Origin of the sequence: Brevibacillus fulvus, assembly GCF_016908525.1 — a bacterium.
Classification (GTDB): Bacteria; Bacillota; Bacilli; order Brevibacillales; family Brevibacillaceae; genus Brevibacillus_G; species Brevibacillus_G fulvus.
The window spans coordinates 230,176-287,846 of record NZ_JAFBEB010000004.1 but is presented as its reverse complement, the minus strand read 5'-3'; the positions used below and the strand labels follow the sequence as shown (position 1 = coordinate 287,846).

Genomic DNA, 57,671 nt, shown 5'->3' with positions numbered 1-57,671 from the left:
GAGGTCAAGTTTCCGGAGACCCGCTTGGAGGAAAACGGTTCGGACAATCCGGTATCGGTTACAATCGCGGCTGAAGATCACTGCTATCGTTATGCCGGCCGTCATTTGACCGATGTGCAAATCGCCAGCTCTCCGCAGTGGTTGAAAAACCGCCTGATGGCAGCGGGAATCCGGCCGATTAATAATGTGGTCGATGTCACCAACTATGTCATGTTGGAATACGGCCAGCCATTGCACGCTTTTGACGCCGCTCAAGTAACGGACAAAGCGATTATCGTGCGTTTGGCTGCCGAAAACGAGTCAATCGTAACGCTCGACGATCAGGAACGTCAATTGGACGGGCAGACCCTGCTGATTGCCGATCGCGAGAAAGGGTTGGCGATCGCCGGGATTATGGGCGGGGCCAATTCAGAAATTACAGAGGGTACACAAGAAATCATTTTGGAATCAGCTTACTTTACACCGCAATCCATTCGCCGTTCCGCCCGGATGCTCGGGATGAGAACGGAAGGCGCGAATCGTTGGGAAAAAGGTGTAGATCAGGCCAGAGTCGTGCCGGCTGGCGAACGGGCGGCCGGGTTGATTCAGCAGTTGACGGGCGCCCGCGTCTCCAAAGGGATTGCCAATGCTTTTGTCAAACAAGCGGAGCCACTGGATGTCACGATTTCTTTGAGCAAAATCAATAGCCATCTGGGGATGAATCTGACCGTTGCCGAGGTGAGCAAAGTATTTGAACAACTGCAGTTCCCTTACCGCCTCGATGGGGACAAGTGGACGGTTCAAGTACCGACACGGCGCAGCGACATTACCCTTCCGGAAGATCTGATTGAAGAAGTGGCCCGTCTCCATGGGTATGACCGGATTCCCACCAGTTTGCCGAAGAGCGAAACCACGCAAGGCAGATTGACTCCCATGCAGCAGTTTAGACGGACGATTCGCCATCAGTTGATCGGTCTTGGCCTGAATGAAGTGATCTCCTATTCCTTGGTGCACCCTGACCGATTGAATACGACAGCCGGGTTGGCGGAAGAAGACTATCAACCGGTTGCCCTGCTGATGCCGCAAAGTGAGGAACACAGTGTTCTTCGTACAAACTTGCTTCCAAGCTTGCTGGAGACGGTTGCTTATAATAAAAACCGGCAAAATCATGATCTGGCGTTTTTTGAATTGGGCAATGTATTCTTGACCAAGCAGCAGACGCTGACGGAATTGCCGGAAGAACGCATTTTTCTGGCGGGGGCGCTGACCGGGCAATGGATTCCGCAAAACTGGACGGGCGCTAAACAAGCCGTAGACTTTTTCCTGGCCAAAGGAGTCGTCGAGAATTTGTTGACGCGCCTCGGAATCAGCAATGTTTCCTATCAGGCCGCTCAACTGGCCGGTATGCATCCTGGGCGGACAGCAGAAGTGGTTGTCGCCGGCGAGCGATTAGGCTATGTCGGTCAGGTGCATCCGCAAACGGAAAAAGCGTTTGATCTTGCGGAAACGTATGTCTTCCAGTTTGATGTAAGCAAACTGTTTGCCTATGCGACACCGTTTGCGACCTATCAGCAGTTGCCGAAGTTCCCGGCAGTCACCCGCGATCTTGCGCTGGTGGTTAACCGCAATCTGGAAACTGCGGCATTAACGAGCGTGATCAAACAAGCAGCCGGCGAACTGCTCGAGTCCATTACCTTGTTTGATGTGTATACCGGCGAGCGAATTGCCGCTGACAAGAAAAGCGTAGCTTATTCGCTGATTTTGCGTCACCCGGAACGCACGCTGCAGGATGAAGAGATCCAGGAATTGATGAAGCGCGTGATCGAGGCATTGTCGAAGCAAACCGGCGCCGAATTGCGGCTGTAACATTCAGGAACTTCTTGACGAAATCTGTCATTTTCAGTAACCTAAGAAGGATAAGAAAGAACGGAGTCATATGGCAGGACATCCGCGAGAAGGAGGAAGTCTTCGTGCAAGATGATGGAAAGAACCGAATATCAGTAGAAATATACGGACATCAATATCGGCTCAGCGGAAAAGCGAGCGTTACCCATATGAGAATGGTGGCGGGATATGTTGATGATCGGATGAACGAGATTGCCAAGGGAAACCATCGTCTTGATACTGCGAAGATTGCCGTGCTGACCGCTGTGAACATTGCCGATGAATATATCCGACTACAACAGGAATATCAGGAATTGTTAAGGCTGCTGCAGGAAGATGCCGCAGAGGCAAACGAATAATGACAAAATGATGAGGGGCGACAAGCGCTCCTCTTTTTGTGTAAAAACCGGATAAAAAACCCGGATGGCAAGCCGATGGCCAGCCATCCGGGTTCTTGGTCAGCGGCGTTCCGCGTCGCCATTGGTTGTCCCAACTTGCGGACGAATCGGGATAAACAAGTCGACGATCCCGATGACCAAAGAGGCAAGCAGCGCTCCCAAAATGGTCACTCGGAAACCCGCAATGAAAAACTGGGTTACGTAAAGGACAACCGCACTGACGATAAAGCCGACAATCCCCCGGTTGTACGGAGAGATTTTATCGCCGAAAATCGCTTCCACTACCCAGCCAAGCAATGCGATAATGACCGACGCCAACAGTGCGGTCCAAAAACTGTTGATCGAAAAACCGGGCACCAGAAACCCAACGATCATCAAAACAATTGCAGCTACGACAAAACGGATGATATGACGCATGATCGTCATGCTTTTCCCTCCTTTTTACACGATGCCTTTATCATTTTGTCTTTTCCTGGCTGGAACTATGTAATCGATGTTTTGTTAAATTATTCTTCGCCATAGCGTCATGTTATAATGGGGGAATGAAGAGTGAAGGAGGCTCCAAAGTGGAACAAAGGGTTTTAAAAACCTTGGAATTCGACAAAGTAATCCAATTGCTTACGGACAAGGCTTCGTCTGTGCTGGGAAAAGAAAAGGCCAGCGAGCTGGTTCCATTTACAAACATAGATCAAGCCCGTCTCGCCCAGCAAGCTACCACGGAAGGAGCAACCGTGCTTCGTCTGAAAGGCAGCGTTCCTCTGGGCGGAATCCGCGACATCCGTTCCTCTGTCCAACGAGCCAGGCTGGGGGCGATGCTGGCCCCGATGGAACTGCTGGATGTGGCCAGCACGATCTTTGCCGGGCGTCGTTTGAAAAACTTTTTGCTCGATCTGGCCGAAGAGGCAGCGTTGCCGCTCTTGAAGTTTTCGGCGGAGCGGATCGAAGGGCTGCGCGATCTGGAACTCGAGATCAAACGCTGCATTGATGAAAATGGCGAAGTGTTGGACAGCGCCAGCATCGAATTGCGCCAGGTTCGCCAGGAAATGCGCCAGCTGGAAGGACGAATCCGGGAAAAGCTGGAGCAGATGACGCGATCCTCCTCGTACCAGAAAATGCTGATGGAAAATATTGTGACCATTCGGGGCGATCGGTTCGTCATCCCGGTGAAACAGGAGTATCGGCACGTTTTTGGCGGGATTGTCCACGATCAGTCTGCTTCCGGGGCAACTTTGTTCATTGAACCGGAAGTGATCGTTACGATGAACAACAAGCTGCGGGAGTTGCGTCTGCGGGAAGAGCGGGAAGTCGAGCGGATTTTATATCAGTTGACCGAACAAGTGGGGGAAGTCGTAGAGCAGTTGAAGGAAAATGTGGAGGCGCTGGCCGAACTTGACTTTATCTTTGCCAAGGCGCAGTTGGCGTACAGTATGAAAGCGAGCAGTCCGGAGCTGAACGCTCGAGGATACGTGCGGCTGAAACGGGCGCGTCATCCGCTGATTCCGCGAGAAAAGGTAGTGCCGATTGATGTGGAATTGGGCAAAGAGTACCAAGCCATCGTGATCACCGGTCCCAACACCGGCGGGAAAACCGTCTCGATCAAGACGATCGGGCTGTTTGCCTTGATGGCGATGTCCGGTTTGCATCTGCCGGTTGATGACGGCAGCGAGATTGCCGTGTTCTCGTCTGTCTTTGCCGATATCGGGGATGAGCAATCGATTGAACAAAGCCTGTCGACCTTTTCCAGTCACATGACCAACATTATACAAATTCTCCAGGCGATGGATGAGCACAGTCTCGTTTTATTCGATGAGTTGGGGGCGGGGACAGACCCGACGGAAGGGGCTGCCTTGGCGATGGCGATTATCGACCACGTCATCCAGCGCGGCGCTCGGTTGGTCGCGACCACCCATTACAGTGAATTGAAGGCGTATGCGTATGACCGCTCGGAAGTGATCAATGCCAGCGTGGAATTTGATGTGGAGACATTGCGCCCGACGTACCGGCTGCTGATCGGAGTTCCCGGTCGTTCCAACGCGTTTGCCATTGCCAAGCGTCTCGGCCTTTCCGAGCAGATCATTGAACAGGCGAAAGGCTCGATCAGCGAAGAAGAGAATCAAGTGGAGACGATGATCGCTTCGCTCGAACGCAATAAAAAGTCTGCCGAGCAGGAACGGGAAACAGCGGAAGCTTTGCGCAGGGAAGCCGAGGAATTGCGGCGCCAGCTCGAGGAAGAGCGGCAGCGCTTCGCCGAGGAGAAAAACCGGCTGCTGGAAAAAGCGGAAGAGGAAGCGCGTCTTGCGGTGCAATTGGCCAAAGAAGAAGCGGACGAAGTAATTCGCGAGCTGCGGGCCATGATGACAGAAGGCTTGGAAATCAAGGAGCATAAACTGATTGAAGCGAAGAAGCGGCTCGGAAATGCCGTCCTGGAACTCGATAAGGAAAAGGTGAAAAAGCCGGCGAAAGCGGTACGCGCCACGCAAATCAAAGTCGGAGACGAGGTGCTGGTTACCAGCTTTGGACAAAAAGGCAGCGTGCTGGAAAAAATCAGCAATGATGAGTATCTCGTGCAGATCGGCATTATGAAAATGAAAGTGAAACGCGAAGACATGAACGTGCTCAACACCGCGAAAACGCAGCCGAAGGCGGAATTCACCGCTGTTACGCGCAGCCGGCGCGATGTGAAAATGGAGCTGGATTTGCGCGGCTACAACATCGAGGACGGCATTCGCGAAATCGACCAGTATCTGGATGAAGTGCTGCTGGCGGGGTTCCATTCTGTCTCGATTATTCACGGAAACGGCACCGGAGCGTTGCGCAAAGGGGTACATGAATACTTGCGCAACAATCGTCATGTCAAGTCTTTCCGTCTGGGCGGACAAGGGGAAGGCGGCGTCGGGGCAACGATCGTTGAACTGAAGTGAGGCGCGGCTGTTTGGTCATAGAGAGCGAAAAGTCAAGTTTGGGGAGAAAGCGGGTGTGTTCGGATGTCGGTACTGCTTAGCAACGCTTATTTCGCAACCGCAGCTTACTATGCAGTAACCGGTTTGGCGACCATTTTGTTTTTGATTATTTTTGAACTGGTCACCAAGTATCGGGTGTGGCAAGAGTTGAAGAACGGAAACATGGCAGTAGCCATGGCAACGGGCGGGAAGATTTTCGGAATCACCAATATCTTTCGTTTCTCCATCGAGCAACATGACAGTATCGGACAGGCATTGATATGGGGAGCGTACGGCTATCTGCTGTTGTTATTGAGCTATTTTATTTTCGAGTTTTTAACCCCGACGTTTAATATCGACCAGCAAATCGCCAACGACAATCGGGCGATCGGATTTATCGCCATGGTCATTTCGGTCGGATTTTCCTATGTCATCGGTGCCAGCCTGACGTTGTAACAAGCTTGACCGTTGAAGCTTGTCTGGCGGGCGAGTATAATTACTAAAGTGGCTCCCTGCCCAACATTCTCTGGACAAGGGGGAAATACTTTGCAGACATTGTACCGGGTATTGATCGTTCTCTGTTTGCTGTTTTTGGCATCAGGGATTGTGTACATGACGTTTTTTCTGCCGAAAAGCTCCAGTGCCACGGCGGTTCCGCTTCAGGTGCCGGGCAGCCAAGCTCATGCTGGGCTTTGTTAAAAGAGAACGAAAAGAGGAGATAAATGATGACGCAATCCGTTCACGTAGCCGTGATCGGGCTAGGCTTTGTAGGATTACCATTAGCCCTGACCTATGCCATGAAAGGAGCCAAGGTGGTAGGGGTGGACGCCGTGCCGCGCGTTGTGGAAGAGATCAATGCGGGTCAATCCCACCACTTGGAAGCTTACCAAGGAAAAACCCTGCCGGAAATTTTGCGTGAACAAATCGCAGCGGGCCGTTTTCACGCCACGACTTCCTATGAAGAGGCAGCTGCGCAAGTAAATCATTATATCGTCACGGTAGGATTGCCGGTTCACCAGGGCGATCCTGATTTGCGCCCTTTGCAAAGCTGCGCCGAGACATTGGGCCGTGTGCTGAAAAAAGGGGATACGGTGATGATCCGCAGTACCGTTGTTCCGGGCACGACCGAAGAGGTGATTATGCCGATCTTGGAAGAGAACAGCGGCCTGAAGGCGGGCGAAGATTTTTATTTGACATACTGCTCCGAGCGGATCGCTGAAGGCAGAGCGTTTGAGGAGTTCATCCATATGCCGCTCGTGCTCGGGGGGATCAACGAGCAAAGCGCTGCGAAAGGCAAGGAGCTGCTTTCCTTTATCAGCGAGACGGAAATTACGGTATCCAGCATTGCGGTTGTGGAAACGGCGAAAGTGATCGAGAATATCCAACGCGATGTTAATATCGCGATGGTTCAGGAGTTTGCCCGATTTACCGAATCATTCGGAATCGATATATTTGAAGTAATCAAGGTGGCCAATACGCACAAACGCGTGAATTTGCTGACACCTGGTCCGGGCGTCGGCGGATTTTGTCTGCCCAATGCCCTGCACTATCTTCAGCCAAAAGCGAAGGAACTGGGACTCAACCTTCATCTGCTGGAAACGGCCCGCAAGATTAACGATTCCGTTCCCGGCGTGATCATTCAGATGCTGTCCAACGCGCTGGCACAAGCGGGAAAAAGCCTGGCGGGCAGCCGAGTCGCTGTGTTGGGCCTGGCGATGAAAGACTTTTCCAATGATGACCGGGTCAGCCCGGTGCACGATCTGATTGAACAATTAAGCGCAGCGGGTGCAGTGGTCAGCTCGTATGACCCGGCAGTGCCGACTGCTTATCCGCATAAGAAAAATTCGCTGGAGCAAGCGGTACAAGGAGCAGACGCTCTGTTGCTGACAGCGGTGCAAAAAGAGTTTGCCGATTTGGACTGGCTGGCTGTAAGCAAACAAATGGCCGCGCAGCCCGTCTTGTTTGATACGAAAAACCGCATTCCGCGCACCGTCGATGCACAAGTAACAGTGGTTCGCATCTAAACGGTTTTCGCATTCTCCGCAAGACAAGCTGAGCCCCCGTCTGACATTACGTCGGCCGGGGGTTTTGCTTTGTCCTTATACATAAGGCACGGTAGCGGCGAGATTGATCATCGCCCGCATGGTCCGGTACAGTTCGTACTGATCGCGGACCTGACAAGTTGCCCGGGTCGTGCCCGGCTCGTACGTGCTTCCCGGGATGATCGCAGCCATCTCCGCTTCGCCGGTATGGGCAAATTCAATCGTTAACTGCATCGGTGTTTCCGTCCGGAGCGGAGCGCAGGCGCTGAGATTGCGCAGTGCTTCCTTCGTTTTTTGCCGCAATTCGGCGCGGCTGTCCTCCAGCGACAGACAGAGAGCAGCGGTGCGGGAAACGGCTTTTTTCACGATCGCAGTCTGAATTTGGGGAATCAGTTGTTTGGCTTCGGCGGCAATCTGATCGTCGCCAGAGACCATGCAAACCGGTACCCCGCATAAACCGGCGTAGATCGCGTTAAAACCGAATTCGCCAACCAGCTGGCCGTTTATGTACATGTTGCGGATCACGCCGGTCATCGTGTGGCTCAGCACGCCTGGCGCTCCCTGACGGCTGTGATAGCCAATAAACAAGGCGGCATCAAAGTGGCTGTCCAAACCTTGCACCATCGAAAAGTCACGCGGTGTGCCGCAAAGCAGCTGCGCTTTTGGGTGCAATTGCTCCAGGAGAATGTTATTCATCGTATGATGGCTGTCGGAGACGACAATCTCTTCGGCCCCGCATTCCAGTGCCGCTTCAATGACGGCGTTGAGGTCGCCGGTCATCAATTGGCGGCCGCGTTCATAATTTTCCATTCCCGGATTGATGTAAGTCGGATCGACAATGCCGGAAATTCCCTCCATGTCTGCTGAAAGATACAGTTTCATCTCGAACATCCTTTCCGATAGACTCTTGTTTATTTTAACACAATTTGCAACATTCGTTGGATTCGAGGAGGATAATGGTTGCTAACATAAAAAAACGCCTCCGGCAAAGGAAGCGTTATTGTTCGAAACCGATTCAAGAATCAGCCCGTTTGGCAGTGAGCGGTCCATGTTTCAGCAAGCGATCGTACAAGGCTAATGTCTGCCGGGCCATCCCGGTGATCGTGAACGTGGATTCGACCAGCGTCAAGGCTTGTTTTGCGAAAGCGGAGCGCAGCGCGGGATTCTCCGCCAGCCGCTGCATCGCGGCCGCCAATGCGCTGGCGTCTTGCGGCTTGACCAACAGGCCGGTTTGGCCGTCGGCGACGATTTCTTTTACGCCGCCCGCGTTTGTCGCGACGACGGGAACCTCTGAAGCCATCGCTTCAATGATCGTATAGCCCAATCCCTCGTAAATCGACGAATGGACGAAAGTGTCAATGGCGTGCAAACAAGCCGGAATGTCGTGGCGAAATCCGGCGAAATGAACAAGCTGCTCCACACCGAGTTCTTTGACCTTTTGCTCCAGCAACGGCCGTTCCACGCCATCGCCGACCATAACCAAGCGATAGCCACTGTCGGGTTGGCTCTTGACCAGACTGGCAAAAGCTTCAACGAGATACGGGAGGCCTTTGACCGGAACAAAACGGGCGACGGTTCCGAATAAAAACGCGTCTGCCGGGATGTTCCATTCCGCACGCAACTGCTCGCGATCGAGTTGCCGCCGCTCGGTCTGACGCAGTGCGGTAAAATCCATTCCGTTATAGATGACGCTGATTTTTTCCGGCGAAACACCCTCGTTGCGCAGGATGTCGCCAATCGCACCGCTGACGGCAATAAAATGGCGATTCCAGTGGCGGGTGCTGCGTTCCATCAAAGTCACGATCAAATAGGCAAACGGGTTTATATAGTCATAGCGCAAGTTGCTGTGAACGGTGGTCACCAAAGGAGCGGCCAGTCCCCGTCCGGCAATGCGGGCAAAAAAGTTGGCCTTGACTCCGTGTGTATGAATAATATCCGGTTTTACGTTTTGAAACACCTGTCGCAGCGCACGCAGCAGCCTGAGGTCGAAACGTCCATATTGCTCCAAGGTCACTACCTCAATGCCAGCCTTCCGCAATTCCGCGGCAAAGTGGGAGTCATAGAAGCAAACGACCGTCGCTTCCACGGCACCTTGCGGGAAAGCGGTAAGCAAATTGAGGATATGCTGTTCTGCGCCGCCGAATTCTCCGCCGCCGATGACGTGGAGAACATGTAATTTGCTGTTCATTGCATCCACCCGAACCTTTCCAAACAAACCATTTTCACTATAGCAGATGGCCGGTAGATTCGCAATAACGCTAGACTTATGGTATCGTAATCTGTAAGAAACACAGACAAGGATGGAATCACGAATGACAAGAAAGAAGACCGTTTTGCTGATCTGTTACTATTTTCCGCCGATTGGCGGCGGAGGGGTACCGCGTCCGTTAAAAATGGCGAAATATTTGGGTCAATTTGGCTGGAACGTGCATGTATTGACGGTGGCTCCCGCTTACCACGCCACATTGGACCCGTCGCTTTTGGAACAGATCCCTCAAGATGTGCAAATTCATCGGGCCCCGGAATGGAACCTGTTGCCCAAGCGCTCAGCGGGTGGTGGATCGGCCGGCACAACTGTTGCTGCAGCCGCGCCTGGCGTGATGTCGCAGGCAAAGGCAAAGCTCCGGTCGCTGTTGAAAAAAATAAAACCGTACCTGCTGATTCCGGATGATCAGATTCTGTGGTATCCGGCTGCTTTAAAGCTGGGTCGCGAACTGATGAAACAGCAGCAATTTGATATGATCTTTTCCACTTCAGGACCGGTGACCAATCATCTCATCGCCCAGAAACTGTCCGCGGAGTTTGGCTGCCAATGGATTGCCGATTTTCGCGATCCGTGGACGCAGAATATGCATCGTTCCGGCATCGCCTGGCGGGAGAAGCTGGAGGAAAAGATGGAACAACGGGTGATGCGGCAGGCGAATGCGATTACAACGGTGACCGCCAGCTTTGCAAAAAATTTCCGACAAAAGTACGGCGAGTCCATTCAGCGGCTGGAGCTGATTTACAACGGTTTTGATCGGGAAGACTTCGTCGGTTTGATCCCGATGCATGAAGCGCCGCAGAAGTTTCACGCTGTCTATGCCGGAATTTTATATCAAAAGCGAAATCCCCGTTTGCTGCTGCGGGCGATCAAGCAGCTGATCGATGAGCAAAAGGTGGATCGCCGCGACTTGCTGCTCAGCTTTGCCGGCGTTTTTGATTATCCCGGCTATTCGGAGAACAGGGATTGTGTCGAACAGTTAGGTCTGCAGGATATAGTACGGGTCTTGGGCAATTTGCCTCATCGCGAAGCGCTGGGTTTAATGAAAGGGGCAGACGCCCTGCTGTTGATCGGCGATGTTACCAGCGATGCGGGCCATTATATCCCCGGCAAGCTTTATGAGTATATGGGAATTGGCAAACCGATTTTGGCTCTGAACAAGGCGGGTGAAGCCACGGGCATTATTCAATCGTTCGATCTGGGGCAGGTGGCCGACCCGGAAGACTTCGACGCGGTGAAGCAGGCTTTTTATCAGCTGTATCAAGAGTGGAAACAGAAGCGTGCGCAACAGGAAGACCAACAGGAGGAGCAACGGCAGGACTATCAGGAGCGGGTCAAGCCGTATGAGCGCAAAGAGCAGGCGAGACAGTTGGCCGCGTTGATGAACGAACTGCTGGGCGGGCAAGCCTAATGAGAAAGACCGAGGAAGGATGATTCCTCGGTCTTTTTTATGCGAAATCGGCGTTAATATAGGAGATATTTTTCCACTTCTTCCGGCGGTTTGATTTGCAAGCCGGGATCGTTATATTTGTAAAAACTGAACAGCACTTGCTGATCCATCGTCCCTCCGCCTGGCAGCGGCAAAATGATCCATGTTTCATACTGATGCAACAGATGATCGTTGCGGCCGATCCAAACCGTGATCTTGACCGTGGAATTTTTCAGGATCTCATCGATGTCGGCGCGTCCGGCCAGCTGCTCTTTCAGGTCCGCAAACAATGGACTCTGGCTTTGTTGCAGCCAATCGCCGGCGGTGAATTTAACCTGGAAGGGAATGCTCGGTTCCCCGTAAATCGGTTCGTCTTTCAGCTGCACGGCGTTTTGCATAATCGGCAGCAAATCGTCGAAACCGGCCAATACGTCAAACGGCAACGGTTTCTCGGCAGCCGTCATCCAGTTTTCATCGACTTTGACATAGTGCTTGTCATTGATTCGATAGTATTGATAAGGCTGTCTGGCAATGCGGGCGTCGACATTATACCCGTCCGGACGAATGACTGCCCCTTCAAACATGCTGGTGGTTGTCCGGGACAAAATATAGTTTTTGACAAAACCTTTGTACCAAAACTTTTGTGCGTCGGGATCGGAATTTCCTTTTTCGATTGCCGTTTTCAGCCATTCCGTGGCTGATTCGGTTTGCGGAGCGTCCGGCTGCTGGGGAGCGGTCGCCGCAAATTGCTTTTCCCCTGACTCATACGTACAGCCAGTCAGCAGGGACGTGAGCAACAAGGCTGCAACGAGCAGTCCTCGTTTGGAACATTTACGCATGGCGGAACCTCCTCACCACTCCGTAGCCGATCAGAATGACGAAGATGGCGATTGTGATCGGCATTACCGGAATATCATGTTGTTTCAAGATCAGCAGCTTATGACTGTCATAGATCGAGGCGACGAGTTCATTTTGCCCATCCCCGTCAATATCTCCGACCTGAATGTTAATCAAAGAAAGATACAGTTTCCAGTTCTGCTTCAAGCCTTCCGGTGTGAAGTCAAAGCCGCTGACATAGCGAAGCGGATAAGCGCTGACCCAGCTTTTCGCCTGAGCGACAATTTCCGGGGCCGTGTCAGTGCCGACAGGAGCATAGTTGGTGAAACGGAAGCTCTCGTCTCCTTTTGCGCTCGCCCAAAGAATTTGCCAGTTGCCGTCAGCTGTCGGTTTCAAGATGTACGAAGGGGTGGAACCGACAAGAATCTCATCGGTTTGATCATGGTCGATATCGGCGATGATCAAGTTTGCCGTGGATAAGGGAATTTGCTGACGGGTCAGCGTATAAGCTTCCTTGACCGAACCGGCTGGCTCGACTTCCAGCACGCTGATATTTTCGCCCATCACGAGCAGCCCTTCCTGGCCATCTGGCAGGTGCATCGTATCCAAAATTTTGGTTGCCTTCGTCGTGGCGGTAAACGGTTTTCCATCGTAAGTTCCTTGAACAACCCCGTTCTTGATGCGGACATCACGGTATTTGGACGGTTTGTTAAACGTATCCTGGCTGTCCATTTTCCCTTTGGTGGCCGCAAGCATCTCCTGCAAATTCTGCATGTCCAGCAGGAAGGCGCGGTAAGGAGCAGTTCCTACTTGCAGCATTCCCTCGGCATAGGATTGGCGCTGGACGTTTGCTCTCAGCTCCGTATCGGTTTGCGTATAGTAGGGGAAGCCGGGAAAATCTTCGGGTATTTGCGCTTTGATCTCAGCCAGCTGGTCGGCGGTAAATTGATCGTTGGGCATGCGCTGCATGTGACCATTCTGATAGGTGTAAACATACAGCGAAACCGGTTCGGATTGAATCGGCAGCAATTTCTCCGCCAACGCTTTGCGCTCCGCTTCCGTCTCCGGCTTTTTGTCTTCATCCACAGGCTGAGGAACTTCCTCGGCGTTTCCGTAGGTGATAATTTCCTGTTTGCCGTCGTGATTGACGTCATACAAGGTGATCGGGAAGTAATCGACCCACTCCCCTGAGTAAAGCCGGTCGGATTCCCATTGGATGTAAAAATGGTTGAGCACATACAGGTTGTCCCGATTGAAGGTCGCATTGCTCAAAATCGGCAATAACGCCAGAACGAGTACGGCGTTCCAAGGCAGGCGGCCATACCATTTGGCTATCAGGGAAATGACCACGATGGCCAAAGCGCCGCCCAACAGGGTGAGCAACAGCGACTTGACGTCCAGGCCGGTCAAGGCCCGATCCAGCAGTAAAAACGCAAGGGCAAAAACAGTAACCTGCCGTCTCTTCGCCGGTTTGACCAGAAAGTAGCCGAGAATCATCACCGGAATCAATAGGAGCAGCGCGATCCAGGAAGCATCCAGTACGGCTATTTTTACCAGCAGGTGGTAAATCAAAAACAGGGCGATGGCAAACAATGCCCAGTAAAGTGTTTGCAATTTAAATATCTGGCGCATGAGATTCACCTTTTTCTTTCCAAAAATGTTGAGGCCGTTATCGTTCATCTACACGTCTGTTTTCCTCGTCGCCTCTCGTATGCAGGGCGCAGAAGAAACCGCCAAACAACCAGAAATAGAGCGACATGAAAGGAACTTCAAAAATATTTTCCACCATGTTGTGCAGTGAAACGGCCAACATTCCGCAGGATATGCCCAACAGGATATAGAAGGAAGGGGTTTTCATCATGCGGGTGGTGACTTGGAAGCAGTAGCGAATAATCAACACGATCAGAGAAATCAACAGGCCAACGCCAAGCAGCCCCAATTCGGCGATGCTCTTGAACAGATAACTGTCCGAGTAGATCGTTCCGAAGTGGCGGGAGGCTACCGCACCGCCGTGGTGACCCATACCGACGCCGAACAATGGATCGACCCGCATTTTGTTATAAGCTTCGTACCAACGGGCCAGACGTCCATCCTGCAAGCTTTTTTGAAAGTATTCGACCGTAAACAGCGTAGCCAGCCGATCTTTGACCGTACCGATCAACGGCAGGTTCGGGACATAATAAAGCACGACAGCTCCAATGATTCCCAAAATCAGCAAATAGATCGCGAGCCGGCGGTTCCAGATCCAGCATCCGATGAAGATGACGAAAGCGAAGGCAAACCAGGCTCCCCGCGAAGCGGTAAACAGCAGGGCGGCGAGTGTTGTCAGACTGACAAGCAGCCACCAGATTTTTTCTTTCTTCTGTTTGGTGTACAAAAACAGGCCCATTGCTACCGGAGTGATAAACGCCATGTAGCTGCCCAAAACGTTCGGACTGGTTACAATGGAAAAGGCGCGCGTGCGAGTGGACTCTCCGGCATTTACCCAGGCGAGCGAGGTTTCCACCCCAAGCACTACCTGCATGACCCCGATCAAGCCGACGATAAAACCGACAACGCCCAGCAGCCGGATCATGTTGGTTAATTGTTCCTTGGATTGGAACAGATAAAAACCGATCACGAAGGCCAACATGTATTGATAGATCGAGCGGAAGCCCTCGATGCTGGCATCCAGATTGACCATATCAACCATCATCAGCCCCAGCCCGTACATCAAGAAGGCAATGAGCAGATGCTTGATTGCAGGCATTTTCCGTTCCCCTTGCAAGAACCCAATCAGGGCGAACACGAGTAAGACGAGGATTAAGCCGTCATCCCAAAAGGAAGAGACGATAGGGATCGGGAGAATTTTTCTCATGATGTAATCAATGATGGGATAGGCCAACAGCAAGTAGAGCCAGGTGTTTGGCAATGTGCCCCATTTTAACAAGGCTTGTCTCATTCAGACGACTCCTCCTACGACAAAGTTCAACTTAACCATTATAATGAAAGTATCAAGCAGGTAGCAAGGATTCGACAAAAAACTTGGTAGATTTGCGCTTTTTGCTATATGATACAGAGGTGGCGGCCAGCAGTGGCCGTCCGGCGGTCGCTGGCGCTTGCCGAACGAACCGCAGCAGAACAGGAATAGGAGATTTCATATACATGAATTTGTTGCGTACGGCTTCCTTAATTGTCGTGCTTACGTTGGCCGGCAGACTGTTAGGTTTTTTCCGCAATATTTATTTATCCAATTTGTATGGTTTGAGCAGGGAGACCGATCTGTTCACGATCGCCTCCAACATCCCGATGACACTGTTTCTGGTCGTGCCCGGGGCAATTAATGCCGTGCTGATTCCCACTCTAAGGGGAATTCTCGAGCAGAACAATCGACAGCGGGCCAATGAGCTGTATCAAAAGGTGTTGTTCATCGTGCTGGCCGGGTTTGCCGTCCTGGCTGTGCTCGGTGTGCTTTTCTCCCGGCAAACCGCCTTGTTGCTGGGTGTCAGGGGCGAAGACGCGATCCAAATGACGGCAGAGTTGCTGCAGTGGATGTGGCCGTCAGCGATTTTTATCGGGCTGGTGGGCCTCTGGTCGAGTGTATGCAATGCGCATCAGCATTTCTTTACGCCAACCGTGGGGACGGTCGCCAATGGCGCGGTCGTCATCGTGTTTATGTACCTGCTGGTGCCCCATATGGGCGTGAACGGATTGGCTCTGGCCACATCGCTCGGCTACTTGTCCGCTTGTCTGACCATGCTGCCGACGATGCGGTCTTTTGGCTATCGTCACCGGTTCCGCCTCGGATGGAAAGAGGATGAGGCAATGCGCAGCATGGGCGAACGGGTCATCCCGATATTCATCGGCGCCGTTATCGCCAATGTGACGACGTTTTTGGAGCGAGGGCTGGCCAATTCATTGGGCGAAGGCAGACCGAGCGCCCTGATGCTGGCCAATACGATCAACCAGTTGCCGCAGGCAGTGTTTGTCGGCGCGTTTACGCTGCCGCTCTTCCCGTTATTGGCTTCCTATGTGGAACGCGGTGAAATGAATGAAATGAAGCAGGTGCTGCAAAAAGGGCTGGCCTATTTGCTCATTCTGCTGATTCCGATTACGGTCGGACTGATTATGTACGGAGAAGCGTTGATCGAACTGATTTATGAGCGGGGGAGCTTTACGCACTCGGCAACGCAAATGACCGATTTTGCCCTGACCTTTTACAGTCTCGGCTTGTATGCATTGGGCGCAAGAGATTTGTTGACCCGCGCTTTTTACGCATTGAAAAATACACGCACACCGGTGATTATCGGTTTTATCGGCATTTTGGCCTATTTGGCCACCGCCTGGATCTCAATGCCGTGGTTAAGCCATGGCGGCTTGGCTTTAAGCGCGTCTGTTTCGGCCATCTGTCAGTCCGTCTTGCTGTTTGCCCTGTTGTGGCGAAAAATCGGCCGGCCGGTCCGCGCCAACTTTTTGCTGACCGCCGGCAAGGTGCTGATCGCCAGCCTCGTAATGGGCGCAGCGATCTCGCTATGGGAACCCGTCCTGGCCATGCTGCCGCTGGTCGTCCACCTCGTGCTCGGGATCGGAGCAGGAGCTGTCGTCTACGGCGTAGTGCTGTTTTTGACGAGGGAACCGTTGGTCAGTGAGCTGGCGGGAAAGGTGTGGAAGCGCCGTTCCCGCTCAGTTCAATAGGAAACTGTCTGATCGCGTAGCGCTGTTTGCCGGAAGCGCTGGGAGGGATTTCTGCCACATATTCAAGAGCGATTTCCACATCGTTGCCCAACGATTGCCGGATGCCGTCGATAAACTGTCGTTCTTCTGTCTGCTTGTATTTTTCCGGATGCTTGACCAGTTTTACTGACAGCCTGCGCGGTTCGTGCTGGATGAGCTGGAAGCTGAGAAAGCTATCCAGATTTCGCATCAGATGGTTAAAATAATGGCCGTGCACAAATTGGCCGCTTGTTGAGACAAACATGTCATCTTCTCGTCCTTCAATCGCCTCCAACAAGGGAAGATTTCGCCCGCAGGAGCAGACATCGCGGGAGAGTTTCACAATATCGCCCAATTGATAGCGCAGACGCGGCATGGAATAGTTATGCAGATCGGTTACGAGCAACAGTCCGGGCTGGCCGGGGCCGACCGGTTGTTTGCTGACGGGATCGACGGTTTCCAGCAAACAATTTTGGCTGAAAATATGCATCCCCCCGGCAGGACATTGGTAGGCGAGGATTCCGCCGTCGCGCGCGCCGTATTCGTTCACCACGGGGGCTTGAAAAGCTTCTGCAATGCGTTCCCGTTGATGCGGCAGAAGCGTCTCGGCCGTGGAGACAACCGCTTTTAGGGGGATGCCCGGTTTGCGTCCGCTCTGCAGCAGCAGTTCTGCCAGCAGATGGAGTGCGGAGGCGTACCCGTACAAATAGGCGGGTTTAAATGAATGCAGCAAGCGTAAATAGTCATCCAATTTGGCTCGTTGCAACTCGTAGGCAGGCAGCAGCAGCCGGTTTTTCAAAAAGCGTTCTTTCCACAAATAACGGCGTTTTTGCCGCTGATTCAGCTCAATTGGCGATCCCCAGACCATGATGGACGGATCGCCCGGTTCAATCTCGTGCCAGGACAGGCCGTACCACCGGGCGGCTTCATAATGCTCAACGGTATAGCGATCAAGATAAAAGCGAATCGGCTCACCGGTCGAGCCGCCGGTACGGTTCGGAATCAATTTCGTTGCCGGTGAAAGCGCGGTGCTCAGATAGCGTTGATGGTGCTGGCGAAAATCAGCTTTGCTCAGGATGGGGAATTGTTGCAAAAAAGCGATCGGGTCTTGTCCGATCGCTTCCTGCTGCGCCAGCCATGGTTGATACGCGGGAACAGTGGCAACGGCATGCCGAAGCAGGTCGGCCAATCGGCTTGCTTGCGTTTCCGCGATTTGCGCTGTTGAAAGACTCTCCATTTCCTTCATGTCACGAATATACCATCTCGTTTTGTTTTGTTTGATTTTTTCCATTAACGGCCAGTGCAGATGTTGAATGAAATAGCGGGTGAGCGCCATATACAAGCCCCTTTCGTTTCTCTGTCAGCGATAAAAATCTTGTTGCTACCCAGTATGACTGCGAAACTTTTCCGCTATACCTGAGTCTCATGTAAGGGTGGACAAAGAGGGACTTAGGATTGGATGAGCAAGTAATGTAAAGGAGACAGACAATGCTGAAAAAAAGCCATTTTCTTGGCGGAGCCATCATTTTAACCATAGCGGGATTTCTTTCCAAAATTATCGGGATGTTTTACCGGATTCCGCTTCAAGATATAGTGGGTGACAGCGGATTAGGGTTGTATCAAGAGGTATATCCGCTTTATTTGGCTTTTCTCAATCTGGCTACAGCAGGGGTGCCGATCGCATTGTCCCGAATCATTGCGGAAGCGCTGGCGGAAGGAAACACGGGCAAAGTCCAGCAAATATTGGCGCGCAGCCTGTTGCTGATGAGCGTTATCGGGACCGCTCTGTTTTCGCTGCTGTATTTTTCCTCGCCGCTGATTGCATTGGCCATGGGCAACCTGCATCTGGTTGAACCGATCAGGGCCATTTCCCTGTCCTTGTTGTTCGTTCCGCTCATCGCGGTGTTGCGCGGCTATTTTTACGGCTGCCAGAAAATGATGGTGGTCGGCTTGTCCCAGGTGGTGGAACAAACGCTGCGGGTTGTGCTGATTATGCTGACGGCAGGCTATCTGGTCAAATTGGGCGAAGATACCGATTCGGTGATTGCCGGCGTCAACTTCGGGACGATGATCAGCACGGTGATCAGTTTGCTGTTTTTGTTTTTATTGCTGGGCTGGCAACAGCGCTCCAGCCGGCTTACGCTCGATCCTCGCTGGAAAGATTGGCGCTGGTGGATCGATCGCCGTTTTTTTCTCAACATGTGGAAAATTTCCTGGCCGATTTGCGTCGGGGCGTTGGCGATTCCGATCTTTAGTCTGGTTGACTCTTTTTTGGCCATTAATATTTTTCGCTATGTCTGGCGAGTGGATGGCGTGACGGCCGACGCCTGGTTTGGCGTTTACAGCCGGGGAGGCCCGCTGTTGCAGCTGGCCAGCCTGTTCGGCGCGTCGATCGCGCTGTCCATTGTTCCGGCGATCGCTGAAGCGAAACGAAAGCATGACGAAGACCGGGTGCGAACGTTGTCGCGGATTTCCTTTCGCTTTGCCTGGCTGCTGGGCTTGCCGGCAGGCTTGGGGTTGACCGGGATCGCGGAAGGGGCCAATCTCGCCTTGTACGGTGACCTGGAAGGAACGCGGGCGATGGCGATTCTGGCAGTCAGCGCGATCCCGTTATCGATGCTGCTGGCAACAAACGGCGTCTTGCAGGGGTTAGGGAAAGAAAATGTCCCTGCTTTGCACCTGCTTTGGGGAGTCGGCGTGAAAATCGTCACGACGCTCGTGTTTGCTTCGCTGTTTGGCATCGATGGCCTGTCGCTTTCCTGGCTGGCCGCCAGCACGTTTGTCTGGCTGCTGAATATGCGCAGCATCCGCAAGCTGGTCAAGAGTGAGCAAAACTGGGCATTTGACTATATTTATCCATTGATCGCAGCGAATGTGATGCTGTTGTGTACCTGGACGGCCACCATCGGCTGTCAATATTGGCTGCATGGCATAAGCGCACGTTTGCTGGGCGCGGCGGAGACGGTCATTGGCATCGCGGTCGGGATGATCGTCTACATCGGGTTGCTCGTAGCGATTCCGTTATTGGAACCGCGTGAACTCGACTGGCTGCCAGGCGGCAACGTGGTGCGCAAGTTCGCCGGATTTTTGCGCAAGCGAAGAACTGAACAGTAAACAAAGAATCCACAGGGGCGGCGCCTTTCCGAACAGGAGAGGCGCTTTTTTTTTGTGGCTGGGGGGTGATTCACTGATTTGCTGTACGGTTCACCGGCAAACGCGTAGGAAGGTCGCATAATTTGGCAGTCAATGGGGATAATGGAAACGTATTCAACGGGCTGGTGAAGAAGGGAGGAGAAGGATGAGAAACTGGTTTCGGACCGTACGCAATCAACGGAAAAAAAAGCATAATATTCCTTCCCAACCAAAAGACATCACCTTGGAGATTACGGATGAACGGATCGAAACCGAGCTGGCGCACTCGAAACAAGTTTTGCAGGAGATTTTTCGCGACTGCTCTGATGTTGTTTTTCGCGAAATAATGGTCAATGAAACGACCAAAGGTTTGCTGGTATTCATCGATGGCATCGTCAATACCGATCAGATTCATGAAAATTTGATGCGGCCGCTCCTGATCCATTTTAGTGAAACTTTCAACGAGTCACAGCCAGCCGACCTGAAGGAAAGGCAAATTTCCTTGGCACAGGTGACTTCCGCCAAGCAATATGCGCAACTGGTGGAGGGCATCCTGACGGGGAGCGTTGCCTTGCTGGTCAATGGCTATGACAAAGCCTTGCTGTTTAACGTTGTCGGAGGAACCCGCCGGGGAGTCGAGGAACCTGCTACCGAAGCGACGATTCGTGGCCCGCGGGAAGGTTTTACGGAAAGTTTGCGAACGAATACGGCTTTGTTGCGGTATCGTTTAAAATCTCCACGGTTGAAAACCATCGCCTACAAAATTGGCGAGCATACGCAAACGAATGTGGCGTTGGCCTATATTGACGGCCTTGCCGATCCGCGCGTGATCGCGGAAGTGAGAAATCGGTTGGAGAGGATCAAGATTGACGGTATCTTGGAGAGCAGCTATATCGAGGAACTGATTGAAGATGACCCGTTCAGCATCTTTCCCCAGGTGCAAAATACGGAACGGCCTGACACAGTAGCCGCCCATCTGCTCGAGGGGAGATTTGCCATCTTTATTGATAATACTCCGTTCGTCCTGGTCGGGCCGGTTACGGCCTGGCTGATGTTGCAGGCCAGTGAAGATTATTATCAGGACATTTATGCCGGATCGTTTATCCGCCTGCTTCGGCTGTTTTTTTTGGGGATCGCTTTGTTTATGCCGGCGCTGTATGTAGCAGTGACCACTTTTCATCAGGACATGATCCCCACTACTTTGCTGCTCAGTATCGCGGCAGCCAGGGAATCGATTCCGTTTCCCGCTATTGTGGAAGCGCTGATCATGGAAATATCGTTTGAAGCGTTGCGCGAAGCCGGGGTTCGTTTGCCCAAGACGGTCGGACAGGCAGTCTCCATTCTCGGAGCGTTGGTGATCGGACAAGCGGCGGTGCAGGCGGGAATCGTTTCCGCTCCGATGGTTATTATTGTCTCGGTGACCGGGATCGCTTCGTTTACCGTTCCCCGCTACAGCTTTGGGATCGCCATTCGCTTGCTGCGCTTTCCCTTGATGCTGCTTGGCGCCACCTTTGGTTTATATGGCATCGTGATCGGCACGATGTGTATTGTCTTGCATTTGGCCAAATTGCGCTCGTTTGGCGTTCCGTATCTTTCCGGAATCGCTCCGTTTAGTTGGAAAGCGCAAAAAGATTTGTTGATCCGTTCTCCCTGGTGGCGAATGATAACCCGGCCGCCTCTACTATACGACCGTGAGCGAAAACGGATGAGTACCGACCTGAAACCATCTCCTGTCAAGCAAGAGGGGGAAACTGAATGAGACGGTTAGCTTGCACGATTCTTGCAGCGAGTTTGCTGTTAGCTGGCTGCTGGGATCGGAAAGAAATCAACGACATTGCCTTGGTCATGGGTACTTCGGTAGACAAAGAGGGCAATCAGTACAAGGTGACGGTGCAAATCGCCATGCCCAGCCAATTGGGGGGAGCCGGCAGCCAAGGCGGCGGCGGCGGAACGAGCGGCACAAAGGCGTGGCACAGCTTGACCGCTACCGCCGAAACAATCCGTAAAGCCAATGAAATTGAGCAGCAAGCGCTCTCGCGGATTTTGTACTTTTCGCATCGCCGGACATTGTTAATCGGTGAAGATCTGGCAAGAGAGGGCATTTTGGATATCATGGATGTCTTTTCCCGAATCCCGCAAAATCGCTTGACCGCCAATGTGGCGATCACGCAGGGGAAAAGCGTCGACATTATGGAATCGGAAGCGCCGATTGAACGTTTTCCCTCTGAGGCGATTCGCGAGCAACTCAATCAATATATGAAACGAAACCGTGTGTTAAAGGATTTGATTACGTCCATTTTGCAGGAAGGGATCGATCCAGCAATCCCGTTTTTTAAAACCACGAGCAAAGAACCCGGTTCAGCGGAAGCAAAAGGGAAAGAAAACATCCGCGTCGGCGGACTGGCCGTCTTTAAAAAAGAGAAACTGGTCGGTTTTTTGGAAGGGGACGATGCCCAAGGGGCGTTATGGGCGATGGATGAGGCCCGGATCCCGACGGTCTCGATAACGGCGCCCGGCTCAAAGAAAAAAATAGCGGTACAGTTTCATCAGACCGAGAGCAAGCTAAAACCGGTTATCCAACAAGACGGAACAATCCTGATGCAAATTCGCATCAAAGCGATCGGCTCGGTCGTTGACAACGAATCGCGCTTTACGCCCGTCAACATGGGGACGCTGGAAACGCTTGTCGGCAAAAAAATTGAAGGCAACGTGAAAAACTCATTGTCCATTTTGCAAAAAAAATACAAAGCCGACATCATCGGCTTCGGCAGAAACATTTACATGGACGACCCAACTTATTGGCGGCAAATTTCCGCAAACTGGGATGAAATGTATCCGAAAGTGAAAACGGAAGTCCAAACCGACATCCAGATCGAGCATTCCGGGGCATTGATTGCTCCTTTTCAGCGAGAGGAGGGGAATAGATGATTACGGTGCCGATCGTTTTGCTGTTGATCGTTTTTTATATGATCGCTAGTTGGAAAACGATGAAAGCGGCCAACAAGCCCACCTTTTTGACCATCTCCGGGATTTTAACTGTCAGTCTTGCCATCACTGCTTTCAATCAAATGTTTGAAAAAGCGGTCAAACCCGCTGTTCTGTTGCAGCAACTGCTTTCGCCGTTTATCCCATTTCCCTAGGAGGTGTCTGTATGGAGCGAATTTCCGGACGGCAAATCATTTTGATCGGTTCCATCTGGGTAATGGACAGCACCTTGATCAGTCTGCCGGCGCAAATGGTCCGTTTTGCCAAACAAGATGCCTGGCTTTCCTTGATAATGGTTGCAGCGATCATCGCATTGGTTCTGTGGTGTCTGTCCAAAGTTCACAAACGGTTTCCCAATCAAGACCTGTATGATGCGTTGATCACCCGCTGGCCGCGGGCGGGTAAGGCGGTCGTCTTCATTTACGTATTGTTCTTTGCCGTCATCTTAATTCGCGATATCCGGACGATTACCGATTTTATCAATGTGAGCCTGCTGCAATTGACACCGTTATGGATTATCACCGCCTTGCTGCTGTATTTTATCAACAAACTGGTAAGCGGCGGGATTGAAGTGATCGCGCGAATGATTGAATTTTTCATTCCCAGCTTTTATTTTATCCTTTTGCTCGTTCCTGCGCTGTCCTATAAGGAGTTCGATCTCTCCCGGCTTGGTCCTGTCTTTGAATTCGAGTGGTATGGGATGGCAACAGCTGGTTGGTACTCGTTTTCATACATTGGAGAAATAATAGGCATCTCATTTATGTACAGCAACGCTACTTTGCAATTTCGCCATGGGTTGGCGAGCCTATTGATTGGTGTTCTGTTATTAAGCGGTGTGCTATGGACATTGTTATTGATCCTTGGCACCGACTTGATGCCGCACCTGACATACCCCGTTTATGAACTGGTGCGACAAGTGAAGGTGACCGATTTTCTGGATCGCTTTGAAATTCCGATGGTGGCGATCTATTTTCCGACGATGTTTGTGAAAATCGGATTCTCCTTGTACCTGGTTTGCCATGGAATGAACCGGCTCATGCCGCGCGTTCCGATCGATTCGGTCGTGCCGGCTGTCGGGATTTTGGTTTATGTCTGTTCCTTCTGGTTTTTCCGCGATGCCGTGCAACTCATCGATTTTAACCGGGAGTGGACGGCATTGGCGATCTGGCCCGAACTGATCTTGCCGATTTTCCTCTCGCTCTTTTTGCGCCCCAAGCAAAAGCAAACGCGTCCCGAGCAACAGCAGGAGATAAAACCGGATACATAAAAAGGAAAAGCTGAAACAAACAACCGCGATGAAGGGATCATCGCGGTTAAAGCTGCTGTACGAGGGTTATGCTCTTTTTTGATAGACGCAAACGACCATTTTGACGAAATACTCCCGAAGACCGGGAAGCTTGGCCAAAGCCGATACGGTCGAACGCAGGGGAATTTCCCGCTGATAGACAGCCGGATGGGAAATTCCTTTTTGAATCCGGCGAAAACGGGCGATCGTCATCCGGTTGATATACGAGAAGTATTCAGTGCCATCCGCCCGTTTGCTAAAGCGAAACTTGATCCGATCGCTGCCGTCCGGCAAATCGCGCACCAACCTTTTGTACGCTTCGATCATCGCTTGCTCGGAAAACAGCGAATGCACCCAGGGAATGCCGATTGCATCCGACAGATGGGCGCCATATGGATGATAGTAGGGAGGAAAATTGATATAAAGATGGCCGCCGGGTTTTAACACGCGAAAACATTCCGCCAGCGTTTTTTCCGGTTGTTCGACGTGTTCCATCGCATCGTTCATAATAATTGTGTCAAACGTGTTATCGGGAAACGTCATTGCCGAAGCATCTGCTGTCAGAAAAGTGGCAATTTCCGCCAACCCTTTTTCCCGGGCAAAAGCATTGCCTTCTTCTGCATAATGCGGGACAATATCGACACCAATGATTTTTTTGGGACCAAATGTGGCGTAATAGCAAGTTTTTCCACCGCCGCCGCACCCGATGTCCAGAACCGTTTTGTCCCGAAACATCTCCTCTTGTGAGTGAAAGGGAAGAAAAAATTGAATCGTTTGGTCCCCTTTCACGAATTGCCATTCTGTATAGCTCATCTTTCCGTCATTCGCCAGGTTAAACGGATGAACCGGCAAAGGGAACAACTTATTAAGCTGATAAAGCAGTTGTGCAGCCAAAGACAAAACATTTCCCTCCCGAACCATTATTTTTTCCGATGAAGTGCCTGCAGCACCAGCTCGCTGCTTTTGGCCGCCTCGCGAGCCAGACTCAAAGAAGTTTCTTTGATGATTTGCTGCTCTTTCTCCAAATGATCGATCCGCTCTTGCAAGATCGCAAGCAGGACGTCTGCCTGCAAATCCTTGATATGACCGGCGCAAGGCATCCCGGCCCGTTCAACAAAGCGATCGATTTTAGGGTCATAGGTGATGCCGGTAAAGGGAATCTGCAACATGCAGGCCAAAATGAGAGAATGAAGCCTGATTCCCACGACATAGTCGCATTGTTTCAGCAAGCTCATAATCTCGTAAAACGACAGGTGTTGTTCAATATATTGTGCCCCTTGCCGCTTCATCTTGCCGATAATTTCCCGCGACGGTGCGACATCGCTCGGATAATGCATCGGCAAGAACAGCACATTCCAGCCTTTTTCAATGAAATAATCGGCCGCTTCGGCAATCGCCGTCTTAAATTTTTCTTCCTGTTTCCAGTTGCGGACGGAAATCGCGACCAGAGGGCGTGACAAATCATCGAACAAATCGGCCAAGATTCGCCGTCCTTGTTCGCTTGAGATTTCGTCCGGATGAATGGTCAAGGCCGGATCGGCTGTCACATAGATCGGTGCCTTGGTGACGCCGCAAGCCTTAAAATCCTCGCCTGATTCAAAATCGCGGACGGTGATGACATCAACGTGATTGACCACTTGTTTAATCAAAAGCCGGCTGATCGACTTCAAGATCGGGCCAAATCCTTGCGCATAGAAGACGACCCGTTTGCCAAGCAGTTTGGCAATCGTGACGATCCCCAAGTAATAGAGAACACTCCGGGGACTGGTGACATCCTGCATCAAGGTGCCGCCGCCCATCACCAATAAATCGCTGCGCTTCAACTCGCGAACGATGGTTGAAAGCCGCCAGCGATTGTACGCCGGAATTCCGAACAACGCTTCTGTACGTTCTGGCTGATTGGACAAGACGGACAGGGAAATATGCGGTTGTTCCCGTCTTAACGAGCTGATAATACCGTACAAAACAACGTCGTCTCCGGCATTATTAAAACCGTAATACCCGGAGATGAGAATTCGCGACATGAGAGAACCTTCTTTCTATGAAAACGTACCATTCATGACAATAGGAAAACACAATTTCAAGTATAATCGAGTGGGTGCAAGGAAGTAAAGCAGACTACCAGAGATAGCGAATCCCCATCCCGATCAAAGCGATGCCTGCCAGCAAAAAGAGCAGCATGACCACCAGCATCGGCTTGTTTTTGCGGCGCCGATAAAAAAATTCATCAAACATTTGGGACACCTCTACTTTTCAGCTATCTTTCAATTTACTATCATAACATGTGAGTCTACAAGCGGCTACTTTATCTTGAAGCAAAAGAAAGGATCGGAAGAGATGGAGAGAAACTGGTTAAAATATACGCTGTTTCTGGAAGCGGAGGTCGAAGAGGAATTTACGCTAACGATCATGGAGAGCCCTTATACCTTGGGCTGGACCGAGCCGCAGATCGAGGTGATCCGGACCGATAACGGCTACGACTATCAAACGGTGGAGGAAGCGCCGGTGATCGCTTATTTGTTCGAGCCATTGACGGCAGATCGGCAAACCCACATCGAACAGCTGAACGGCTATTTGTCGCGCTGGAACGATCGCGTGCGTCTCGGCGCTGCGGAGGAAGTGGCGGAAGAGCTGGACAGTTGGAAAGAAGACTATCAGGAAATCGAAGTGGGAGACTGGACGATTGCTCCAACCTGGACACCGGCCGAGCGATTGGCGGGAAAAGACAAAGTATTGCGGATTGATCCGGGGGCTGCTTTTGGCACCGGCTATCACGGGACGACGCAGGATATTCTGTACTTTTTGCAAAAACTGGAGCTGCGTCAACGAAAAGTGCTCGATATTGGCACCGGCTCGGGCATTTTGGGCATTTACTCCGTTTTGGCAGGGGCGGCCTTGCCGGTATGCGGCGTCGATATTAATCCGGAATCTGCGGCCCAAGTGAAGCACAATCTCGAGCAAAACGGTTTGCCAGACTCGTCGATCGATGTGATCATTGGCGATCCGCTGGAGGATGCAGCTGTAGCCAAACGATTGCCCGACCAGGTTGATTTTGTTTACCTGAACATCGGCGGCTATGAGGATATCAAGATGCTGCCCGTCGTCAAGGAGCGAATCGTTCCCGGGGGGATGCTGCTGTTGTCAGGCATGGTGGAATGGAATCGTCATCAGGTGGAGGAAGCTTACCGGCAAGCCGGATTCCGCATCATTGACGAACGGCAAAGCCAGGAGTGGGTAACGTTGCTGGTACAGGCCGCATGGGGCCAATAGGTATAGAAAACGGCATAGCTGGTTACACTTTCTGTTGACTCCATTCTTGCGCATATGGAGTCTTTTTTCTTCTGAAAGCGCAAGTGTTGGGGGGAATGGATATGAAACCGAAGTTATTCCGCATAACCTGGAAGCGATCCGTGACGCTGGTGCTTGCCTTGGCGCTGGCAGCCGCGATCGGTTACTCATCTTATTCGTTTTATGAATATAGACAGATGACGCACAACTGGTATCAACCGCTCGAAGAACAGAAAGGGCCTGTACAATCGATAACGCCACAACCGTCGGCGCCGTTGCCACTGCCTGGGAGCCAGCCGCCGCAGCCATCGGGGCCAGCGGCGATCCGGGCGGCATTGCAAACGAAACCGTTAAAACCGTTTTTGCTGCTGTTGATTGGCATCGATAGCCGAGAGGGAGAACGGGCACGCTCTGACACAACGATTCTGGCGGCCATCAATCCCGGCAAGCAGCGGGCTTTTTTGCTGTCCATTCCGAGGGATACATACATGGAGCTGCCGGGAAGAGGCTATGACAAAGTCAACCATGCCATGGCTTACGGCGGACCAAAATTGCTGAAGCAGACGTTGGAGAAGTGTTTTCAGGTGAAAATTGACCATTACATGACGATTGATTTTGACGGATTTCGCAAAGTCGTCGACGAGTTAGGCGGAGTCACCGTTAACGTGAAGAAGCGGATGAAGTACACCGATCCGTCCGATGACACAAAAATTGATTTGTATCCCGGGGTGCAGACGTTAAACGGCAAGCAAGCGCTCGATTACGCTCGTTACCGGAAAAGCGACCTTGGGCACGAAGACAGCGATTACGAACGGATCAAGCGGCAGCAGGAAATTTTGCAGGCATTGGCCAACAAGGGCGATTCCGTGCAGGCGTTTCTCAAGGCGTTCAAGCTGATGCAGATTATGGGACAGCATGTCAAAACCGACCTGACCGAAGAGCAAATCTCGTCTCTGCTCGTGACCTATTACGATCCTGACCGCAATGAATTGCAGACCCAGATGCTGGCAGGAAGAGACGAACGGATCTGGCATAACGGAATTTTGGGCTGGTATTACCTTATCTCCAGCAAGGAAAAGGCACGGGTGCATATGCAACTGTTGAAAGAGTTGGCCTCTTGAATGACAGTAAATTTTTTGCCGGGGGGAACGACTTCGTCCATTGGCAGGTAATGCCTTTTTTCCGCAGTTGAGGTTTGCTACACTGGAAGGGGAATGTACTGTCACCGAGTGCCCAGTGAACCGATCAGGAAAAGAGAGGGATTTCCATGTCATATGACAAATTGACTGTCGCCATTGAAGGGAAGATCGCGATTGTATCGCTAAGAAATCCGCCGGTGAATGCGTTGGATCGCCAGACGCTCCACGAGCTGCGACAGACCGTCCGGCAACTTGAACAAGCGGAGCAGGTGAGTGTGATCATTTTGACAGGGGAAGGCCGCTGTTTTGCCGCGGGAGCCGATTTGAAAGAATTTCTGGCGGCTCCGCCGGATCAGGGAACGACTTTGTCTGTGGAAGCGCAAGCGATTTTCAACGAACTGGAAAGCTTGAGCAAACCGCTCATCGCAGCGATCAACGGCCCTTGCCTTGGCGGAGGACTGGAGCTGGCTTTGGCTTGTCACCTCCGGCTGGCTGCCCCGGAAGCCCAGCTTGGTTTGCCGGAAGTAAAGCTCGGTTTGATCCCGGGGTATGGGGGGACGCAACGGCTGCCGAAAACAGTCGGCTATGGCAAAGCGAGAGAAATGATTTTAACCGGCGAACCGGTCACAGGCGAGGTCGCCGGCCAGATCGGCCTGGTCGAAGCGGTGTATCCCCGGGAACAGCTGCTGGCGGAAGCGAAAAAACTGGCCGAGTCGATCGCACAGAAAAGCCAGCTGACGATTCGTCTGGCGCTGTCCGCAATTCAGGCGGGGTGGCAGCATGGTCCGGAGACGGGCATGCAAGCGGAAGCGAAAAGCTTCGGGGCAGCGTTTGCCAGCGAAGACGGGCGGGAAGGAGTCTCGGCGTTTGTGGAGAAGCGGCCGCCGCGTTTCGGCAACCGTTAGATGAAAACCGGCTTATGAATTTGGCGCAAAAAGGTCAAGGTGCAAACGGACAAGATCTTCCACCATTGAATTCGGCAAAGAAGGGCAAACTGAAGCAAGTGAGAATTGGGCGACTCCGGGAGTCGCAAAGTGTCGGTCGACATGGTCAACTGATTCGGAGAATGGTATACTGTTTGTGCAATCACCGTTTTTGTGTAAATAAGGAGGGATACTGATATGGCAATTGTAAATGTAACCGACCAAACATTCAGCCAGGATGTCGAACAAGGCGGAACTGTACTCGTTGATTTCTGGGCACCTTGGTGCGGTCCTTGCAAAATGATTGCTCCTGTACTTGAGCAAATCGATGGGGAAATTGGAGATCAATTGACAATAGCAAAAGTGAATGTTGACGACAATCCGGAGACAGCCGGTCGCTTTGGCATTATGTCCATTCCGACATTGCTCGTATTTAAAGATGGCCAACCTGTTGACAAAATCGTCGGATTCCAGCCAAAAGCTGCTTTGATGGCGACTTTGGGCAAACATCTGTAAACCGCAAGCAGACCGGAGAGCAGTGCACAGCACACTGCTCTCTTTTTGTTTGGAAACAAGCGCACCCTTTTGGCGTGCGGTTTCTTTTTTTTCCATAATGAAACGTCAGCGGCTGTTGTGCTACGATAAAAGGAAGGAAAGGAGTGGCTTACCCTGAGCAAACTAAAAGACAAACTGGCTGTATTGCCGGATAAACCAGGATGTTATTTAATGAAAAACGCCAAAGGCGAGATTATTTACGTCGGCAAGGCGAAAGTGCTGAAAAATCGGGTGCGCTCCTATTTCACCGGCAGCCATGACGGAAAAACGCAGTTGCTTGTCAGTGAAATCGCTGACTTTGAATATATTGTGGTCTCATCCGCTATCGAAGCACTGATACTGGAGTGCAATTTGATCAAGGAACATGATCCGCGCTACAACGTCATGCTGAAGGATGACAAGACGTACCCTTATCTCAAGATAACGAATGAACCGCAGCCGCGTCTGGAGATTACGCGAAAAGTGCTAAAAGATAAAGCGCGTTATTTTGGACCTTACGCGAATGCCGGCGCGGCGGCCGACGTGAAAAAGCTGCTGGACCGGCTCTATCCGTTGCGCAAATGCAAAACCATGCCCAAGCAGGTTTGCCTGTATTACCATCTGGGACAGTGTCTGGCGCCGTGCGTCAATGAAATCGATCCGGCGGAAAACCAGCGCATCGTGGACGAAATCTGCAAATTCCTCGACGGCGGTCATGAAGAGGTGAAGCAGGAGCTGACGCAAAAAATGATGCAGGCTGCCGAACAGATGGAGTTTGAACGGGCCAAAGAATTACGCGACCAGATTCGCAATATTGAGGCGGTCATGGAAAAACAGAAAGTGACCTTTACCGATACGGTCGACCGGGACATCATCGGCTTTGCTGTGGAAAAAGGCTGGATGTGCGTGCAAGTTTTTTATATGCGGCAAGGAAAGATGATCGAACGGCAGACGACTTCGTTTCCGTATTATGGCGACGAAACCGAGGACTTCATGTCATTTCTCACCCAGTTTTACTACGAAAAACAGCAGGCGCTGCCCAAGGAAATTTTGCTGCCGGAACAAAGCGAGCCGGAACTGCTGGCGGAATGGCTGGGGGTCAAAGTATTGACGCCCAAGCGCGGCAAAAAGTATGAGCTGGTGCAAATGGCGGTGGAGAATGCGCGAATCGCCCTCGAGGAGAAGTTCGCGCTCATGTCCAAGGATGATGCCCGCACCGTTCAGGCCGTGCACAATTTGGGCCATCTGCTGGGGATTAAAACACCTGTGCGGATCGAAGCGTTTGACAACTCCAACATTCAGGGAACGGAACCGGTATCGGCGATGGTCGTCTTTACCAACGGTCGACCGGACAAAAAAGAATACCGCAAATACAAGATTCAAACCGTACAAGGTCCGGATGACTATGGCTCGATGCGCGAGGTGATCCGCAGGCGCTACACCCGGCTGCTGCGCGAAAATCAGCCGTTGCCGGACTTGATCGTGATCGACGGCGGCAAAGGGCAAATCAGCGCGGCCGTGGATATCCTCGAAAATGAACTGGGGCTATATATTCCGGTTTGCGGTTTGGCCAAAGATGATAAACATAAAACCGCCGAACTGCTGTTTGGCGATCCGCCGCAAGCGATCCCTTTGCGCCACGACAGCTACGAATTTTATTTGCTGCAACGCATTCAGGATGAAGTGCACCGCTTCGCCATCAGCTTTCATCGGCAAGCGCGCAGCAAAACCATGCTGTCTTCGCAGCTTGATGAGATTCCCGGAATCGGGGAAAAACGACGGAAGCTCTTGTTCCAGCATTTTGGCTCACTGGCGAAAATGCGGGAGGCGACGGTCGAACAATACCGGCAGATCGGCATCGGCGACAAACTGGCGCGGGAAATCATCGCCTTTTTGCGTCAAAACGGCAAGGAATCTGAAAAAATGAATTGATCGGCTCTGTTGTGTTTGATATAATCACCACTAAATGAATATGAACCTCACTTCCCTATGGAGTGAGGTAGAGGCGCGAAAACCATCAGTACCCCCTGGAGATTGGGCAATCGACGACAGGTGCGGGAAAGGGGAATTCGCCGAAGTGCATCAGCCGCCCATGCTGCATGCGCTGGGCCTGCGTTGAACAAGCGCAGGACTGTCATCTGTGCCTGACCCATGGCCCAGATGGAGAGCTATCTCACCAAAACGGTGATAACGGGCTTTTTTCGTTGTCTTCGTTGGTGTACGGGAAGGAGGAACCGGTATGTCTAATAACAGGCAGCGGCAGGTATATCCTCGTCGCTGCCTTTTTTGCGTGATTTGGGAAATTCATGTAAGGACTGAATAAATCGAAAAGAATACTATTGGAGAGGTATGTGTTACCACTCGAAAAGGGGAGAAGCCGGAATGGGGTTAATTGTTCAAAAATTTGGTGGTACCTCGGTAGGAACTATTGAACGGATCTTGCGGGTTGCAGATAGAGTCATCTCTTACAAGGAGGCGGGACATCAAATGGTCGTGGTCGTGTCGGCGATGGGAAAATCAACCGATGTCCTGGTCGACATGGCCAAACAAATCGCACCGCACCCAAGCGAACGGGAAATGGATATGCTGCTTAGTACCGGAGAACAAGTTTCGATTGCGCTTTTGACGATGGCGCTGCAGCAGCGGGGCTATGCGGCCGTGTCGCTGACCGGATGGCAAGCGGGCATGATCACCGAGTCCGTCCATGGGAAAGCGCGGATTAAAGATATTGACAACCAGCGGATTCTCCGGGAGCTGCAGCAAAATAAAATCGTGATTGTGGCAGGATTCCAAGGCATTACGGAAGAAGGAGAGATCACGACATTGGGGCGCGGCGGTTCCGATACGACCGCGGTAGCGCTGGCTGCCAGCCTGAACGCGGAGAAGTGCGAAATTTTTACCGATGTAGCCGGCGTCTATACGGCTGATCCGCGGGTTGTGCCAACCGCGCAAAAATTGCCGTCGATCTCATATGACGAAATGCTCGAGCTGGCCAATCTGGGGGCGGGTGTGCTCCATCCGCGTTCCGTGGAATTGGCCAAAAAACATCAGGTCAAACTGGTGGTGCGCTCCAGCTTTACCCAAGAGGATGGAACCTATGTTGAGGAGGTAGCAACAATGGAAACAGGAAGAGTGGTCAGCGGTGTCGCCCATGATGAAGACATTGCGAAAATTACCGTGGTCGGCATGCCGGACCGCAACGGTGCATTGTCACGTTTGTTCAATACATTGGCGGAACATCAGGTCAATGTCGATATTATTATTCAAAGCTCCTATGATGCGTCAGCAACGAATATTTCCTTTACCATCTCCGCAGATGATCTGCCGAAAACCTTGTCGACTTTGGAGGCGAATCGGGCGAAGCTTCAGTTTGAGAAAGTGGAGCATGAAGAGGGGCTGACCAAGGTGTCGATTGTCGGCGCGGGCATGGTCAACAATCCGGGCGTCGCCGCAGAAATGTTCAAACAGTTGGCCGAACAGGAGATTTCCATTAAAATGGTTTCCACTTCCGATATCAAAGTATCTTGTGTGATCCCGGCAAGCCAAACCGGGTTGGCCGTTCGCACGCTGCATACCGCCTTTGGCCTGGATGTCGCCGAGGAAGCAACCGTTTATGGAGTGTAGCCTGCTCTTTCCTTCTTTCCATTCGTTTTGATAGGATAGAAAAAAAGTGGAAAGAAGGAAAGTGACGATGCGATACAACCAGTTGGGCAAATCTGATTTGCATGTGAGCGAGATCAGCCTTGGCTGCATGACGTTGGGAACGGAGGAAGCCAAGGCGATTTCGATCGTTCACGAAGCGATCGACCGAGGGGTCAACTTCTTTGACACTGCCGACTTGTATGATTATGGCCGTAATGAAGAATTGTTGGGCAAAGCGATCAAAGGAAAACGGTCCGAAGTGATTTTGGCTACCAAAGTGGGCAACCGAAGAATTCCCGGGCAGGACGGCTGGATTTGGGACCCGTCCAAAGCATACATCTTGGAAGCGGTCAAAGAAAGTTTGCGCCGGCTGCAAACCGATTACATCGATTTATACCAGCTTCATGGAGGCACGATCGACGATCCGATTGACGAAACGATCGAAGCGTTTGAAGAATTGAAGCAAGCTGGCTATATCCGTTATTACGGGATTTCTTCGATCCGGCCCAACGTGATCCGGGAATATGTCAAACGTTCCAATATCGTCAGCGTCATGAGCCAATACAGTATTTTGGATCGCCGTCCGGAAGAAGAAGTATTGCCTCTGCTTGCGGAAAACGGGATTGGACTGATCGCCCGCGGTCCGGTGGCCAACGGAATTTTGACGGAACGTTATTTGCAAAAAGCGCCGGAACAATATCTCGATTACGGCAGGGCAGAGCTGTTGGAATTGCTGGAACAGTTGTCCAGGCTCACCAACGAATCGCGGCAATTGCCGCAAATCGCCTTGCGCTATGTCTTGTCCAATCCGGCAGTAGCGACAGCCGTTCCGGGCGCCAGCCGACTGGAGCAGTTGCTGGCCAATCTCGCTGCTGACGAAGTCATGTTGACGGAACAGGAACGGGACTGGATTCGTTCGATCAGCAAAGCCAATCGCTACACAGCGCACCGCTGACAAATCCGGCTGCAGCGTCTCCGCCGTGGAGGCGCTTTTCGGCGTGTCCGCCCAGACGATTTCGGCAATGTGCCTGTTCCAACTATTGACAGTTGTGCCAGTTGGTCGTATGATTATGAAAAATGAAAATTGAAAATTGAACGTAAACTCTTATCCAGAGTGGTGGAGGGACTGGCCCGATGAAACCCGGCAACCCCGCGTCAGCGGAGAGGTGCTAATTCCAGCAGACAGTGTATTGTCTGAGAGATAAGAGAGGGCAGTTGGACAGCGCATACCCCCTCTTCTCTTGGAAGAGGGTTTTTTGTATTCCTGTTTCGTCAAGACAAAAGTACTGGGTGGAGGGGAACGGCGTGAAAAAAGCGTTTCTGGGTGATTTGCCATTGGACTCGGGCGAAGTTTTGACGGATGTAGCGATCGCCTATCATACTTATGGTACTTATGATCGAAGCAAAGGAAATGCGGTATTGGTTTGCCATGCTTTAACCGGCGATTCCAATGCGGCGGGCGGCGGGGATCAACCGGGCTGGTGGGGAGAGCTGATCGGGCCGGGCAAAGTCATCGATACCAATCGTTATTATGTGATCTGCAGCAATGTGCTGGGGGGATGTTACGGTTCAACAGGACCTGCCAGTCTCAATCCGCGAACCGGGAAGCCTTATGCCACCTCGTTTCCGTTGGTTACGATTCGCGATATGGTCAGAGCGCAGCGCAAATTGCTGGACAGTTTGGGGGTTGAGCGGCTGTATGCGGTAATCGGCGGCTCGATGGGCGGGATGCAAGTATATGAATGGGCCGTTGAATATCCGGAAATGAGCGAACTGGTGATTCCCATTGCTACCTGCACGCAGACGACGGCAATGGCAATTGCCTATAATGATGTGGCCAGACAGGCAATTTGCAGCGATGCCGAATGGCAGAACGGGCATTATTATCCTGCTGCCGGCCCGAGCCGCGGTCTGGCCATCGCCCGCATGCTGGGGATGATCACTTACCGCTCCACAGAATTGTTTGAACAAAGGTTCGGGCGGCACCTGTGCCAGCAGGAACCGAATCATCTGTACCAAACGTGCTATCAAGTCGAAAGCTATTTGCGCTATCAAGGGGAAAAACTGGTCAGTCGGTTTGATGCCAACAGTTATCTTTATTTGCTGAAGGCGATCGACACCCATGATATCGGCCGCGGCAGAGGCGGAGTGGAGCAGGCTTTGGCCAAAATTCGCGCCAGGCTGGTGGCGATCGGCATTACCAACGATCTGTTGTATCCTCCCGATGGGCAAAAAGCGACCGTTGACATGCTCGCCCGCCAAGGTCACGACAGTTCGTTTTATTTGGTCGAATCCATCTATGGGCACGACGGTTTCCTGATCGAATTCGAAAAGATCGGCGAGATTTTGCGGCCGTTTTTTGCGAAAATTGCCGTGAGATGACAACAAAACCCTTGGCTTTCGGCGAGCCAAGGGTCTTGTTTATTTTGCAATTAAAGTTCAGGAAGTAATGATGATGCGAGCTTTGTAACCCCCGGAACCTTGGTAAAGTTCCAGGGCAGCGTGGGCGGGCCGGCCATGCCAGTCGCTGACGATTCCGGCGATCAGCCCGGATTCGAAGGAAAGCGTTTGGCGCAGCCTGTCCACCGGCATAAACTCGTAAAGAGGATGAGACAGTTCAAATACGTATCGATCGGTTTCCCGTTTGAGCAAAGTCAGGTTCCCCAGACCGAGACGGATAAACAGCAGACTCAAGCTGTCGGTTGTGTCGAGAGTCAGTTGCTTGCTCAAGTCTTTGCCCAGCCAATATAGCATCGGAGATTCGCTCTCTCCCAGCACCTTTTCAAACAGATAATGGCGAAGCAGGTGGTATCCGAGATAAGGCATGTTGATCCGTTCGGCATACGTGATCAGCTGCGCTGGGAACAGTTGGGACAAATGATCATCAACCTTTTTCATCGGGGACATTCTCCTTTTTCAACATTTGCATGACGAACAATGGATGCACATCTCGTTCATTTTATGAAAGCGAATGACGGAACATGCCCAAAAGCAGCGAGATAAGGAAGAATGTCACTATTCCAAAAATGGAATTAGTCTAATGATGTTCTTGACGGTGCATGATGACAGGAGTACAATGATTTTGTTCATATTATCAACACACTTTTTTCCTTTTTCCGACACTTTTTGCCGACCGAATTTTCAGTTGACCCCGACAAATCTTTGCAAGCGCATAACTTGTTAAAATGCGCTGGATTTGGCATGTGTCAATGCGGCGGTTGGGTATGGCAGGAATAAATGGCGGAAGGTGTGTCAAACCTTAACAATGAAAATTACATACTACCAAAGGAGGGCCCTGTTTATGGCGAATAGCCAGGAATTTGTAAGTCGAAGAATTCATTCACTGCTGGGTTTGGTACCAATCGGTCTCTTTTTGCTCGTCCATTTAGTGGCGAACTACTCGGCAACCCGCGGTGCTGAGGCATTCAACTCCACTGTTACTTTTATGGAGAGTCTGCCGATCTTGATTGTGCTGGAGTTTGTGTTTATATACATACCGTTGTTGTTCCATGCAATTTACGGTATCTATATTGCCTTTCAAGCCAAATCGAATGTAGGTAATTTTGGCTACCTCCGCAATCATTTGTTCCTTTGGCAACGGATTTCCGGCATCATCACCTTGATTTTTGTGGCCTGGCACGTATGGCAAACTCGCATTCAAATTGCCATGGGAACGGAGTTTAACTACGACTTGATGGCAAGCATCCTGAGCAACCCTGCCATGGTGGTTTTCTATGTGATTGGCGTTTTGGCCGCGGTATTCCATTTCTCCAATGGGATCTGGTCGTTCCTCGTTCACTGGGGGATTACTGTTGGGCCTCGTTCCCAACGGTTAGCAAGCTATTTTACCTTGGTCATTTTCGTAGTTGTTTCTTTTATCGGTATTCGGGCAATTACGGCATTTATCCAATAAAAGATAGGGGGACTAAACGATGGCAAAAGGTAAAGTGATTATTGTCGGTGGTGGCCTGGCGGGTTTGATGGCTACCATCAAAGTAGCAGAAAAAGGAGTACCTGTTGAATTGTTCTCCCTTGTTCCGGTAAAACGATCCCACTCTGTCTGTGCGCAGGGCGGTATCAATGGAGCGGTGAATACAAAAGGGGAAGGTGACTCCACCTGGGAGCACTTTGATGATACAATCTACGGCGGCGACTTCCTGGCCAACCAACCGCCGGTTAAAGCGATGTGTGATGCGGCGCCGGGGATTATTTACATGTTGGACAGGATGGGTGTGCCGTTTAACCGGACTCCGGAAGGTTTATTGGACTTCCGCCGTTTCGGGGGAACCAAACACCACCGCACTGCATTTGCGGGAGCGACCACTGGCCAGCAGCTGCTGTATGCGCTGGACGAACAAGTCCGTCGTTATGAGACGGAAGGTTTGGTAACGAAATACGAATATTGGGATTTCCTCGGAATCGTCATGGATGACCAACGCGTTTGCCGCGGCATTACCGCGCAAAACATGCGTTCCGGTGAAATTGTTTCTTTTGCTGCCGATGCTGTGATTATGGCAACAGGGGGGCCGGGGATCATCTTCGGGAAAACGACCAACTCGATTATTAATACCGGTACAGCTGCTTCCACTGTTTATCAGCAAGGGGCGATTTATGCCAACGGGGAATTCATTCAAATTCACCCGACCGCTATCCCTGGCGATGACAAATTGCGTTTGATGTCCGAATCGGCTCGTGGTGAAGGCGGCCGCGTCTGGACTTATCGGGACGGAAAACCGTGGTATTTCCTGGAAGAGAAATATCCGGCATACGGAAACCTCGTGCCGCGTGACATCGCTACCCGTGAGATTTTCCATGTTTGCGTCGATTTAAAACTGGGAATTAACGGTGAAAACATGGTTTACCTCGATCTTTCGCACAAAGATCCGAAAGAACTGGATGTAAAATTGGGCGGGATCATTGAAATCTATGAGAAATTCGTTGGCGAAGACCCGCGCAAAGTACCGATGCGCATCTTCCCTGCCGTTCACTACTCGATGGGCGGTCTGTGGGTGGACTTCAAACAGATGACCAACATTCCGGGATTGTTTGCTGCCGGTGAATGTGACTATTCGCAACACGGGGCAAACCGTCTGGGTGCCAACTCTCTCTTGTCGGCCATTTACGGCGGGATGGTTGCCGGACCGAACGCACTGGAATATATCAATGGTTTGGCAAAGTCTTCCGATGACTTGTCCAGCACATTGTTTGAGAGTTATACTAAACAAGAACAAGAAAAATATGATAGCATCCTGAAAATGGATGGTACCGAAAATGCCTACATCTTGCACAAAGAGCTGGGTGAGTGGATGACGGATAACGTTACGGTTGTTCGTTACAACGACCGTTTGCAAAAAACAGACGAAAAGATCCAGGAATTGATGGAGCGTTACAAACGGATCAACGTCAACGATACGCAAAAGTGGAGCAATTCCGGTGCGCAATTCACCCGTCACTTGTGGAACATGCTCGTGCTGGCCCGGGCGATTACCTTGGGCGCGCTGCAACGCAATGAAAGCCGCGGTGCTCACTACAAACCGGAATTCCCGGAACGCAATGACGAAGAGTTCCTGAAAACAACGATGGCGCGTTACAATCCGGAGACGACTGCACCTGACATTTACTATGAAGACGTCGACATTTCATTGATTAAACCGCGCAAGCGCGACTACTCATCTGATAAGAAAGGAGGGCATTGATCATGGCCGACAAACTGGTTCATTTGATCATCACCCGTCAGGATACGCCTGATAGCACTCCTTATAAGGAAGAATTCAAGGTTCCTTACCGTCCAAATATGAATGTGATTTCCGCATTGATGGAAATCCAGCGCAATCCTGTCAACGCACAGGGCCAAAAAACCAAACCGGTTATTTGGGAATCCAACTGTTTGGAAGAAGTTTGCGGAGCATGCTCGATGGTGATCAACGGCAAACCTCGCCAAGCGTGCAGCGCACTTGTCGATAAGCTGGAGCAACCGATCCGAATTGAACCAATGAGCACATTCCCGGTTCAACGCGACCTGTCTGTTGACCGCAGCCGTATGTTCGATGCGCTGAAACGCGTCAAAGCCTGGATTCCGATTGATGGTACCTATGATCTTGGTCCTGGACCAAGGATGCCAGAGGTTGACCGTCAATGGGCGTATGAATTGTCCAAATGCATGACTTGCGGCGTCTGCCTGGAAGCGTGCCCGAACGTGAATGAAAAATCTCCGTTTATCGGACCGTTCGCCATTTCGCAAGTTCGCTTGTTCAACCAGCATCCAACCGGTGCGATGAACAAACATGAGCGTCTGGAAGCATTGATGGGAGAAGGCGGCATTGCCGAGTGCGGCAACTCGCAAAACTGCGTGCAGGCTTGCCCGAAAGGTATTCCATTGACCACTTCGATCGCTCACATGAACAAAGAAACCAATAAATACGCGCTGAAACGTTTCTTCTTCTCGTAAGCAGCGGCAAAACCCTCAACCTCGCGTTGGGGGTTTTTTTCTGTCGGGAGAATACCGTCCTGCCTTCCTTGGAAAACTATAGGGAAGCCACTGACTTTTTTCCAGAGGAGGCAGGAGATGAAGAAACGAGGATTATGCGCCAGCATCGCGTTCACAGTATTCGTTTTAGGCACGGACATACCTGCAAGTACAGCAGCAAGCTTGAATCGACCGGAGGAGACGGTGCCTGCTTCTTTTTACACACAAGTGATCGAGGATCTGCATGAGCTGAACCGCTCCCACGCCGCAGAAAAAAGCGCGGGTATTGGTTCCAGGCGGGAAGCGGATCTGGCTGCGAATGAATGGAGCAAACCGGAAGCGGTCATCACAAGCGAACAGGTGAATACAGGCCCCTCCTCCGCTTTGGATATGCTGGAAGTCAAAAAGGCGTGGCAAGAGGCGGGTGTGAAAGGAGAAGGGATGCTGGTGTCGATTATCGATACCGGGGTCAATCCCCATCACCCTGATATGGCTCCGCTGGCCAACAAGCAAGCGGCCAAACAAAAATCCGGCTCTACGCAAAAGGTCATTTCCGGCTACAATTGGGCCGATCGCAATCAGACGACCGTCGATGCTGGAGAATCACAACATGGCATGCATGTGGCGGGTATCGTGGCGGCCAACGGAAAGCTGAAAGGGGTTGCGCCAGAGGCGCAGCTGCTTAGTCAAAAAGTGTTCAGCAATTATCAAGGAGAGGTTTCCGGACTGAGCGAATCGATTTTATTTGCGATCAATGATTCCGTCGCCAAAAAGGCGGATGTGATCAACCTCAGTTTGGGCTCTTCCGCAGGTTATGTCGATGAGACAAATATGGAGCAATATGCGATCAAACGCGCAGTCGATCATGGGGTGATCGTCGTGGCAGCGGCCGGAAACGACGGTTATTTCGGAAGCGACAAAGTAAAGGCGGAAAACCCTGACGTCTCCATGATTGGATCGCCGGGATTGGCGCCGGACGCCTTTTCGGTTGCGTCCGCCAATTCGGCGTCGCTGGCAGGGATCAGCTTCGCTGTAACCGGAGTGAGCGGACTGGAGCGCGTTGTTTACTTCACCGGCCATGCGAGCGAGGGGGAAGCGCTGAATCCGGTTCAATCTCTGCCTCGATCGTATCAGCTCGTCTATATGGGAAAAGGAAAAAAAGAAGATTATCATGTTTCCGTCAAGGATAAAGTCGTCCTGGTAGAACGGGGAGAGATTACGTTTGAGGAAAAACTGAAGCAGGCCAAGCAAGCAGGGGCCGCCGGCGTCATTATTTATAACAATCAACCGGGACCGATGATCATCAGTGCGGATAGCAGCAAACAGATACCGGCTGTATCCATCCTGCAGCTGCCGGGACAGCAGCTGGCGGCGCAGTTGAAAAAGGGGAGAAAAGTAACGGTTTCCTTTGATGGGCAATATGGCCAAAACCCGTTGCCTTATCCGCATGGGGGGACAGTGTCGTCTTTCTCCTCCTGGGGACCGACCCCGGATCTGCAGTTCAAACCGGAAATAACCGCACCGGGCGGAGGAATTCTTTCAACCGTTCGGGATCATGGCTACGCCGTGAAAAGCGGCACCTCAATGGCGACCCCGCATGTAGCAGGAGGAGTGGCCTTGATCAAGCAAGCGTATTTGAAGGAAGGACGCAACCTGCAGGGACGCAAGCTGGTAGAGACGATCAAGGCTGCAGCGATGAATACGGCGGAACCGATTATCGATCCGCGCGAAATCGCCACAGCTTCGGTTGGCGACAAACCGGGCAAGCTTCCCTATTCGCCGCGTGTGCAAGGTGCGGGCATGCTGCAGGTGGCCAAGGCGATCAAAACCCCTGTGGTCATTACCGACAGCAAAGGAAAAGCGGGCATATCGCTGGGGGAGATCGGAAAAAGCAAAACGTTTACGCTGTATCTCGACAACAAATTTGGCAACAAGCCTTTGACGTATACGATCAAAAATGAATTTGGCGTAATGACCGATTTGCGTCGGGACGGCTACAATCTTTTGGCCGACACCCCTTTGCCTGGCGCAAAACTTTCTTTCTCCAAAAATCAATTGACCGTAGCGCCCGGCAAACGCGCGGAACTAAAAGTCACTTTGCAGCTGTCTGCGCAAACGCCGCGCAATTCCTTTGCGGAAGGCTATATCCTGTTTGAGCCGACCGCTGCGGATGTTCCGGCTTTGCGCGTTCCCTATTACGGGTTTTATGGCGATTGGGACGAACCGCGCATTATGGACGCGCCGATTTGGGAGGAAGCGAGCCAGGAAAAGCGCACCGGTGTAAAAACAACCTGGTATCACGATAAACAAAATGACAAATGGAAGTATCGCGATTACTTGGGCGTTACCGGTGTGAACGAAGAGGGACGAGTCTTGATCGATCCGGACAAAATTGCCTTCTCGCCAAATGACGATGGCCATTATGACATCGCTTCCCCCTCGATTACTTTTTTGCGAAATGCCAAACAGGTAAGCATCGCGATTGCGGACAAGCAAGGGCACATTGTCCGTTCGCTTGTCAACGACGAGAAAGTAGAAAAGTTTGATCAGTCGAAGCTGGGCCTGCCTTACTTTTATACCGAAAAAGAGGAATGGAACTGGGATGGCAAGCTGTATTCCCCGGAAAAAGGTGAGTATGTGCCTGCGCCGGACGGAGCATACCGGTTTGTGATTCGCGCCAAAATTGACGGGAAAAACGCCGATTGGCAGACGATGATTCTGCCCGTTCGCGTCGACCGAAAAGCGCCGAGTGTGACCGCTTCTTTGTCGGGCAAGCAATTGCACTGGAACAGTCGGGACAAGGATGTGCAAGGATATTTACTGTACATGGACGGCAAAAAAGCCGGCGGTCCGTATTCCGCCAGTGAAAAAGGCACGCATATCAGCCAGCCATCCAAACAGATCACTTTGGTGGCTTATGACTACGCCGGCAATCTGTCGTTCGTCAAAATCAATGGCAAAGGAGACAATACGCCGCCAACCGTTGTCTTTCCCAATGACCTGTACGAGCAACTGCTGGTGACCGCGCAGTCGGAAATCGCGATCCATGGGCGAGTTGGCGGAGAAGATATGCTTGACCGGGTCAAACTGAAGATCAATCAGCAGGCCGTTGCGGTCGAGCAGGACGGCGCGTTTGCGACGATCTTGAAGTTGCCGGAAGGTCTGAATTACGTCGTCTATGAGGCCGAAGACCTGTTTGGCAACAAGCGGCAGTTTACACAGCGGATCATTGTGGATAAAACCGCTCCGGAGCTTCAGCTGATGAACAACGGAACCGAAGAGGTTTATTACGAACCGGCTACCAAGCGAATGGTGATGCCTTTGCGCATCCGGTTCCATGACTTGAACTATAAAGGCAAATTGGTGGTCAACGGGCAAATCATTGCCCATTGGGAAGGCGAACAGTTGGAAAAAGCGTTGGAAAAATACGAGGTACATCAAGTAGTGCTGCATCAGGGAGAAAATCGCCTCTTGATCGAGGGAGGGGATGAAGCGGGGAACAAAACCTTGATTCAGGCGCAAGCGTATGTTGACGCGGCGGGAGGAAATGCCACCTTAAACGTCGGTCAACAATCGGTAACGTACAAAGCGAAGTCTCTTCCGATGCCGACGCTTGCCGTGGAGAAAAAAAGCTACCAAGCCGCAGCCGGAGAGCCCTTGTCCATACACGGCAAAATATCATCGGAAACGCCCGTCCAACTGGAAGTCTTCTACGGCGAGCAGCGCATCCAGCCGGATCTAAACGACAAAGGCGAATTTCGCTTGCATTTGCCCGAAGTAAAAGCGGGCAAGCAAAAAATTAGCCTGACGGCAATCGATTTGTTGGGGCGAACAATTGACAGTGAAATTGTAATCACCGGGAAAGATGGCAAGGGTGTCGAGTAGACACCCTTGCCTGTTTCAAGACAAAGTGGGTATCTATTTGCCGGGAGGTTATTTTTTTATGTTTTATCACGGAATAAACCGGGAATATATTTATCAAGCGTATCCTGTGTTGTCTCCGCGAAAAACGGCAGGGAACAAAAATCCGGAACAGTTGGCAGATCGCCGGCATCTGCTGGAACAATTCGGGCTCGAACCGATTCATTTGCTCGAGGAATCTCCCACTTATCCGCGGCAGCGATGTATTGCTGAATGTCTGGCTTTTGGGGACACGGTAATCGCTTTTGGCGAATTGCCTTTGCCCATTTGGCAGCTCAGCCAACATGAGATCGGCGTGACGATCCTCGATTTGCGGCAAGCGGTCTGCATTTACACCAGTCAACCGGATGAGCGCTTGGTTCGGCTGTTTGCCGGCATTCCCGTCCGTTCGGCGAACTGATCAAACAAGAAATAGCTCTTGTTACCCTAAATTAAAGAATTTATAATAATAACAATTAAGGAATCAATTGCCTGTCGAAAGGATTTGTTTTTTGATGAGTGTCCAGTATATCAACCCGTTTCTGGAATCGGCCTCCAATATTCTCCAGCAGATGTGCAATGTAGAGATTACCCGCGGGGAACTTAGCATCAAGGAAGTATCATTTAAAGAAAATCATGTGTGGATTCGCATCGGGCTCACTGGTGAGGTTCAAGGCAACGTTATGTTTGGTCTCTCCCATGATGTGGCCTTGAAAATTGTCTCGGCTATGATGGGCGGCTTTCCGATTCAGGAGATGGATGAAATGGGCAAAAGCGCAATCGCCGAACTGGGTAACATGATTTCTGGCAACGCCAGCAGCATCCTGTATACACAAGGCATTACTATTGATATTACACCGCCTCAGCTTCTGGAAGGGCAAGAGTTGCCTGCACTTACCGGAGAGGCTCTTACGGTACCGCTTGAGATCAGTGATTTGGGAAAACTAGACATCCAGGTAATTGTCGCAAAATAACTACGTTAACCAAGCGTCCTCCAAGCAGGGCGTTTTTCCTTATTTTTGGAACAAGATTGATGGAAAAGGGAGGCAATCCACCTGTTTACCTTGACCAAACAACTGTTGGCCATGTTTTTGCTCGTCATCATCGTTTGCGGTGCCCCGCTGATGGTTTACACCTCCAAGGAAGAGGTCGTTTTTGAGCCGGACAAGCTGGTAAGCCGGGCTGTCTACCTGGTTGAACAAATGTCGCACGGAACGCTGGGCACATATGAGCTCGGACAAACCGAGCGTGAGATTGCCCATGATCTCTTGCCATTTGCGGTCCGTTCTTTTGGGCTTCTGCTGGGCGGCGTCTTGCTGGCGGTTTTCATCAGCGTGATTGTCGGACTATTCTTACAGCGTTTTTTTCTGGCACGGCTTCTCCAGCGCTTGCTTGATCTGCTGTCGGCGATCCCGGACTTTGTTCTCGTTCTGTTTTCCATCATGCTGGCGATCCAGTTTTACAAGTGGACGCAAATCCGCATCATTACGTTATCTCCCAACAGCGATGCGGTAAACAGTTGGTTTCCAATGGCCGTCTTGGCGATAGGACCGACTATTTTCTTGACCAAAGTCATCAGTTTGCATTACCGGCAGATCAGCGGAGAGGATTTTATAAAAACGGCCTTGGCCAAAGGATTGGGCGTCTGGCATGTTTTGCGCCACCATGTATGGAAAAATATCCTGCCCATCGTGTTGGCCGATTTGAAAAAAACGGTCGCCATTGCCGTTTCCAATCTGTTTGTTGTCGAATACACCTTAAATGTCGTCGGCTTGACCCGGTTCATTTTCAGCAAAGGAGCACCGTATCAATTCAATGCTGCGGTGATGGGCTTAATGGCAATCATTTTGCTGTCCATCCTTGTCTATTATCTGGTTCGTTTGCTGCTGTATGTCTGCACGCGTACCTTTGTCTATGAGTAGTCGCACTTTAGCATATAGGGGAGGGGAAGCTGTTGCAAAAAAACCGGATGAATCTTTCGCTATGGGTTGGCAGCCTGTTGGTCGCATTCCTGGTCATTCTGGCGATCGTCGGTCCATGGATCGCTCCCTATGAAGAAGATTTCAAAGAGCGCGTGCGCAATGTCGAGGTCAACGGGAAAACAAAAATCATTTCGCCGCCGCTGCCTCCTTCCGCCGATCACTGGCTGGGGACGGACAAGGCCGGCAGTGACCTGTTGTCGCTCTTGCTGTACGGAGCGCGCTACACCATTTTTGTTACGTTGCTGATCGCCTTCTTGCGCGTGCTCGCCGGGACGGTCGTCGGGGTCTACTTGGGCACAGCGGAACAAGCTCAGCGATGGTGGTTGGCTGTGGAGAATGCCTGGGGGTACATCCCGATGTTTATCCCAGCTTATTTTCTCTTGTCGGGAATCAACGTGAATGCGGAATTGCCGGTCGGCGCCCTGCTGGCGATTTTTATCGGATTGCTCAGCCTGTTGGGCATCCCCAGCGTTGTTGCCTCGATTCGGCAAAAGACGGAGCAGATCAAGCATTCGCAGTATGTTCTGGCAGCGACAGCACTTGGCGCGGGGCGTCATTCGCTTATATACCGCCATATTTTGCCACAGCTCAAGGAACAAATCACCGTCATGTTTGTCACCGAAGCAATCGCCATTATGACGTTGATGGGGTTGTTGGGCATGTTTGACATGTATGTCGGGGGAACGTTCATGACCACCGACCCCATCACCTATCACTCGGTGACCCACGAGTGGGCCGGACTGGTCGGCGCATATCGCGGCTTTATTTACAGCGCCCATATGTACATTTTTTTAGCTCCGCTGGGCGCCTACACCGTTGCCGTTGTTTCCTTTGCTTTGCTGGGCAAAGGGCTGCGTCAACGCCATCAAGGAACGTACCACCGGACGGCATATTTGTGAGTGTTCGGACTCGTTGTTTCCGGACTTGCGCAGCGGCGGTCAAGCATGCCAATATTTCACGTCGACAGGAACTCCTCGCCTATTTTTTGAATACGATGTAAGGCAAAAGCCTAAAATCCCTTATCATCCGGCACCACCACCCACCCCCCCACATAGGATAAGGTGACACTGTAATCCCTCAACCTTGTTCCTGTAGAGCCCACAAGGAGGGGTGGCACGATTGAAGGGTAGCGACCAAACCAAGCCGTTGTTAACGAATCGTGAAAGAGAAGTGTTTGAACTCTTGGTCCAAGACAAAACAACCAAAGAGATTGCCGGACAACTCTTCATAAGCGAAAAAACAGTACGCAATCACATCTCAAATGTCATGCAAAAATTAGGTGTTAAAGGTCGATCTCAAGCGGTGGTCGAACTTGTTCGACTTGGAGAGTTAGAGATTTGAACCACGTCCACCCACCCTCTCTGCTGCTTCCTCTGGAAGCGGGGGGAGGATTTTTTTTGAATTTACGATTAAGCTGAGCCTACGTCGCGATTTTTGGCTGCACCCATGCCAAACAGAAACAGCAAAACCGCCGCTCCAACCAAGATGAGCAGAGGAACCGTCCAACTATTTGTTGTGTCGTGCAAATAGCCAAACAGCGTTGGGCCGATCGCAGCCAGCAAATATCCGACGGATTGCGCCATACCGGACAATTCTGCGGCTTGGTGAGCATTCGTTGTGCGCAAGCCGAAAAACATCATCGCCAGACTGAAGGCAAAGCCTCCACCAATACCGAGCATGATGACCCACAACAAGATGAAATTTGGACTTCCGTAAAGTAAACCCAGCGTGCCTAGCAAAAGCAAAAGCGAGGTAATCGCAACTAGCCAACGTTGACTGGACATGCGCCCTGCAATGACGGGAACAACAAAGGTAAAAGGAAGTAAAGCTAACTGCATAATGGAGAGAAACCATCCCGCTTGGTTGGAACCGATTCCTTGTTCCGTCAAGATTTCAGGCAGCCATGCGATCAGCACATAAAAAAAGGTGGATTGGATTCCCATGAACAAGGTAACTTGCCAGGCAAGCGGAGATCGCCAAACATTTACATGATCGCTGTAAGTTTGGCTTTGACCGGAAACGGATGTCTGCTTTCTACGGCCGATTGCTTGCGGCAGCCAAAAGAGGATGGAGCCGAAGCTTAAAATTCCCCAGATGCCTAAGGCACCTTGCCAATTCCATCCGAGTCCGATCGCCAGCGGAATGCTAATTCCTGATGCAATCGCTCCGCACAAATTCATAGAGATGGAATAAACCCCTGTCATCGTGCCGATTTGTTGGGGAAATTCCCGTTTGATCAGGCTCGGCAACAAAACATTGCAGACGGCAATCGCGAATCCGAGGACAGCCGTTCCGCTATACAGCATTACCGCTCCAGACAAGGAACGCAAAGCAATGCCAATTGTTAAAAAGATGAGGGATACGAGAATGGTGACTTCCACACCAAATTTTCGCCCTAATTTCGGGACAAGAGGTGAAAACAGGGCAAACGCCATAAGCGGGACGGTGGTAATCAACCCTGCCCATGTATTGGAAATATGGACGTCTTCCCGGATAAGACTGACCAAAGGTCCGACTGATGTTAAGGGAGCACGGAGATTCGCCGCAATTATGATAATTCCCAGGACAATCAACCAGGGAGCGGCGTGCTCGCGGAGTTCTTGATTAGATTGTGCTTGCTGATTAGCGATTTGGTTGGGCAGACGCACGACATTACCTCCTGCATTTGATGGTATGTAAAAAAAGAACAAGCGTACCGGTTTTGCAGCTGCGGGTAGATAAAGCAATCATGGTGAAATCCCACGAACAATTTGAACATGGGTTTATGTTGCCCTTTTCTCCCTCAACCTGTACGCTTCATTTTTTCATGAACAACTACCTATTGGCAAGGATCGCCATCAAAAAAGGCAGATGCAAGCCTGCACACCCCTTGTCAAAAACCTCCCCGGACGACAGTAGCAGACATACGGAAAAGCGGAGGGCGCTTCACAGCGAGCGGTTGACCAGCCTGTAAACCGCACAGCGAAGCGCGTCATAGAAAAACGCCTCGATTTATGACCAGAGGGAAATGCAGAGAGAATCTGCCTTCTTTACGGTATGATCAGCAGTGCAACCCGTCTTTGATTTTACTGGGCTTCGCCGACGAATTCGGCCTGCTCTTTTCCATAACGATAAATGTATACTTTGGAGTAGGTGTTATCTCCTTTTTCATCAAAACTCACCTCGGTAAACGATCCTTTAAAGTCTTTGGTGGCGCGGATCGCTTTCATGACTTGTTCACGGGTCGGTTTTTGCTTGCCGTTTTCCTGGATTGCTTGCTTGATGCCATTGATGGCGACCAAGGTCGCGTCATAAGCAAAGGCCGAGAAAGCGCCGGGTTCCTGGCCAAATTGCTGTTGGTAACGTTCCAGCCATTTTTTCCCTTCCTCCCGGGAGCGAATATCGCCTACAACGGTTGCGTAAACAATTCCTTCAGCCGCGTCACCGGCAATTTTATAAATGTCTTTCGATTCCAATCCTTCTCCGCCCATGATCTTTCCGGAGTAGCCTTTGTCCTTGGCCTGTTTGGCAATAATGCCAACCTCTGCATACATCCCTCCATAAAAGATCAGATCGGGTTTTTTGGCGATCACTTGATTGACAATCGCGTTGTAATCTTTTTCTCCCGGGGTAATGCCTTCATAACCGAGTTCCGTAACATGAAAATTGCCGAAAGCTTTGCGCACTTCGTCGGCCAGCCCTTGCCCATAAGCCGTCTTGTCGTGGATGTAGAAGACACTGGTCACGCCCATTTGTTCTTTGGCATAACGAGCGATCGCCGGGGCGATTTGATCGTTGCGAGCGACCAGCCGGTTTACCGTTTGCTTTCCTCCTTCTGTCAGTTCAACCCCGGTATTGGCGGGGGAGATCATCGCCAAATGCCCTTCTTCATACTTGGCCGAAGCGGGGATCGCGACGCCGGTATTATAGTGTCCGATGACAGCCAGCACGTCCGAATCGGCAATCAACATCTCCGCGTTGGATACGCCGATTTTGGGATCAGCCTGGTCATCCTGCGGCGACAGCTGGAGAGAAAAACCTAATGAACGAAACTCTTCGGCATGGTCTTTGATCGCCAGCTCCGCACCGCGCTTGATGCCGTCTCCTTCCAGTGAAAGGGAGCCGGATAGCGGGCTTTGGGTAGCGATCTTGATGACCTGCTCCTCCTTTGCTTCCGGAGCGGAAGTGGGCGAGGCATTTCCACATCCCGTCAGGATCGAGCTGACGGCAAGACCAAGAACAAGAAGCAGACCTTGTGCACGATTCATTTTCATGCAACAACCCCCAGTAAAAATTTACATATTTTACAAAATCATAACAAATGCAAAAAGGCGCGACAATAGGGGAAATCGGATTGCGTCCAATCGCTGTCTGTTTCAGGAAGACGACATGGGGGAGTCTTCGGCGGCAAGATCGATCGGAAATGGGCAGAAATGGCAAAACGCCCATGGCGTGAGAGTAAACCTCTCGTGCGATGGGCGTTTCAGATGAATCGAGAATCGGATTGTTGCCGTTAACGGTTCAGGGTGTTTTCCAGCTTGTTTTCTTGCAGGAAGCGGTTGGTTTCGGCGGCGACAACTCCGCTCAAGCCAATCAGACCGATCAGGTTGGGGATGGCCATCAATCCGTTGAAAATATCGGACAGGGCCCAGGCGATATCGAGTTTCATTGTTGCCCCGACCACGACCATGATGACCCAGATTACTTTATAGATCATGGCTGTGCCTTTGCCAAACAAGTATTCGAAGCATTTCTCACCGTAGTAAGCCCAGCCGAGGATCGTCGAGTATGCAAACAAAATAATGGCGATGGCCAAGACAATGCTGCCATAAGGACCAAATACCGACTGGAATGCGATTGTAGTGGCTTCCACCCCGGTTTTACCCGAGGACCAGGCGCCGGTCGTCATCAACACAAGGCCGGTGATCGAGCAAACGACGATCGTGTCCAAAAACGTTCCGGTCATGGAGACCAGCGCCTGTCTTGCCGGCGTATCCGTTTTTGCTGCCGCCGCCGCAATCGGCGCACTGCCCAAACCTGCTTCGTTGGAGAATACGCCGCGCGCTACCCCCATTTGAATTGCCTGGGCAACGGTCGAGCCCATGAACCCGCCGACTGCCGCCATGCCGCTGAATGCGCTCTGGAAGATCAAGGCTACGGCTTGCGGGATCGCTGAAATGTTGACAATGAGGATAATAAGTCCTGCGATGATATAAAACAGAGCCATAAATGGAACCATGACGCCGGTTACTTGACCGATTTTTTGCACGCCGCCGAGGACGACAAAGGCGGTAAAAACAGCAAGAATAATTCCGGTAGCGATGGGGGGCAAGGAAAAATTGAGCTGAACTGCTTCGGCGACGGAATTGGATTGCACCATGTTGCCGATTCCAAACGATGCGACAGTTCCGAATAGTGCGAACAGAATTCCCAACCATTTTTGCTTAAGCCCCAGGGACAAATAATACATCGGGCCGCCGGAAAATTGTCCGTTTTGATCCTGCACCCGATATTTAACGGCGAGGATCGCTTCGGCATACTTCGTCGCCATGCCGAACAAAGCCGTGATCCACATCCAAAGGATGGCACCCGGACCGCCGACCGCAACAGCGGTTGCAACCCCGGCGATATTACCCATCCCGATCGTGGCTGCAAGCGCGGTCATCAAGGCTTGGAAGTGATTGATATCACCGGCCGACTCTGTATCCTGTCTGCGGCCGAATGCAAGCCGAAGCGCATAGCCAAGTTTGGAAAATTGCAACCCTCGCAGTCGGAAGGTTAGAAAAATACCGGTTCCCACCAACAGCACCAGGGTAGGAACGCCCCACACATACCCGCTGATTTGATTGAGTACATCCAACACCACTTCAATCCTTCTCCTTTCAAAGTTAAGAAAATAAAAAACATCTCATCGTCGTGATGAAATGCTTCCGGAGATAAACGGATTGCAAAAGAAGCCCCCTTACTGTCCCAGGAGTAGATCCGTTTGCCCTCTGTCCCCTTTACCTGAGAGATTATTCGTCTGCTGTTCCAGTCGAATTTGCTCCTTCGGTGCTCTCTCTCTTGCTGTCGACAATCAAGAAAGTCTCTCCAGAAGTTTCGTCCCCATGCAGTTTGTACTTGCTTCGCAAGACCTGAGAGTTTCAAGGGAAGTCTCCCTTTTGCCCCTTCGGTAGACCAAAAACGGTCTTTTCCTGAATGGTTCATCCGAATGTATGAAGTTAATAGCCCACATTATAGGGGAGCCCTCGAAAAAGTGCAAGACTTGCTTTTTTCCCGCCTTGCTTTCCGCAAAAAAACTGGCACAATGGATGTATTGGATGCTTCGCGAAGACCAAATTCAGCGAGGAATAAAAAGGGGGTAAGCATGAGGCAGATTACGGTTTATCATGTCGATGCGTTTACGGACCAGCCGTTTGGGGGAAATCCCGCGGGTGTCGTTCCCGATGCCGGGGACTTGACAGAACAGGAAATGCAGCGGATTGCCAACGAACTGCATTTGCCGGAATCGGCATTTTTACTGCCTAGCGATCGGCCTGATGCCGATTTTCGCGTGCGCTATTTCACGCCGCAGCAGGAGATTGATTTTTGCGGGCATGCGACATTAGGTTCGGCCTGGTTGCTGGCGAGCGAGCGCAACTGGGCAAAACGGACGGAGCGGGTCGTTTTCTCCACCAATGTGGGCCTGGTGCCGATCGACTGGGCGAAAGGGGAAACCCGTTTGTCCCAAGTAACGATGACGCAAATCGGCCCAAAAGTGGCAGAACTGGCAGTGGCAAGGCAAGAATTGGCCCGTATGCTCGGTTTGTCCGTCGATGATTTGGACGACCGCTATCCGATCCGTCTGGCGAGCACCGGTGTCTGGCATTTGATGGTCCCGGTGAAATCGAGACAGGCGATTGATCATGCCCGCCCGCAGTTGCAAGAGTTAAGCTTGCATAACAAACAGCACGGGATCGGCACAACCCACCTGTTTACGTTTGAGCGGGGGACAGATTATGACTTGTACACCCGGGATTTCGCCCCGGCCGTCGGAATTCCGGAAGACCCGGTGACTGGTGCGGCCAACGGAGCGCTGGCCGGTTATCTTGTTTTGGAAGGATTGCTTGAACAGACGAAGCGACATCAGCTGCGGATCGCCCAGGGAGATGCGATTCACAGACCGGGCAGATTGAACATCACGATTACACCTGGCGAAGAGGGGCCGATCATTCAGGTGGGCGGATCGGCACATGTGACCATTTCCGGGCAGCTGCGGCTGCCTGCTGAAAAATAGGAAGAAGCTCGCAAAACCTCTGTCAGACGATTCAGGCAGCGCTTCTTAATAGAAAAAGGCAGATTCACGCAATGATTCCCTCTTGGCCTGGACTGTATGATTTCCGGAGCTTTGACAAGCGGGAAAGCGCGATGAATCTGCCTTTCGCCTGTTTAATACGGCTGCCAGATCAATTGGCGGGCACTGACAAACCGGTTTTGCACTTCCGGCCAGTTGACGACTTCCCACCATGCTTGAATATATTTGGCACGATCATTCCGATAAGAAAGATAATAGGCATGTTCCCATACGTCCAGAACCAACAAAGGGATCACGTCCCATTGCGACAGGTTTTGATGTTTTTCGGCCGTCAAAATTTCCAGATGCTGTGCCCGCGGCGACCAGACGAGAATCGCCCAACCGCCGCCTTCCACTTTTTCGGCAGCCTGGGAAAAATGACGTTTGAACGCATCAAATGAGCCAAAATCGCGATTGATTTGCTGGAGCAATTCGCCCTGTGGCATCCCGCCGCCTTGCGGGCTCATGATCGTCCAGAAAATCGTATGCAAATAATGGCCGGCACCGTGAAAAGCCGCTTCTCGTTCCCAATGCTTGATCAAATCAAACTGATTGGTGGCCCGCGCCTGTGCCATCATCGTTTCCGCTTTGTTCAACCCGTCTACATAGCTTTGATGATGCTTGTCGTGATGCAGCCGCATCGTTTCTGCATCAATATATGGCTCCAAAGCGTCATAAGCATAAGGAAGCGGCGGCAAAGTATGCTTGCCGATCGGCACCGGTTGGAAAACAGGGGTTTCGGACCGCTGGTCGGCATTGCCCTCTTGCCCGGACCACCAACGGTTTGGATCGGAGGCGTTGTCCTGGACTAACCGCAAAAATTGTTCAAAATGCCGTTCCACTTCTTCGGCTTTTGCCGTCAGCCGGTAAAGCTCAAGATTCGCTTGAGGTTTTTTCCGAATATCTGCGGCCTTGCGCTGCAGTTGGCTGAACGCGTCAGAGAAGCTGCCCAGCTGCTTGCCCAACTCGGCTGTCAATAATTGCGGCTTTTGCCGCAAATAGCTGATCCATTGCTGTCCCCAGTCGCACCATTGGCGCAAGCTTTCCAGATCTTGTTTCAACGCAATTTCCTCCTTTACATTCTCTAGCCCATGATATGAGAATAGGGAAAAGGTGGTGCGGCATTTGTACCTTACACGTTTGTGCCATTTTTCATATCGTAGTAGCAGCTACGTTTACACAGCTCATCGTTACTTAACGAATAAGGGAGACAATCAACATGCAGAAACAACATGCAATCGCAATCATTGACTCTGGTGTAGGCGGTTTGACGGTCGCTCGCGAAGTCATGCGGCAGTTGCCCCAGGAACAAATTATCTACTTTGGGGACAATGCACGCTGTCCGTATGGCTCGCGAGACCCGGAGGAAATCCGCTATTTTTGCCTGCAAATGGTCGATTTTTTGTCGCAATATCCGTTGAAGGCTCTTGTCATTGCCTGCAATACGGCAACGGCGGTAGCGCTGGAAGATTTGCGCGAACGGTTAAATATTCCGGTGCTGGGAGTGATCGAGCCAGGCGCGAGGGCGGCTTTGTCTGCCTCAAGATCAGGGCGGATCGGCGTGATCGGCACAGAGACGACGATTCGCACAGCGGCCTATGAACGGGCGTTGCGCCGGATTCATCCCGAGCTTTATGTAGTCGGCAAGGCATGCCCCGCCTTTGTGCCGCTTGTCGAACAGCAGCTGCAACATACCGAGGAAGCTGTCCGGATCGTCAAAGAGACGCTGGCCCCTTTGCATCAGTACGATCTGGATACACTCATTTTGGGCTGTACCCACTACCCGCTGCTGACATCCTTAATTGCCGAAGCAATGGGCGAGACGGTTACCTTGATCAGTTCGGCAGAGGAGACGGCGCGTGAACTGAGCATGCTGTTATCTTTGCAGGACAGCCTGGCGACCGCCCGGGGCGATGGCGTCGAACACCATTTTTACACCAGCGGAGACGATGTGACATTTCGCAACATTGGCGAAGCATGGTTTGGCTGTCACATAAACGTGCAACGCAAAATTTTGGAAAAAGCCCCCAACTTCTGATCGCAGCCTAACCTCCTCCCCCTTTTCTGCCATTTTGGACATTCGGGCATAAACCAAGCTCAGGCTCGTATAAATGGTAGTACAAAGTGTTTTGAGGAGGTTGGGAAAATGGGGTTGAGACGCATTGGCAAAGTAACAGCCGTGCTTGGGGTAAGTACTGTTTTGCTGACAGGATGCGGGCTGTTCGGTCCGGAGCAAGAGACATCCAGCATTGATGCTCCCCCTCAAGCTGACGTAGTGTTGGAGGAAAAACCTGCCGGGGCTGCGAGCGGAAATGCTGGTGAGGCGGCGGAGCAGGTACAAGGAACAGCGGAACGCACCGTTTACCTGTTCGATCCAAACGGGTATGTCGTGCCGGTTTCCTTGACATTGCCGAAAGAAGAGGGCGCGGCCAAACAAGTTCTCACTTACATGGTCAAAGGGGGCCCGGTTGAGACAATGCTTCCGACTGGATTCAGCCCTGTGCTGCCGGAGGGAACCAAGGTACTGGGGATGACCATTAAGGAAGGAACGGCAACCGTTGATTTTTCCAAGGAATTTAAAAATTACAGCGCCGAGCAGGAAAAGCCGATTCTCGACGCGATCTCCCGCGCGCTCACTGAGTTCAAGACCATTAAAAATGTTTCAATTTGGGTCAATGGAACCCCCTTGTCGGAAATGCCGGTCGACAACACGCCAATTTCGCTGCTCAACCGCGATACTGGCATCAATGTGGAGCTGGCTGAGGGAGCGATCCCCGGCAGAACGACTCCTGTCACGGTTTACTTTCAAGGACAACTGGATGACCAACGTTCTTACCTGGTGCCCGTCACCCGCCTGATCCCGGAGACAGATGACGTGGCCAGGGCGGTTGTCGAGGAGCTGATCAAGGGGCCGAAAGAAGGTTCGCCGCTGTACAGTTCGATCCTCAGCACGACGAAAGTGCTCGATGTGAACAAAAAAGCGGATACCGTTACCGTCAATCTCAGCGATGATTTGCTGAAATACGATAACGGCAAGGAGGCCAATCCGGAGGCGATCGAGTCGCTGCTGCTTTCATTGACGGAAAACACCGGAGCCAACAAGGTACAGGTGATGGTCGATGGGAAACCGGTCACCAGCGGAGCCTTTGATTTCTCCAAGCCGGTGGATCGTCCGCTGCAAATTAATTCCATGCAGTTCTGACTGCGAAAAAGCTGATAATGTTACTAAAGAGACGCTCCACGCTAATTTCAGTGTGGAGTTTCTTTTACGCGGAAGCAAGGTGGCAGGGGCAGGGTGGCATTTACCATTTCGCCTTTGGTATAATGAGCAAAGTTGACGAAGAGATCGAGGAGGAACTTGACATGAGAATAGATGGCCGTGCCAGCAATCAGATGCGACCGGTGAAAATTACGCGAAACTACATCAAGCACGCAGAAGGCTCCTGCTTGATCGAGGTGGGGGATACGAAGGTCATTTGTACAGCAACGCTGGAAGATCGGGTCCCTCCGTTTATGCGCAATGGCGGAAAAGGCTGGGTGACAGCGGAATATTCCATGATTCCCCGTGCGACCGAAACGCGCAATCCCCGCGAGGCGGCCAGAGGAAAAGTGAGCGGGCGGACGATGGAAATCCAGCGACTGATCGGTCGGGCGCTCCGTTCGGTTGTTCACTTGGAAGGAATGGGCGAGCGGACGATCTGGATTGACTGCGACGTTATCCAGGCAGACGGCGGGACGCGCACGGCGTCGATCACCGGCTCCTTTGTGGCGATGGTGGAAGCGATGAACAAACTGGTGCAAAGCGGAACCTGGAAACAACTGCCGCTCCGCGATTTTCTTGCGGCCACTTCCGTAGGAATCATCGAGGAAGAAGCTTTGCTGGATCTCAACTATAAAGAAGATTCTTCGGCAAAAGTGGACATGAATGTCGTGATGACGGGGCAAGGGAAATTCGTGGAATTGCAAGGAACGGGAGAAGAATCTCCGTTCAGCGGGGAACAGCTGCAAACATTGCTTGCCCTGGCGCAAAAAGGGGTAAATGAGTTGATCGCGATTCAGAAAGAGGTGCTGGCAGACATTCCGCTCGATTTTGGGCGGGCAGCCAATGAGACGGTGAACGCAGATGCTTGAGCAAAAACGTGTAGTCTTGGCAACCCGCAATCAAGGGAAAGTCAAGGAGTTTGACCGGTTGCTGGCCCCGCTCGGCTGGGAGGTTGTCAGCGTCTCCGCTTATCCGGACGCCCCGGAAGTCATCGAGGATGGGGATACGTTTGCTGCCAACGCGATCAAAAAAGCGCAAACGATTTCGCAGATTCTCGGTCTGCCGGCAATAGCCGACGATTCCGGGCTGGAAGTGGATGCGCTGGATGGCAGGCCGGGTGTATATTCGGCTCGCTATGCCGGAGAGCACGCCACGGACGAGGAAAATTGGCAAAAACTGCTGCGTGAACTGGAGAAAGTGCCCAACGAGAAGCGGACCGCCCGTTTTCGCTGCACGCTTGCATTTGTGCAACCGGGACAGCCGCCGCTCTTGGCTGAAGGCAAATGCGAGGGCGTAATCTTGCGAGAGCCGGCGGGAACAAACGGGTTTGGCTATGATCCCGTCTTTTTCCTGCCTCA

The 57,671-nt window shown here is 51.6% G+C and carries 49 protein-coding genes and 3 riboswitches (2 of these 52 only partly in view); of the genes, 35 read left to right on the top strand and 14 right to left on the bottom strand.

All coding sequences use genetic code 11. The features are described from left to right. On the top strand, nucleotides 1-1,845 hold the 3' portion of the coding sequence (gene pheT / locus JOD01_RS08410; RefSeq protein ID WP_204517805.1) for a phenylalanine--tRNA ligase subunit beta. Its footprint begins 576 nt before the window's first position; the window shows 1,845 of its 2,421 coding nt (coding positions 577-2,421); its start codon lies off the left edge, out of view; it ends in the stop codon at nucleotides 1,843-1,845. 104 nt (nucleotides 1,846-1,949) lie between these two features. Continuing rightward, complete coding sequence (gene zapA / locus JOD01_RS08405) at nucleotides 1,950-2,222, top strand: cell division protein ZapA (protein ID WP_204517804.1); 273 nt, start codon at nucleotides 1,950-1,952, stop codon at nucleotides 2,220-2,222. Nucleotides 2,223-2,321: 99 nt separating this feature from the next. On the opposite strand, the gene JOD01_RS08400 is transcribed toward zapA, so the two are convergent. Next, nucleotides 2,322-2,687 (bottom strand): phage holin family protein, encoded by a 366-nt coding sequence (locus JOD01_RS08400; RefSeq protein ID WP_204517803.1) that lies wholly within the window; start codon nucleotides 2,685-2,687, stop codon nucleotides 2,322-2,324. A 140-nt stretch (nucleotides 2,688-2,827) separates the two neighbouring features. On the opposite strand from JOD01_RS08400, the gene JOD01_RS08395 reads away from it, so the two are divergent. From JOD01_RS08395 to JOD01_RS08380, 4 genes are all read left to right on the top strand, one after another. Then, the gene (locus tag JOD01_RS08395; RefSeq protein WP_204517802.1) at nucleotides 2,828-5,182 is read left to right on the top strand and encodes an endonuclease MutS2; all 2,355 of its coding nucleotides are present in this window, start codon (nucleotides 2,828-2,830) and stop codon (nucleotides 5,180-5,182) included. Nucleotides 5,183-5,245: 63 nt separating this feature from the next. Continuing rightward, nucleotides 5,246-5,656 carry a DUF350 domain-containing protein gene (locus JOD01_RS08390; RefSeq protein WP_204517801.1) on the top strand — a complete coding sequence of 137 codons (411 nt, stop codon included), beginning with the start codon at nucleotides 5,246-5,248 and terminating at the stop codon, nucleotides 5,654-5,656. A 90-nt stretch (nucleotides 5,657-5,746) separates the two neighbouring features. Next, on the top strand, nucleotides 5,747-5,899 hold the full coding sequence (locus tag JOD01_RS08385) for a hypothetical protein (protein WP_204517800.1): 153 nt from the start codon (nucleotides 5,747-5,749) through the stop codon (nucleotides 5,897-5,899). Nucleotides 5,900-5,925: 26 nt separating this feature from the next. After that, on the top strand, nucleotides 5,926-7,224 hold the full coding sequence (locus JOD01_RS08380) for a nucleotide sugar dehydrogenase (protein ID WP_204517864.1): 1,299 nt from the start codon (nucleotides 5,926-5,928) through the stop codon (nucleotides 7,222-7,224). Nucleotides 7,225-7,299: 75 nt separating this feature from the next. Here JOD01_RS08380 and JOD01_RS08375 read toward each other — a convergent pair whose 3' ends face one another. Further along, entirely contained in the window at nucleotides 7,300-8,124 is an 825-nt protein-coding gene (locus JOD01_RS08375) for a M55 family metallopeptidase (RefSeq protein ID WP_204517799.1), read from the bottom strand. Between the two features lie 133 nt (nucleotides 8,125-8,257). Continuing rightward, nucleotides 8,258-9,430, bottom strand: coding sequence for a glycosyltransferase (locus JOD01_RS08370; protein ID WP_204517798.1), 1,173 nt, complete (start codon nucleotides 9,428-9,430; stop codon nucleotides 8,258-8,260). A gap of 124 nt (nucleotides 9,431-9,554) precedes the next feature. Here JOD01_RS08370 and JOD01_RS08365 point away from each other — a divergent pair, with 124 nt between their 5' ends. After that, on the top strand, nucleotides 9,555-10,916 hold the full coding sequence (locus JOD01_RS08365) for a glycosyltransferase family 4 protein (protein ID WP_204517797.1): 1,362 nt from the start codon (nucleotides 9,555-9,557) through the stop codon (nucleotides 10,914-10,916). Between the two features lie 53 nt (nucleotides 10,917-10,969). Here JOD01_RS08365 and JOD01_RS08360 read toward each other — a convergent pair whose 3' ends face one another. From JOD01_RS08360 to JOD01_RS08350, 3 genes are read right to left on the bottom strand one after another with little or no spacing between them, the layout of a single operon-like run. Then, nucleotides 10,970-11,773 carry a hypothetical protein gene (locus JOD01_RS08360; protein WP_204517796.1) on the bottom strand — a complete coding sequence of 268 codons (804 nt, stop codon included), beginning with the start codon at nucleotides 11,771-11,773 and terminating at the stop codon, nucleotides 10,970-10,972. Further along, complete coding sequence (locus JOD01_RS08355) at nucleotides 11,766-13,403, bottom strand: hypothetical protein (RefSeq protein ID WP_204517795.1); 1,638 nt, start codon at nucleotides 13,401-13,403, stop codon at nucleotides 11,766-11,768. The genes JOD01_RS08360 and JOD01_RS08355 overlap by 8 nt, the downstream gene beginning before the upstream one ends. 37 nt (nucleotides 13,404-13,440) lie before the next feature. Then, the gene (locus JOD01_RS08350) at nucleotides 13,441-14,712 is read right to left on the bottom strand and encodes an O-antigen ligase family protein (protein WP_204517794.1); all 1,272 of its coding nucleotides are present in this window, start codon (nucleotides 14,710-14,712) and stop codon (nucleotides 13,441-13,443) included. Between the two features lie 203 nt (nucleotides 14,713-14,915). Here JOD01_RS08350 and murJ point away from each other — a divergent pair, with 203 nt between their 5' ends. Next, on the top strand, nucleotides 14,916-16,445 hold the full coding sequence (gene murJ / locus JOD01_RS08345; protein WP_204517793.1) for a murein biosynthesis integral membrane protein MurJ: 1,530 nt from the start codon (nucleotides 14,916-14,918) through the stop codon (nucleotides 16,443-16,445). On the opposite strand, the gene JOD01_RS08340 is transcribed toward murJ, so the two are convergent. Continuing rightward, on the bottom strand, nucleotides 16,393-17,799 hold the full coding sequence (locus JOD01_RS08340) for a phenylacetate--CoA ligase family protein (protein ID WP_204517792.1): 1,407 nt from the start codon (nucleotides 17,797-17,799) through the stop codon (nucleotides 16,393-16,395). The two genes, murJ and JOD01_RS08340, sit on opposite strands and share 53 nt — an antisense overlap. 152 nt (nucleotides 17,800-17,951) lie before the next feature. On the opposite strand from JOD01_RS08340, the gene JOD01_RS08335 reads away from it, so the two are divergent. From JOD01_RS08335 to JOD01_RS08315, 5 genes are all read left to right on the top strand, one after another. Next, on the top strand, nucleotides 17,952-19,577 hold the full coding sequence (locus JOD01_RS08335; protein WP_204517791.1) for a putative polysaccharide biosynthesis protein: 1,626 nt from the start codon (nucleotides 17,952-17,954) through the stop codon (nucleotides 19,575-19,577). A gap of 184 nt (nucleotides 19,578-19,761) precedes the next feature. After that, the gene (locus tag JOD01_RS08330; protein WP_204517790.1) at nucleotides 19,762-21,354 is read left to right on the top strand and encodes a spore germination protein; all 1,593 of its coding nucleotides are present in this window, start codon (nucleotides 19,762-19,764) and stop codon (nucleotides 21,352-21,354) included. Next, on the top strand, nucleotides 21,351-22,523 hold the full coding sequence (locus tag JOD01_RS08325) for a Ger(x)C family spore germination protein (RefSeq protein ID WP_204517789.1): 1,173 nt from the start codon (nucleotides 21,351-21,353) through the stop codon (nucleotides 22,521-22,523). The genes JOD01_RS08330 and JOD01_RS08325 overlap by 4 nt, the downstream gene beginning before the upstream one ends. Continuing rightward, nucleotides 22,520-22,735 (top strand): hypothetical protein, encoded by a 216-nt coding sequence (locus JOD01_RS08320; RefSeq protein ID WP_204517788.1) that lies wholly within the window; start codon nucleotides 22,520-22,522, stop codon nucleotides 22,733-22,735. The genes JOD01_RS08325 and JOD01_RS08320 overlap by 4 nt, the downstream gene beginning before the upstream one ends. A gap of 11 nt (nucleotides 22,736-22,746) precedes the next feature. Continuing rightward, on the top strand, nucleotides 22,747-23,847 hold the full coding sequence (locus tag JOD01_RS08315) for a GerAB/ArcD/ProY family transporter (RefSeq protein WP_204517787.1): 1,101 nt from the start codon (nucleotides 22,747-22,749) through the stop codon (nucleotides 23,845-23,847). A 66-nt stretch (nucleotides 23,848-23,913) separates the two neighbouring features. On the opposite strand, the gene JOD01_RS08310 is transcribed toward JOD01_RS08315, so the two are convergent. After that, a complete protein-coding gene (locus JOD01_RS08310; protein ID WP_204517786.1) occupies nucleotides 23,914-24,765 on the bottom strand; it encodes a class I SAM-dependent methyltransferase in 852 nt (283 codons plus the stop codon). A gap of 20 nt (nucleotides 24,766-24,785) precedes the next feature. After that, entirely contained in the window at nucleotides 24,786-25,889 is a 1,104-nt protein-coding gene (csaB, locus tag JOD01_RS08305) for a polysaccharide pyruvyl transferase CsaB (RefSeq protein ID WP_204517785.1), read from the bottom strand. Nucleotides 25,890-26,202: 313 nt separating this feature from the next. Between csaB and JOD01_RS08300 the strand changes: the two genes are divergently transcribed. The 8 genes from JOD01_RS08300 (at nucleotide 26,203) to metX (ending at nucleotide 35,773) form a co-directional block, all read left to right on the top strand. Then, a complete protein-coding gene (locus JOD01_RS08300; protein WP_204517784.1) occupies nucleotides 26,203-27,135 on the top strand; it encodes a 50S ribosomal protein L11 methyltransferase in 933 nt (310 codons plus the stop codon). A 101-nt stretch (nucleotides 27,136-27,236) separates the two neighbouring features. Continuing rightward, nucleotides 27,237-28,274: an LCP family protein gene (locus JOD01_RS08295; RefSeq protein ID WP_420829073.1), complete on the top strand. Its 1,038-nt coding sequence runs from the start codon at nucleotides 27,237-27,239 to the stop codon at nucleotides 28,272-28,274. Between the two features lie 146 nt (nucleotides 28,275-28,420). Then, entirely contained in the window at nucleotides 28,421-29,197 is a 777-nt protein-coding gene (locus JOD01_RS08290; RefSeq protein WP_204517782.1) for an enoyl-CoA hydratase, read from the top strand. 216 nt (nucleotides 29,198-29,413) lie between these two features. Beyond that, nucleotides 29,414-29,731: a thioredoxin gene (gene trxA / locus JOD01_RS08285; RefSeq protein ID WP_204517781.1), complete on the top strand. Its 318-nt coding sequence runs from the start codon at nucleotides 29,414-29,416 to the stop codon at nucleotides 29,729-29,731. A 153-nt stretch (nucleotides 29,732-29,884) separates the two neighbouring features. Further along, entirely contained in the window at nucleotides 29,885-31,681 is a 1,797-nt protein-coding gene (gene uvrC / locus JOD01_RS08280) for an excinuclease ABC subunit UvrC (RefSeq protein WP_204517863.1), read from the top strand. A gap of 60 nt (nucleotides 31,682-31,741) precedes the next feature. Further along, a riboswitch (Lysine riboswitch) is annotated at nucleotides 31,742-31,928 on the top strand. A gap of 203 nt (nucleotides 31,929-32,131) precedes the next feature. Continuing rightward, nucleotides 32,132-33,373 (top strand): aspartate kinase, encoded by a 1,242-nt coding sequence (locus JOD01_RS08275; RefSeq protein WP_204517780.1) that lies wholly within the window; start codon nucleotides 32,132-32,134, stop codon nucleotides 33,371-33,373. 67 nt (nucleotides 33,374-33,440) lie between these two features. Next, a complete protein-coding gene (locus tag JOD01_RS08270) occupies nucleotides 33,441-34,346 on the top strand; it encodes an aldo/keto reductase (RefSeq protein WP_204517862.1) in 906 nt (301 codons plus the stop codon). Between the two features lie 147 nt (nucleotides 34,347-34,493). Beyond that, nucleotides 34,494-34,599, top strand: a riboswitch (SAM riboswitch). 97 nt (nucleotides 34,600-34,696) lie between these two features. After that, a complete protein-coding gene (metX, locus tag JOD01_RS08265) occupies nucleotides 34,697-35,773 on the top strand; it encodes a homoserine O-acetyltransferase MetX (protein ID WP_204517779.1) in 1,077 nt (358 codons plus the stop codon). Nucleotides 35,774-35,830: 57 nt separating this feature from the next. Here metX and JOD01_RS08260 read toward each other — a convergent pair whose 3' ends face one another. Further along, nucleotides 35,831-36,289: a DUF2507 domain-containing protein gene (locus JOD01_RS08260; RefSeq protein ID WP_204517778.1), complete on the bottom strand. Its 459-nt coding sequence runs from the start codon at nucleotides 36,287-36,289 to the stop codon at nucleotides 35,831-35,833. Between the two features lie 403 nt (nucleotides 36,290-36,692). On the opposite strand from JOD01_RS08260, the gene JOD01_RS08255 reads away from it, so the two are divergent. From JOD01_RS08255 to JOD01_RS08215, 9 genes are all read left to right on the top strand, one after another. After that, nucleotides 36,693-37,304 carry a succinate dehydrogenase cytochrome b558 subunit gene (locus JOD01_RS08255; RefSeq protein WP_204517777.1) on the top strand — a complete coding sequence of 204 codons (612 nt, stop codon included), beginning with the start codon at nucleotides 36,693-36,695 and terminating at the stop codon, nucleotides 37,302-37,304. A 19-nt stretch (nucleotides 37,305-37,323) separates the two neighbouring features. Continuing rightward, the gene (gene sdhA / locus JOD01_RS08250; RefSeq protein ID WP_204517776.1) at nucleotides 37,324-39,087 is read left to right on the top strand and encodes a succinate dehydrogenase flavoprotein subunit; all 1,764 of its coding nucleotides are present in this window, start codon (nucleotides 37,324-37,326) and stop codon (nucleotides 39,085-39,087) included. Continuing rightward, on the top strand, nucleotides 39,087-39,839 hold the full coding sequence (sdhB, locus tag JOD01_RS08245) for a succinate dehydrogenase iron-sulfur subunit (protein WP_420829076.1): 753 nt from the start codon (nucleotides 39,087-39,089) through the stop codon (nucleotides 39,837-39,839). Before sdhA ends, sdhB begins: the two co-directional genes overlap by 1 nt. Before the next feature lie 117 nt (nucleotides 39,840-39,956). Continuing rightward, nucleotides 39,957-43,742: a S8 family serine peptidase gene (locus tag JOD01_RS19855; protein WP_204517774.1), complete on the top strand. Its 3,786-nt coding sequence runs from the start codon at nucleotides 39,957-39,959 to the stop codon at nucleotides 43,740-43,742. 58 nt (nucleotides 43,743-43,800) lie between these two features. Continuing rightward, entirely contained in the window at nucleotides 43,801-44,178 is a 378-nt protein-coding gene (locus JOD01_RS08235) for a hypothetical protein (RefSeq protein ID WP_204517773.1), read from the top strand. 94 nt (nucleotides 44,179-44,272) lie between these two features. Further along, complete coding sequence (locus tag JOD01_RS08230) at nucleotides 44,273-44,731, top strand: chemotaxis protein CheX (RefSeq protein WP_204517772.1); 459 nt, start codon at nucleotides 44,273-44,275, stop codon at nucleotides 44,729-44,731. Nucleotides 44,732-44,821: 90 nt separating this feature from the next. Further along, nucleotides 44,822-45,679 (top strand): ABC transporter permease subunit, encoded by an 858-nt coding sequence (locus tag JOD01_RS08225; protein ID WP_239565307.1) that lies wholly within the window; start codon nucleotides 44,822-44,824, stop codon nucleotides 45,677-45,679. Between the two features lie 32 nt (nucleotides 45,680-45,711). Then, nucleotides 45,712-46,638 carry an ABC transporter permease gene (locus JOD01_RS08220; RefSeq protein ID WP_239565306.1) on the top strand — a complete coding sequence of 309 codons (927 nt, stop codon included), beginning with the start codon at nucleotides 45,712-45,714 and terminating at the stop codon, nucleotides 46,636-46,638. 220 nt (nucleotides 46,639-46,858) lie between these two features. Further along, complete coding sequence (locus JOD01_RS08215) at nucleotides 46,859-47,080, top strand: helix-turn-helix domain-containing protein (protein ID WP_003387736.1); 222 nt, start codon at nucleotides 46,859-46,861, stop codon at nucleotides 47,078-47,080. Nucleotides 47,081-47,148: 68 nt separating this feature from the next. On the opposite strand, the gene JOD01_RS08210 is transcribed toward JOD01_RS08215, so the two are convergent. From JOD01_RS08210 to JOD01_RS08200, 3 genes are all read right to left on the bottom strand, one after another. Continuing rightward, nucleotides 47,149-48,312, bottom strand: a complete 1,164-nt coding sequence (locus tag JOD01_RS08210; RefSeq protein ID WP_239565329.1) for a CynX/NimT family MFS transporter — start codon at nucleotides 48,310-48,312, stop codon at nucleotides 47,149-47,151. Nucleotides 48,313-48,804: 492 nt separating this feature from the next. Further along, nucleotides 48,805-49,992: a branched-chain amino acid ABC transporter substrate-binding protein gene (locus JOD01_RS08205; RefSeq protein WP_420829072.1), complete on the bottom strand. Its 1,188-nt coding sequence runs from the start codon at nucleotides 49,990-49,992 to the stop codon at nucleotides 48,805-48,807. A gap of 239 nt (nucleotides 49,993-50,231) precedes the next feature. Beyond that, nucleotides 50,232-51,590: an amino acid carrier protein gene (locus tag JOD01_RS08200; RefSeq protein WP_204517857.1), complete on the bottom strand. Its 1,359-nt coding sequence runs from the start codon at nucleotides 51,588-51,590 to the stop codon at nucleotides 50,232-50,234. A gap of 111 nt (nucleotides 51,591-51,701) precedes the next feature. Next, nucleotides 51,702-51,822: riboswitch (glycine riboswitch) on the bottom strand. 263 nt (nucleotides 51,823-52,085) lie between these two features. On the opposite strand from JOD01_RS08200, the gene JOD01_RS08195 reads away from it, so the two are divergent. Continuing rightward, nucleotides 52,086-52,994, top strand: coding sequence for a PhzF family phenazine biosynthesis protein (locus tag JOD01_RS08195; protein ID WP_204517771.1), 909 nt, complete (start codon nucleotides 52,086-52,088; stop codon nucleotides 52,992-52,994). Between the two features lie 152 nt (nucleotides 52,995-53,146). Here JOD01_RS08195 and JOD01_RS08190 read toward each other — a convergent pair whose 3' ends face one another. Beyond that, on the bottom strand, nucleotides 53,147-54,112 hold the full coding sequence (locus JOD01_RS08190) for a superoxide dismutase (protein ID WP_204517770.1): 966 nt from the start codon (nucleotides 54,110-54,112) through the stop codon (nucleotides 53,147-53,149). Nucleotides 54,113-54,270: 158 nt separating this feature from the next. Between JOD01_RS08190 and racE the strand changes: the two genes are divergently transcribed. The 4 genes from racE to JOD01_RS08170 form a co-directional block, all read left to right on the top strand. Further along, nucleotides 54,271-55,089: a glutamate racemase gene (racE, locus tag JOD01_RS08185; RefSeq protein ID WP_204517769.1), complete on the top strand. Its 819-nt coding sequence runs from the start codon at nucleotides 54,271-54,273 to the stop codon at nucleotides 55,087-55,089. A gap of 108 nt (nucleotides 55,090-55,197) precedes the next feature. Next, a complete protein-coding gene (locus tag JOD01_RS08180; protein WP_204517768.1) occupies nucleotides 55,198-56,253 on the top strand; it encodes a GerMN domain-containing protein in 1,056 nt (351 codons plus the stop codon). A gap of 161 nt (nucleotides 56,254-56,414) precedes the next feature. Then, a complete protein-coding gene (rph, locus tag JOD01_RS08175) occupies nucleotides 56,415-57,182 on the top strand; it encodes a ribonuclease PH (protein WP_204517767.1) in 768 nt (255 codons plus the stop codon). Continuing rightward, nucleotides 57,175-57,671: the 5' portion of an XTP/dITP diphosphatase gene (locus JOD01_RS08170; RefSeq protein ID WP_204517766.1), read on the top strand. 103 nt of this gene lie beyond the right edge of the window; 497 of the gene's 600 nt are visible here — the first part of the coding sequence; it begins with the start codon at nucleotides 57,175-57,177; the stop codon falls past the right edge of the window. Before rph ends, JOD01_RS08170 begins: the two co-directional genes overlap by 8 nt.

What these genes read in the sequence shown, in the direction of transcription:
- JOD01_RS08235 (WP_204517773.1), top strand. Translation starts at nt 43,801, where the DNA reads ATGTTTTATCACGGAATAAACCGGGAATATATTTATCAAGCGTATCCT.
- JOD01_RS08370 (WP_204517798.1), bottom strand. Translation starts at nt 9,430, where the DNA reads ATGAACAGCAAATTACATGTTCTCCACGTCATCGGCGGCGGAGAATTC.
- JOD01_RS08355 (WP_204517795.1), bottom strand. Translation starts at nt 13,403, where the DNA reads ATGCGCCAGATATTTAAATTGCAAACACTTTACTGGGCATTGTTTGCC.
- JOD01_RS08350 (WP_204517794.1), bottom strand. Translation starts at nt 14,712, where the DNA reads ATGAGACAAGCCTTGTTAAAATGGGGCACATTGCCAAACACCTGGCTC.
- JOD01_RS08340 (WP_204517792.1), bottom strand. Translation starts at nt 17,799, where the DNA reads ATGGCGCTCACCCGCTATTTCATTCAACATCTGCACTGGCCGTTAATG.
- JOD01_RS08315 (WP_204517787.1), top strand. Translation starts at nt 22,747, where the DNA reads ATGGAGCGAATTTCCGGACGGCAAATCATTTTGATCGGTTCCATCTGG.
- JOD01_RS08380 (WP_204517864.1), top strand. Translation starts at nt 5,926, where the DNA reads ATGACGCAATCCGTTCACGTAGCCGTGATCGGGCTAGGCTTTGTAGGA.
- JOD01_RS08260 (WP_204517778.1), bottom strand. Translation starts at nt 36,289, where the DNA reads ATGAAAAAGGTTGATGATCATTTGTCCCAACTGTTCCCAGCGCAGCTG.
- JOD01_RS08195 (WP_204517771.1), top strand. Translation starts at nt 52,086, where the DNA reads ATGAGGCAGATTACGGTTTATCATGTCGATGCGTTTACGGACCAGCCG.
- sdhA (WP_204517776.1), top strand. Translation starts at nt 37,324, where the DNA reads ATGGCAAAAGGTAAAGTGATTATTGTCGGTGGTGGCCTGGCGGGTTTG.
- JOD01_RS08390 (WP_204517801.1), top strand. Translation starts at nt 5,246, where the DNA reads ATGTCGGTACTGCTTAGCAACGCTTATTTCGCAACCGCAGCTTACTAT.
- JOD01_RS08400 (WP_204517803.1), bottom strand. Translation starts at nt 2,687, where the DNA reads ATGACGATCATGCGTCATATCATCCGTTTTGTCGTAGCTGCAATTGTT.
- JOD01_RS08335 (WP_204517791.1), top strand. Translation starts at nt 17,952, where the DNA reads ATGCTGAAAAAAAGCCATTTTCTTGGCGGAGCCATCATTTTAACCATA.
- JOD01_RS08205 (WP_420829072.1), bottom strand. Translation starts at nt 49,992, where the DNA reads ATGAAAATGAATCGTGCACAAGGTCTGCTTCTTGTTCTTGGTCTTGCC.
- JOD01_RS08320 (WP_204517788.1), top strand. Translation starts at nt 22,520, where the DNA reads ATGATTACGGTGCCGATCGTTTTGCTGTTGATCGTTTTTTATATGATC.
- JOD01_RS08375 (WP_204517799.1), bottom strand. Translation starts at nt 8,124, where the DNA reads ATGAAACTGTATCTTTCAGCAGACATGGAGGGAATTTCCGGCATTGTC.
- racE (WP_204517769.1), top strand. Translation starts at nt 54,271, where the DNA reads ATGCAGAAACAACATGCAATCGCAATCATTGACTCTGGTGTAGGCGGT.
- JOD01_RS08365 (WP_204517797.1), top strand. Translation starts at nt 9,555, where the DNA reads ATGACAAGAAAGAAGACCGTTTTGCTGATCTGTTACTATTTTCCGCCG.
- JOD01_RS08290 (WP_204517782.1), top strand. Translation starts at nt 28,421, where the DNA reads ATGTCATATGACAAATTGACTGTCGCCATTGAAGGGAAGATCGCGATT.
- trxA (WP_204517781.1), top strand. Translation starts at nt 29,414, where the DNA reads ATGGCAATTGTAAATGTAACCGACCAAACATTCAGCCAGGATGTCGAA.
- csaB (WP_204517785.1), bottom strand. Translation starts at nt 25,889, where the DNA reads ATGTCGCGAATTCTCATCTCCGGGTATTACGGTTTTAATAATGCCGGA.
- JOD01_RS08180 (WP_204517768.1), top strand. Translation starts at nt 55,198, where the DNA reads ATGGGGTTGAGACGCATTGGCAAAGTAACAGCCGTGCTTGGGGTAAGT.
- JOD01_RS19855 (WP_204517774.1), top strand. Translation starts at nt 39,957, where the DNA reads ATGAAGAAACGAGGATTATGCGCCAGCATCGCGTTCACAGTATTCGTT.
- JOD01_RS08230 (WP_204517772.1), top strand. Translation starts at nt 44,273, where the DNA reads ATGAGTGTCCAGTATATCAACCCGTTTCTGGAATCGGCCTCCAATATT.
- JOD01_RS08360 (WP_204517796.1), bottom strand. Translation starts at nt 11,773, where the DNA reads ATGCGTAAATGTTCCAAACGAGGACTGCTCGTTGCAGCCTTGTTGCTC.
- JOD01_RS08255 (WP_204517777.1), top strand. Translation starts at nt 36,693, where the DNA reads ATGGCGAATAGCCAGGAATTTGTAAGTCGAAGAATTCATTCACTGCTG.
- JOD01_RS08330 (WP_204517790.1), top strand. Translation starts at nt 19,762, where the DNA reads ATGAGAAACTGGTTTCGGACCGTACGCAATCAACGGAAAAAAAAGCAT.
- murJ (WP_204517793.1), top strand. Translation starts at nt 14,916, where the DNA reads ATGAATTTGTTGCGTACGGCTTCCTTAATTGTCGTGCTTACGTTGGCC.
- JOD01_RS08300 (WP_204517784.1), top strand. Translation starts at nt 26,203, where the DNA reads ATGGAGAGAAACTGGTTAAAATATACGCTGTTTCTGGAAGCGGAGGTC.
- JOD01_RS08325 (WP_204517789.1), top strand. Translation starts at nt 21,351, where the DNA reads ATGAGACGGTTAGCTTGCACGATTCTTGCAGCGAGTTTGCTGTTAGCT.
- JOD01_RS08270 (WP_204517862.1), top strand. Translation starts at nt 33,441, where the DNA reads ATGCGATACAACCAGTTGGGCAAATCTGATTTGCATGTGAGCGAGATC.
- JOD01_RS08275 (WP_204517780.1), top strand. Translation starts at nt 32,132, where the DNA reads ATGGGGTTAATTGTTCAAAAATTTGGTGGTACCTCGGTAGGAACTATT.
- JOD01_RS08295 (WP_420829073.1), top strand. Translation starts at nt 27,237, where the DNA reads ATGAAACCGAAGTTATTCCGCATAACCTGGAAGCGATCCGTGACGCTG.
- rph (WP_204517767.1), top strand. Translation starts at nt 56,415, where the DNA reads ATGAGAATAGATGGCCGTGCCAGCAATCAGATGCGACCGGTGAAAATT.